Annotated in this window: 53 protein-coding genes (1 of these 53 running past the window's edge); 28 read left to right on the top strand and 25 right to left on the bottom strand. The window is 71.6% G+C overall.

All coding sequences use genetic code 11. From position 1 onward, the window contains the following. The 3 genes from AQJ67_RS40755 to AQJ67_RS40745 form a co-directional block, all read left to right on the top strand. Positions 1–1045, top strand: the 3' portion of a protein-coding gene (locus AQJ67_RS40755; protein ID WP_062724593.1) for an ATP-binding SpoIIE family protein phosphatase. The gene continues 890 nt to the left of window position 1, outside the view; 1045 of the gene's 1935 nt are visible here — the last part of the coding sequence; the start codon falls outside the window, past its left edge; its stop codon occupies positions 1043–1045. 27 nt (positions 1046–1072) lie between these two features. Then, positions 1073–2305 carry a radical SAM family heme chaperone HemW gene (gene hemW / locus AQJ67_RS40750; RefSeq protein ID WP_062724677.1) on the top strand — a complete coding sequence of 411 codons (1233 nt, stop codon included), beginning with the start codon at positions 1073–1075 and terminating at the stop codon, positions 2303–2305. A 100-nt stretch (positions 2306–2405) separates the two neighbouring features. Then, the gene (locus AQJ67_RS40745) at positions 2406–2984 is read left to right on the top strand and encodes a Uma2 family endonuclease (protein WP_079056506.1); all 579 of its coding nucleotides are present in this window, start codon (positions 2406–2408) and stop codon (positions 2982–2984) included. On the opposite strand, the gene AQJ67_RS40740 is transcribed toward AQJ67_RS40745, so the two are convergent. Both AQJ67_RS40740 and AQJ67_RS40735 read right to left on the bottom strand, forming a co-directional pair. Next, the gene (locus AQJ67_RS40740; protein ID WP_062724590.1) at positions 2962–3777 is read right to left on the bottom strand and encodes a DUF3097 domain-containing protein; all 816 of its coding nucleotides are present in this window, start codon (positions 3775–3777) and stop codon (positions 2962–2964) included. The two genes, AQJ67_RS40745 and AQJ67_RS40740, sit on opposite strands and share 23 nt — an antisense overlap. Before the next feature lie 42 nt (positions 3778–3819). Next, complete coding sequence (locus AQJ67_RS40735) at positions 3820–4557, bottom strand: MBL fold metallo-hydrolase (protein WP_062724588.1); 738 nt, start codon at positions 4555–4557, stop codon at positions 3820–3822. A gap of 162 nt (positions 4558–4719) precedes the next feature. Here AQJ67_RS40735 and hrcA point away from each other — a divergent pair, with 162 nt between their 5' ends. The 10 genes from hrcA (at position 4720) to AQJ67_RS40685 (ending at position 15474) form a co-directional block, all read left to right on the top strand. Further along, positions 4720–5736, top strand: a complete 1017-nt coding sequence (gene hrcA, locus AQJ67_RS40730) for a heat-inducible transcriptional repressor HrcA (protein ID WP_062724586.1) — start codon at positions 4720–4722, stop codon at positions 5734–5736. Beyond that, a complete protein-coding gene (gene dnaJ / locus AQJ67_RS40725) occupies positions 5737–6873 on the top strand; it encodes a molecular chaperone DnaJ (RefSeq protein ID WP_062724584.1) in 1137 nt (378 codons plus the stop codon). A gap of 101 nt (positions 6874–6974) precedes the next feature. Further along, a complete protein-coding gene (locus AQJ67_RS40720) occupies positions 6975–8060 on the top strand; it encodes a nitronate monooxygenase (protein WP_062724582.1) in 1086 nt (361 codons plus the stop codon). After that, positions 8057–8815 carry a 16S rRNA (uracil(1498)-N(3))-methyltransferase gene (locus tag AQJ67_RS40715; RefSeq protein WP_062724580.1) on the top strand — a complete coding sequence of 253 codons (759 nt, stop codon included), beginning with the start codon at positions 8057–8059 and terminating at the stop codon, positions 8813–8815. Before AQJ67_RS40720 ends, AQJ67_RS40715 begins: the two co-directional genes overlap by 4 nt. A 19-nt stretch (positions 8816–8834) precedes the next feature. Continuing rightward, the gene (locus AQJ67_RS40710) at positions 8835–9227 is read left to right on the top strand and encodes a VOC family protein (protein WP_062724578.1); all 393 of its coding nucleotides are present in this window, start codon (positions 8835–8837) and stop codon (positions 9225–9227) included. Between the two features lie 65 nt (positions 9228–9292). Continuing rightward, a complete protein-coding gene (locus tag AQJ67_RS40705; RefSeq protein WP_062724576.1) occupies positions 9293–9844 on the top strand; it encodes a hypothetical protein in 552 nt (183 codons plus the stop codon). A 74-nt stretch (positions 9845–9918) separates the two neighbouring features. Next, entirely contained in the window at positions 9919–13131 is a 3213-nt protein-coding gene (locus AQJ67_RS40700; protein WP_062724574.1) for a S41 family peptidase, read from the top strand. Between the two features lie 64 nt (positions 13132–13195). Continuing rightward, a complete protein-coding gene (locus AQJ67_RS40695; RefSeq protein WP_062724572.1) occupies positions 13196–13549 on the top strand; it encodes a histidine triad nucleotide-binding protein in 354 nt (117 codons plus the stop codon). 6 nt (positions 13550–13555) lie between these two features. Then, complete coding sequence (locus AQJ67_RS40690; protein ID WP_062724571.1) at positions 13556–14461, top strand: ribonuclease Z; 906 nt, start codon at positions 13556–13558, stop codon at positions 14459–14461. Positions 14462–14481: 20 nt separating this feature from the next. Further along, positions 14482–15474, top strand: coding sequence for an adenosine deaminase (locus AQJ67_RS40685; RefSeq protein WP_062724568.1), 993 nt, complete (start codon positions 14482–14484; stop codon positions 15472–15474). Between the two features lie 16 nt (positions 15475–15490). On the opposite strand, the gene AQJ67_RS40680 is transcribed toward AQJ67_RS40685, so the two are convergent. Beyond that, complete coding sequence (locus AQJ67_RS40680; RefSeq protein WP_062724567.1) at positions 15491–16726, bottom strand: MFS transporter; 1236 nt, start codon at positions 16724–16726, stop codon at positions 15491–15493. 221 nt (positions 16727–16947) lie between these two features. Further along, entirely contained in the window at positions 16948–17742 is a 795-nt protein-coding gene (locus AQJ67_RS40675; protein WP_062724565.1) for an IclR family transcriptional regulator, read from the bottom strand. A 115-nt stretch (positions 17743–17857) separates the two neighbouring features. Between AQJ67_RS40675 and AQJ67_RS40670 the strand changes: the two genes are divergently transcribed. The 3 genes from AQJ67_RS40670 (at position 17858) to AQJ67_RS40660 (ending at position 21412) form a co-directional block, all read left to right on the top strand. Next, entirely contained in the window at positions 17858–18823 is a 966-nt protein-coding gene (locus AQJ67_RS40670; protein WP_062724563.1) for a 5-dehydro-4-deoxyglucarate dehydratase, read from the top strand. After that, positions 18820–20109 (top strand): glucarate dehydratase family protein, encoded by a 1290-nt coding sequence (locus AQJ67_RS40665; RefSeq protein ID WP_062724561.1) that lies wholly within the window; start codon positions 18820–18822, stop codon positions 20107–20109. The genes AQJ67_RS40670 and AQJ67_RS40665 overlap by 4 nt, the downstream gene beginning before the upstream one ends. A gap of 115 nt (positions 20110–20224) precedes the next feature. After that, positions 20225–21412: a carbohydrate kinase family protein gene (locus AQJ67_RS40660; protein ID WP_062724559.1), complete on the top strand. Its 1188-nt coding sequence runs from the start codon at positions 20225–20227 to the stop codon at positions 21410–21412. Positions 21413–21416: 4 nt separating this feature from the next. Here AQJ67_RS40660 and AQJ67_RS40655 read toward each other — a convergent pair whose 3' ends face one another. From AQJ67_RS40655 to AQJ67_RS40645, 3 genes are all read right to left on the bottom strand, one after another. Beyond that, positions 21417–22217 (bottom strand): VOC family protein, encoded by an 801-nt coding sequence (locus AQJ67_RS40655; RefSeq protein ID WP_062724557.1) that lies wholly within the window; start codon positions 22215–22217, stop codon positions 21417–21419. A gap of 491 nt (positions 22218–22708) precedes the next feature. After that, the gene (locus tag AQJ67_RS40650) at positions 22709–23062 is read right to left on the bottom strand and encodes a cytidine/deoxycytidylate deaminase family protein (RefSeq protein ID WP_062724555.1); all 354 of its coding nucleotides are present in this window, start codon (positions 23060–23062) and stop codon (positions 22709–22711) included. Between the two features lie 28 nt (positions 23063–23090). After that, positions 23091–23912, bottom strand: a complete 822-nt coding sequence (locus tag AQJ67_RS40645; RefSeq protein ID WP_062724675.1) for a helix-turn-helix transcriptional regulator — start codon at positions 23910–23912, stop codon at positions 23091–23093. A 148-nt stretch (positions 23913–24060) separates the two neighbouring features. Between AQJ67_RS40645 and AQJ67_RS40640 the strand changes: the two genes are divergently transcribed. Then, positions 24061–25527, top strand: a complete 1467-nt coding sequence (locus AQJ67_RS40640; RefSeq protein WP_062724553.1) for an MFS transporter — start codon at positions 24061–24063, stop codon at positions 25525–25527. Between the two features lie 8 nt (positions 25528–25535). Here the strand turns inward: AQJ67_RS40640 and AQJ67_RS40635 are convergent, their stop codons facing one another. From AQJ67_RS40635 to AQJ67_RS40620, 4 genes are read right to left on the bottom strand one after another with little or no spacing between them, the layout of a single operon-like run. Beyond that, positions 25536–25895 carry an MmcQ/YjbR family DNA-binding protein gene (locus AQJ67_RS40635; protein ID WP_062724551.1) on the bottom strand — a complete coding sequence of 120 codons (360 nt, stop codon included), beginning with the start codon at positions 25893–25895 and terminating at the stop codon, positions 25536–25538. Next, positions 25892–27205, bottom strand: coding sequence for a hemolysin family protein (locus AQJ67_RS40630; protein ID WP_062724549.1), 1314 nt, complete (start codon positions 27203–27205; stop codon positions 25892–25894). Before AQJ67_RS40630 ends, AQJ67_RS40635 begins: the two co-directional genes overlap by 4 nt. Beyond that, on the bottom strand, positions 27202–27699 hold the full coding sequence (ybeY, locus tag AQJ67_RS40625; RefSeq protein ID WP_062724546.1) for an rRNA maturation RNase YbeY: 498 nt from the start codon (positions 27697–27699) through the stop codon (positions 27202–27204). The genes AQJ67_RS40630 and ybeY overlap by 4 nt, the downstream gene beginning before the upstream one ends. Positions 27700–27714: 15 nt before the next feature. Next, positions 27715–28785, bottom strand: a complete 1071-nt coding sequence (locus tag AQJ67_RS40620; protein ID WP_062724544.1) for a PhoH family protein — start codon at positions 28783–28785, stop codon at positions 27715–27717. A 400-nt stretch (positions 28786–29185) separates the two neighbouring features. On the opposite strand from AQJ67_RS40620, the gene AQJ67_RS40615 reads away from it, so the two are divergent. Beyond that, positions 29186–29662, top strand: coding sequence for a hypothetical protein (locus AQJ67_RS40615; protein ID WP_062724542.1), 477 nt, complete (start codon positions 29186–29188; stop codon positions 29660–29662). Between the two features lie 57 nt (positions 29663–29719). Here the strand turns inward: AQJ67_RS40615 and AQJ67_RS40610 are convergent, their stop codons facing one another. Further along, positions 29720–30058: a P-II family nitrogen regulator gene (locus AQJ67_RS40610; protein WP_062724541.1), complete on the bottom strand. Its 339-nt coding sequence runs from the start codon at positions 30056–30058 to the stop codon at positions 29720–29722. Further along, positions 30055–31374 carry an ammonium transporter gene (locus AQJ67_RS40605; RefSeq protein ID WP_062724674.1) on the bottom strand — a complete coding sequence of 440 codons (1320 nt, stop codon included), beginning with the start codon at positions 31372–31374 and terminating at the stop codon, positions 30055–30057. The genes AQJ67_RS40610 and AQJ67_RS40605 overlap by 4 nt, the downstream gene beginning before the upstream one ends. A gap of 165 nt (positions 31375–31539) precedes the next feature. Between AQJ67_RS40605 and era the strand changes: the two genes are divergently transcribed. Further along, complete coding sequence (gene era, locus AQJ67_RS40600; RefSeq protein ID WP_079056499.1) at positions 31540–32499, top strand: GTPase Era; 960 nt, start codon at positions 31540–31542, stop codon at positions 32497–32499. A 63-nt stretch (positions 32500–32562) separates the two neighbouring features. Here the strand turns inward: era and AQJ67_RS40595 are convergent, their stop codons facing one another. Continuing rightward, positions 32563–33471, bottom strand: a complete 909-nt coding sequence (locus AQJ67_RS40595; protein WP_062724537.1) for a helix-turn-helix transcriptional regulator — start codon at positions 33469–33471, stop codon at positions 32563–32565. 119 nt (positions 33472–33590) lie between these two features. Between AQJ67_RS40595 and AQJ67_RS40590 the strand changes: the two genes are divergently transcribed. After that, positions 33591–34445, top strand: a complete 855-nt coding sequence (locus AQJ67_RS40590) for an NAD-dependent epimerase/dehydratase family protein (RefSeq protein WP_062724535.1) — start codon at positions 33591–33593, stop codon at positions 34443–34445. Between the two features lie 123 nt (positions 34446–34568). Next, positions 34569–34964: a peptidase inhibitor family I36 protein gene (locus AQJ67_RS40585; RefSeq protein ID WP_062724533.1), complete on the top strand. Its 396-nt coding sequence runs from the start codon at positions 34569–34571 to the stop codon at positions 34962–34964. 48 nt (positions 34965–35012) lie between these two features. Here the strand turns inward: AQJ67_RS40585 and AQJ67_RS40580 are convergent, their stop codons facing one another. Genes AQJ67_RS40580 through AQJ67_RS40565 form a run of 4 tightly spaced genes read right to left on the bottom strand, consistent with a single transcriptional unit; the run spans position 35013 to position 39014 of the window. Continuing rightward, positions 35013–36254, bottom strand: a complete 1242-nt coding sequence (locus AQJ67_RS40580; RefSeq protein ID WP_062724531.1) for an MFS transporter — start codon at positions 36252–36254, stop codon at positions 35013–35015. Continuing rightward, complete coding sequence (locus AQJ67_RS40575) at positions 36251–37609, bottom strand: GH1 family beta-glucosidase (protein ID WP_167366252.1); 1359 nt, start codon at positions 37607–37609, stop codon at positions 36251–36253. The genes AQJ67_RS40580 and AQJ67_RS40575 overlap by 4 nt, the downstream gene beginning before the upstream one ends. A 46-nt stretch (positions 37610–37655) precedes the next feature. After that, positions 37656–37922, bottom strand: a complete 267-nt coding sequence (locus AQJ67_RS40570) for a protealysin inhibitor emfourin (protein WP_062724529.1) — start codon at positions 37920–37922, stop codon at positions 37656–37658. Positions 37923–37943: 21 nt separating this feature from the next. Continuing rightward, positions 37944–39014, bottom strand: coding sequence for a M4 family metallopeptidase (locus AQJ67_RS40565; protein ID WP_062724528.1), 1071 nt, complete (start codon positions 39012–39014; stop codon positions 37944–37946). A 320-nt stretch (positions 39015–39334) separates the two neighbouring features. On the opposite strand from AQJ67_RS40565, the gene leuA reads away from it, so the two are divergent. Together leuA and AQJ67_RS40555 are read left to right on the top strand one after the other, a co-directional pair. Next, the gene (leuA, locus tag AQJ67_RS40560) at positions 39335–41056 is read left to right on the top strand and encodes a 2-isopropylmalate synthase (RefSeq protein ID WP_062724527.1); all 1722 of its coding nucleotides are present in this window, start codon (positions 39335–39337) and stop codon (positions 41054–41056) included. Positions 41057–41349: 293 nt separating this feature from the next. Further along, positions 41350–42048 (top strand): TerB family tellurite resistance protein, encoded by a 699-nt coding sequence (locus tag AQJ67_RS40555; protein WP_062724526.1) that lies wholly within the window; start codon positions 41350–41352, stop codon positions 42046–42048. Between the two features lie 18 nt (positions 42049–42066). Here the strand turns inward: AQJ67_RS40555 and AQJ67_RS40550 are convergent, their stop codons facing one another. Beyond that, positions 42067–42435 carry a DUF6234 family protein gene (locus AQJ67_RS40550; RefSeq protein WP_062724525.1) on the bottom strand — a complete coding sequence of 123 codons (369 nt, stop codon included), beginning with the start codon at positions 42433–42435 and terminating at the stop codon, positions 42067–42069. 209 nt (positions 42436–42644) lie between these two features. Here AQJ67_RS40550 and AQJ67_RS40545 point away from each other — a divergent pair, with 209 nt between their 5' ends. The 4 genes from AQJ67_RS40545 to AQJ67_RS40530 are packed head-to-tail and all read left to right on the top strand — an operon-like array spanning position 42645 to position 48003. Next, on the top strand, positions 42645–44741 hold the full coding sequence (locus tag AQJ67_RS40545) for an MMPL family transporter (RefSeq protein ID WP_079056497.1): 2097 nt from the start codon (positions 42645–42647) through the stop codon (positions 44739–44741). 47 nt (positions 44742–44788) lie between these two features. Next, entirely contained in the window at positions 44789–46042 is a 1254-nt protein-coding gene (locus AQJ67_RS40540) for a sensor histidine kinase (protein ID WP_079056496.1), read from the top strand. Further along, a complete protein-coding gene (locus tag AQJ67_RS40535; RefSeq protein ID WP_062724523.1) occupies positions 46039–46698 on the top strand; it encodes a response regulator in 660 nt (219 codons plus the stop codon). Before AQJ67_RS40540 ends, AQJ67_RS40535 begins: the two co-directional genes overlap by 4 nt. A gap of 48 nt (positions 46699–46746) precedes the next feature. Beyond that, positions 46747–48003: a sialidase family protein gene (locus AQJ67_RS40530; protein WP_062724522.1), complete on the top strand. Its 1257-nt coding sequence runs from the start codon at positions 46747–46749 to the stop codon at positions 48001–48003. On the opposite strand, the gene AQJ67_RS40525 is transcribed toward AQJ67_RS40530, so the two are convergent. The 6 genes from AQJ67_RS40525 to AQJ67_RS40500 form a co-directional block, all read right to left on the bottom strand. Further along, a complete protein-coding gene (locus tag AQJ67_RS40525; protein ID WP_062724521.1) occupies positions 47984–48334 on the bottom strand; it encodes an RICIN domain-containing protein in 351 nt (116 codons plus the stop codon). The two genes, AQJ67_RS40530 and AQJ67_RS40525, sit on opposite strands and share 20 nt — an antisense overlap. A 71-nt stretch (positions 48335–48405) precedes the next feature. Further along, on the bottom strand, positions 48406–49341 hold the full coding sequence (locus tag AQJ67_RS40520; protein WP_062724520.1) for a dihydrodipicolinate synthase family protein: 936 nt from the start codon (positions 49339–49341) through the stop codon (positions 48406–48408). Then, positions 49341–50360 (bottom strand): oligopeptide/dipeptide ABC transporter ATP-binding protein, encoded by a 1020-nt coding sequence (locus AQJ67_RS40515; RefSeq protein WP_062724671.1) that lies wholly within the window; start codon positions 50358–50360, stop codon positions 49341–49343. Before AQJ67_RS40515 ends, AQJ67_RS40520 begins: the two co-directional genes overlap by 1 nt. 23 nt (positions 50361–50383) lie before the next feature. Next, entirely contained in the window at positions 50384–52372 is a 1989-nt protein-coding gene (locus AQJ67_RS40510) for a dipeptide/oligopeptide/nickel ABC transporter permease/ATP-binding protein (RefSeq protein ID WP_062724519.1), read from the bottom strand. After that, positions 52369–53328: an ABC transporter permease gene (locus AQJ67_RS40505; protein WP_062724518.1), complete on the bottom strand. Its 960-nt coding sequence runs from the start codon at positions 53326–53328 to the stop codon at positions 52369–52371. The genes AQJ67_RS40510 and AQJ67_RS40505 overlap by 4 nt, the downstream gene beginning before the upstream one ends. A gap of 10 nt (positions 53329–53338) precedes the next feature. Further along, entirely contained in the window at positions 53339–54967 is a 1629-nt protein-coding gene (locus AQJ67_RS40500; RefSeq protein WP_062724517.1) for an ABC transporter substrate-binding protein, read from the bottom strand. Positions 54968–55222: 255 nt separating this feature from the next. Between AQJ67_RS40500 and AQJ67_RS40495 the strand changes: the two genes are divergently transcribed. Next, positions 55223–55951 (top strand): FadR/GntR family transcriptional regulator, encoded by a 729-nt coding sequence (locus AQJ67_RS40495; RefSeq protein WP_062724516.1) that lies wholly within the window; start codon positions 55223–55225, stop codon positions 55949–55951. Positions 55952–55954: the final 3 nt, after the last annotated feature.

The following is a 55954-nucleotide window of genomic DNA, read 5'->3' as shown; positions in this document are numbered from 1 at the left end:
CCTGGAGAAGGAGCCGCCGCTGCCGCCCGACACCCACCGCACCGGACCCGCCGTCTACCCCTGGCCCGGCGAGGCGCTGGGGGCGCGCGGGGTGCGCGGCACGGCGCTCGCGTACCGTCTGGTCGCCGGTGGCCGCCCGCTGGGCACGCTGGTCATCGGACGGGCCGGCCTCATGCGCTTCCCCGACGAGGTCACCGGGCTTGTCGAGGATCTCAGCCGCCGGGTGGCCCTCGCCATCGGCGCCGCCCGCCAGTACGCCCGGCAGGCCACCATCAGCCGGGTCCTGCAGCGCGGACTGCTGCCCGGCGCGGTCGCGGAGATCCCCGGGGTGGTCAGCGCCCTCGTGTACGAGCCGTGCGACAAGGGTGGGCCGAGCGGCGACTTCTACGACCTCTTCCCGGCCGGCGACGGCCGCTGGTGCTTCGCCATCGGGGACGTCCAGGGCAAGGGGCCGGAGGCGGCCGTGGTGATCGGCATCGCCCGCCCCTGGCTGCGCCTCCTCGCCCGCGAGGGCTACCGCGTCGCCGACGTCCTCGACCGGCTCAACCAGCTCCTCCTCGACGACGCCACGGAGGCCGCCGACGCGGCCGCCCGCGCCCTCGTCGGCCCGGTCGCCCCCGGCGACGGCCCCCAGACCCGCTTCCTGTCCCTCCTCTACGGCGAGCTCACCCCCTTCGACGGCGGCGTCCGCTGCACCCTCGCCTCCGCCGGACACCCGCTGCCCCTGCTGCTGGGCTCGGGCGGCGAGGTCCACACCGCCGCCCACCCGCAGACCCTCCTCGGGGTCGTCGAGGACGTGACGTACACCTCCGAGACCTTCGAGCTGCGCTCCGGCGACACCCTGCTGTGCGTCACCGACGGGGTGACCGAGCGGCGCAGCGGCTCCCGCCAGTTCGACGACGCCGACGGCCTCGCGACCGCCCTCGCCGGGTGTGCGGGGCTGAACGCCCAGCTGATCGCGGAACGCATCCGCAGGCTGGTGCACGAGTTCAGCGGCCGCCCGCCGGAGGACGATCTGGCGCTGCTGGTGCTCCAGGCCGAGTAACCGGCGCGGTACGGGAGAATGGAGGACATGCCCTCCGCACTCCCCGACGGCGACCCCGTCCCCGCCGACGGCGCGCTCCCCGCGTCCGCGCTCACCGGCTCGGCCGACCGTCCCCTCGGCTTCTACCTGCACGTCCCGTACTGCGCGACCCGCTGCGGCTACTGCGACTTCAACACCTACACCGCGACCGAGCTGCGCGGCACGGGCGGGGTTCTGGCCTCCCGCGACAACTACGCCGAGAGCCTCGTCGACGAGATCCGCCTCGCCCGCAAGGTCCTCGGCGACGACCCGCGCGAGGTCCGCACGGTCTTCGTCGGCGGCGGTACGCCGACGCTGCTGGCCGCCGATGATCTCGTACGGATGCTGCGGGCGATCCGCGACGAGTTCGGATTGGCGCCGGACGCGGAGATCACCACGGAGGCCAACCCGGAGTCCGTCGACCCGGCGTATCTGGCCACGCTCCGCGAGGGCGGCTTCAACCGGATCTCCTTCGGCATGCAGAGCGCCAAACAGCACGTACTGAAGATCCTCGACCGCACCCACACCCCCGGCCGCCCCGAGGCCTGCGTCGCGGAGGCGCGCGCGGCGGGCTTCGAGCATGTGAACCTGGACCTGATCTACGGCACACCGGGGGAGTCGGACGACGACTGGCGGGCCTCGCTGGACGCGGCGATCGGCGCCGGGCCGGACCATGTGTCGGCGTACGCCCTGATCGTCGAGGAGGGCACCCAACTGGCCCGCCGGATCCGCCGCGGCGAGGTCCCGATGACGGACGACGACGTCCACGCGGACCGGTATCTCATCGCCGAGGAGATGTTCGCGGCGGCCGGTTTCGACTGGTACGAGGTCTCCAACTGGGCCACCTCCCAGGCCGCCCGCTGCCTCCACAACGAGCTGTACTGGCGCGGCGCCGACTGGTGGGGCGCGGGGCCGGGAGCCCACTCGCACGTGGGCGGGGTGCGCTGGTGGAACGTGAAGCATCCGGGGGCGTACGCGGGGGCGCTGGCGGCGGGGAAGTCGCCGGGGGCCGGGCGGGAGCTGCTGTCCGAGGAGGACAGGCGGGTCGAGCGGATCCTGCTGGAGCTGCGGCTTCGGGAGGGGGTGCCGCTGGGGTTGCTGCGGGAGGCGGGGCTGGCGGCTTCTCGGCGGGCGCTGGGGGAGGGGCTGCTTCAGGAGGGGGCGTATGCGGAGGGGCGTGCGGTGCTGACGTTGCGGGGGCGGTTGTTGGCGGATGCGGTGGTCAGGGATTTGGTGGACTGATCACTCGGACGTGTGAATCGGTGCGGAACGTCGGTTCGGTCCCTAACCTGATTCGTAGGCTGCCGCTAAAAGGACGCGGCGGATGTGGAGGGCCACGGAGATGACCGCTGTGGACGAGCGTGGGATGACCAAGTACTTCGAGGAGCTTGAGCCTCCCGAGGGCGTCAAGGTCGAGCTTCTCCGGGGGGAAATCGTGATGATGGCCAGCCCTGATCTTGTGCACAACATGATCGTGGAAGATGTGCTGGACCAGATCCCACGTAAGCGGTGGTCTCGCCTACAGACCCAGGACGTCGACATTCTCGATGAGGCCAGTGAGCCAGTGCCGGACTTGGTGGTTCTTGAGCGCGAAGCCAGGCCCGCCTCGGGTCGCCTGCTGCCGTCCTCGCTGAGCACGATGGTTGTCGAGGTGGTCTCCAAGACCAGCGTCCAACGGGATTACGAGATCAAGCGGTCCATCTACGCTGCCGGCAAGGTGCCCGTCTACCTCATTGTGGATCCGGTCATGGCGCAGTGCGTCCTGCTGACGAGGCCTGTCGGGAGGGGAGACAACGCCGATTACCAGCGGCAACAGGTCACCAAGTTCGGGGCGCCCCTGCCGGTGGAGGAACTCGGGCTCGAACTCGACACCACCGAGTTCGGAACCTTCCCCAACGTCAGGCCCCACCGCTACCCGTAACGAAGTCGATCAACTCCTCCACCTTCCCCAGCAACTCCGGCTCCAGGTCCTTGTAAGACCCCACCCGCTGCAGAATCGCCTGCCACACCGCCCCGGTGTTCTCCGACGGCCACCCCAGCGCCCGGCACACGCCCGTCTTCCAGTCCTGCCCGCGCGGGACCTTCGGCCACCCGGCGATTCCCAGTGACGACGGCTTCACCGCCTCCCAGATGTCGATGTACGGGTGGCCCACGACCAGGGCGTGCTCACTGGTCACCGACTCGGCGATCCGCCACTCCTTCGTGCCGGGCACGAGGTGGTCCACCAGGATCCCCAGCCGGGCGTCCGGACCGGGTGCGAATTCGGTCACGATCGACGGCAGGTCGTCGACGCCCTCCAGGTACTCCACGACGACGCCCTCGATACGCAGGTCGTCGCCCCAGACCTTCTCGACCAGCTCGGCGTCGTGGCGGCCCTCGACGTAGATACGGCCGGCGCGGGCCACGCGTGCGCGTGCGCCGGGGACGGCGACCGAACCGGAGGCCGTGCGGGTGGGCCGGACCGGAGCCGCGCTCGACGGGCGTACGAGTGTCACCACCTTGCCCTCCAGCAGGAACCCGCGCGGCTCCAGCGGGAACACCCGATGCTTGCCGAAGCGGTCCTCCAGCGTCACCGTGCCCGCCTCGCAGCGGATCACCGCGCCGCAGAAACCCGTGCCCGGCTCCTCCACCACCAGACCCGGGTCCGCCGGGACCTCGGGGGCCGGCTTGGGCTTCTTCCAGGGCGGGGTCAGATCGGGGGAGTACTGGCGCATTCGGATGACGATAGGAGAAGCCCGGCCCGCGCGTCCCGCCGTTCAGCCCGACACGCCGAAGCGGGCGGCCAACGCGTCGCGCTGGCGGCGCACGAACTCCGCGTCCACCACCGCTCCGTGACCGGGCACGTACAGCGCGTCCTCGCCGCCCAGGCCGAGGAGGCGGTCCAGGGCCGCCGGCCAGTGCGACGGTACGGCGTCCGGGCCGGCCTGCGGTTCACCGGACTCCTCCACCAGGTCACCGCAGAAGACCACCTCCCGCTCGCCAAAGACCCCGCCCGGCACGAGCACGACCAGATCGTGGGCCGTGTGGGCCGGGCCCACGTTCGCCAGGAGGACCTGACGGCCGCCGTCCAGGTCGAGGGTCCACTCGCCGCTCACCTGGTGACGCGGGTGGACCAGTGCGTCGACCGCCTCGTCCGCCGCGTCCTGGTCCAGGCCGTTGCGCACGGCGTCCGCGCGCAGTTCCGCCCGCTCGTGCGCGAACACCGTGTCGATGCCCACCGCCCCGTACACCTCGGCCCCCGCGAACGCCGCCGCCCCGAAGACATGATCGAAGTGCGGATGGGTCAGCGCGAGATGAGTCACACGGTGACCGGCGAGCCGCTGCGCCTGCGTCCGCAGTCGCACGCCCTCCCGGAGGCTCGACCCGGCGTCGACGAGCAGTGCGCCACCCTCCCCGACGACCAGCCCCGCCGTGCAGTCCCAGCCCGGCAGCCGGCACCGCCCGACCCCGGCCGCCAGCCGTTCCCACCCCAGCTCTTCCCAAGTCACCGTCATACCGCGACGCTAGCCAAGACGACGGCATCGGGCACTGTGGTCCGTGACCGGCCTTGCCCGGGGCGTACCCCACCGCCGTACACTGGCCGGGGACGGTTGGCACTCACCAGCGCAGAGTGCCAGGCGAGGCGCCGAGGGGACGACTTCTGGAGGTGTGCGCGATTGCTGAGTGAACGCAGGCTTCAGGTGTTGCGTGCCATCGTCCAGGACTACGTCGGGACCGAGGAGCCGGTCGGCTCGAAGGCCCTGACCGAGCGGCACAACCTCGGTGTCTCCCCGGCAACCGTCCGTAACGACATGGCGGCCCTGGAGGACGAGGGTTTCATCGCCCAGCCGCACACCAGTGCGGGGCGTATCCCCACCGACAAGGGCTACCGGCTGTTCGTCGACAAGCTCGCCGGCGTCAAGCCGATGACCCCGCCGGAGCGGCGCGCCATCCAGAACTTCCTCGACGGCGCCGTGGACCTCGACGACGTCGTGGCCCGCACCGTGCGGCTGCTCGCGCAGCTCACCCGGCAGGTCGCCGTCGTGCAGTACCCGTCGCTGACCCGGTCCACCGTCCGTCATGTCGAGCTGCTGTCCCTCGCGCCCGCGCGCGTGATGCTCGTACTGATCACGGACACCGGGCGGGTCGAACAGCGGATGGTCGACTGCCCGGCGCCCTTCGGCGAAGGGTCGCTCGCGGATCTGCGCGCGCGGCTCAACAGCCGGGTCGCGGGGCGGCGCTTCAGCGATGTGCCGCCCCTCGTCGAGGACCTCCCCGAGGCCTTCGACCTGGAGGACCGCGGCACCGTCTCGGCCGTGCTCTCCACCCTGCTGGAGACACTCGTCGAGGAGAACGAGGAGCGGCTGATGATCGGCGGAACCGCCAATCTCACCCGCTTCGGACATGACTTCCCCCTCACTATCCGGCCCGTTCTGGAAGCTTTGGAGGAGCAGGTCGTGCTCCTCAAACTCCTTGGCGAGGCAGGGGATTCGGGCATGACCGTGCGCATCGGGCACGAGAACGCCTACGAGGGACTCAACTCCACGTCCGTCGTGTCGGTGGGCTACGGTTCGGGCGGCGAGGCAGTCGCCAAGCTCGGCGTGGTCGGACCGACCCGCATGGATTACCCGGGAACGATGGGAGCGGTACGCGCAGTGGCACGGTACGTCGGACAGATCCTGGCGGAGTCGTAAGTGGCCACGGACTACTACGCCGTTCTCGGCGTGCGTCGCGACGCGTCGCAGGAAGAGATCAAGAAGGCCTTCCGGCGGCTCGCGCGCGAGCTGCACCCGGACGTCAATCCGGATCCGAAGACCCAGGAGCGGTTCAAGGAGATCAACGCCGCTTACGAGGTGCTGTCGGACCCGCAGAAGAAGCAGGTCTACGACCTCGGTGGCGACCCGCTGTCCCAGGCGGGCGGCGGAGGAGCCGGCGGCTTCGGCGCGGGCGGCTTCGGGAACTTCTCGGACATCATGGACGCGTTCTTCGGTACGGCGTCGCAGCGCGGTCCGCGCTCGCGTACGCGCCGGGGCCAGGACGCCATGATCCGGCTGGAGATCGAGCTCGACGAGGCGGCCTTCGGCACGACGAAGGACATCCAGGTCGACACGGCTGTCGTCTGCAACACCTGTAACGGTGAGGGGGCCGCTCCCGGCACCTCCGCCCAGACGTGTGACATGTGCCGCGGTCGCGGTGAGGTGTCGCAGGTGACGCGGTCCTTCCTGGGCCAGGTCATGACGTCCCGGCCGTGTCCGCAGTGCCAGGGCTTCGGCACCGTGGTCCCGACGCCGTGCCCCGAGTGCGCGGGCGACGGGCGGGTACGGTCCCGCCGGACGCTGACCGTCAAGATCCCGGCCGGTGTCGACAACGGCACGCGGATCCAGCTCGCCGGTGAGGGCGAGGTCGGGCCGGGCGGGGGTCCCGCCGGTGACCTGTACGTCGAGATCCACGAGCTGCCGCACGCGATGTTCCAGCGGCGCGGCGACGATCTGCACTGCACGGTGACGATCCCCATGACGGCGGCGGCCCTCGGCACGAAGGTGCCGCTGGAGACGCTGGACGGCATGGAGGAGGTCGACATCCGGCCCGGCACCCAGTCCGGTCAGTCGATCCCGCTGCACGGGCGGGGTGTGACACATCTGCGGGGCGGCGGGCGCGGCGACCTCATCGTGCACGTCGAGGTGCAGACGCCGACCAAGCTGGATCCCGAGCAGGAACGGCTGCTGCGCGAGCTGGCCAAGCTGCGCGGCGAGGAGCGTCCGCAGGGGCAGTTCCAGCCGGGGCAGCAGGGGTTGTTCTCCAGGCTGAAGGATGCGTTCAACGGGCGCTGAGCCCGGCTTCGACTTGTGCTGATCCCCGTGGGAAATTGTTGGCCTATGCCAAGGGGAAGGGCCGATTCGGACTTGTTCGGGGGACGTGACAACATGCCGTCATGTCCTCCGCGCTGACCGATCTCTTCCCCCATCCGATCGTGCAGGCCCCCATGGCGGGCGGCGTCTCCGTGCCGCAGCTCGCCGCTGCCGTGGCCGAGGCCGGTGGGCTGGGGTTCCTCGCCGCCGGGTACAAGACCGCCGACGGGATGTACCAGGAGATCAAGCAGCTCAGGGGGCTGACCGGGCGGCCGTTCGGGGTCAATCTGTTCATGCCGCAGCCCGAGTACGCGGACGCGGCGGCCGTGGATGTCTACGCCCATCAGCTCGCCGGTGAGGCCGCCTGGTACGAGACCGAGCTGGGCGATCCGGACAGCGGGCGGGACGACGGGTACGACGCCAAGCTGGCCGTGCTGCTCGACAACCCGGTGCCGGTCGTCTCCTTCCACTTCGGTGTGCCCAGCGGCGAGGTGCTGGAGTCCCTGCGGCGCGCCGGGACGTTCACCCTCGTCACCGCCACCACCCCGGACGAGGCCCTCGCCGTGCAGCGGGCCGGTGCGGACGCCGTGATCGTGCAGGGCGTGGAGGCCGGCGGGCATCAGGGGACGCATCGCGACAACCCGGAGACCGACGGGTCCGGCATCGGCCTGCTCTCCCTCGTCGCCCAGGTCCGGGAGACCGTGAGCCTGCCCCTCGTCGCCGCCGGCGGCATCATGCGGGGCAGCCAGATCGCCGCCGCCCTCGCGGCCGGGGCGAGCGCCGCCCAGCTCGGCACCGCCTTCCTCGCCACCCAGGAGTCCGGCGCGAACGCCGTGCACAAGCAGGCGCTGACCAACCCGCTGTTCGTCCGGACCGAGCTGACGCGCGCGTTCTCCGGCCGCCCGGCGCGCGGCCTGGTCAACCGCTTCCTCCGCGAGCACGGCCCGTACGCCCCCGCCGCCTACCCCGAGATCCACCACCTCACCTCGCCCCTGCGCAAGAAGGCCGCCTCCTCCGGCGACCCACAGGGCATGGCCCTGTGGGCGGGGCAGGGGCACCGCATGGCCCGTGACCTGCCCGCCGGACAGCTGATCGAGGTCCTGGCCGCCGAACTGGCCGCGGCGTCGACAGCGTTGTCGGCCTTCCCGCAGGGCGGTGCCGGCCGATGACCGCGCCGGTGTTCGTCGTCGAGTCGCTGGAGCGGGGCGCCGCCCCCTCGGGAGGCGAGTACGTCCTCGACGGGCCGGAGGGGCGGCACGCCGTCTCGGTGAAGCGGCTGCGGGCCGGCGAGGACGTCGTCCTCACCGACGGGCTCGGACGCTGGGCCGAGGGCGTCGTCAAGGCGGCCGAGGGCAAGGACCGGCTGGTGGTGGAGCTGGGGGCCGTCGCGCAGGAGCCGCCCGCGCAGCCCCGGATCACCGTCGTCCAGGCCCTGCCCAAGGGCGACCGCGGGGAGCTGGCCGTCGAGACCATGACCGAGACAGGCGTCGACGCGATCGTGCCGTGGGCGGCCGCCCGGTGCATCACGCAGTGGAAGGGCGAGCGGGGCGCGAAGGCCCTCGGCAAGTGGCGGGCCACCGCGCGTGAGGCGGGCAAGCAGTCGCGCCGCGTGCGTTTCCCGGAGGTCGCGGAGGCGGCCACGAGCAAGCAGGTCGCGGCGCTGCTCGCCGGGGCCGACTTCGCCGCCGTACTGCACGAGGACCGCGACTACGGCAGCGAGCCGCTGGCCACGGCGGCGCTCCCCGCCGAGGGCGACATCGTGCTCGTCGTCGGACCCGAAGGCGGCGTGAGCCCCGAGGAGTTGGCCCTCTTCGAGGAGGCGGGGGCGAAGGCGTACCGTCTGGGCCGTACCGTCCTGCGGACCTCCACCGCCGGAACCGCGGCGACGGCACTGCTCCTCGGCCGCACCGGCCGCTGGTCCTGACCCGGGAGGGACGTACGCCGTGGAACTCGCCCAAGTACGACTGCTGGTCGGCGACTTCCCGGCCTGCTACCGCTTCTACGCCGACGTCCTCGGCCTCAAGCCGCAGTCGGGCGCGGTGAACGGGCCGTACGAGAAGTTCAGCCCCGCCACCGGCTCGGCCGGGATCGCCCTCCAGGACCGGGCGATGATGGCCGAGGTGTTGGGTGAACTGGGCGACGCGGCCACCGGCCATCGCTCCCTGGTCGTACTGCGGGTCGACGACCTGGACGCCTGCTGCGACCGGATCACCGCACGCGGCGCGACCCTCCTGCACGGTCCCGCCCCCATGACGGACCGTATGCGCGTCGCCCACCTCAAGGACCCCGAGGGCAACCTGGTGGAGCTTCAGGAGTGGCTGCTGCTGCGGTCCTGATCCCGTGGGGGAGTGGCCGTATGCGCTCTACCGCGGCGGCCGGGACAGTGGCAGGCTGCCCTCTCATGGGGGCTTTCAGCAGGGTTTGGGGTCGTGTCGGACGGCGCCCGCGCGTGGCGGGTGCGGTCGGAGTGGCCGTGCTCGCCGTCGGCGGGATGACCGCCTGTGATCCCGGTGGGCTCAGCAGCGCGACCGTGGCGTTCACGACCGACCAGACCGTGACCGCGGAGCTGGAGCGGCAGAAGGCCGATGTGCGGTGGCTCAACTGCACCGGCTCGTACGACAACGACGGCGACGGCAAGTCCGGTGGGGCGACGGCCAGCGCGAACACCGTCGTCAAGGTCGACTGCGAGGGCGAGACCTCCGACGGCAAGGACATTGTCGTCACCGGCCGGATCACCCGGGCCGTCAGCGGTTCCTGTGTGCGCGGGGACCTGGTCGCCAAGATCGCCGGCAAGGAGTGGTTCCACGTCAACGGGCTGGGCGACTGCGACGCCACGCCCTCGCCGGTCAACCCGTCCGGCGGCGGACAGCAGCCCGGGCCCACCGTCACCGTGACCGTCACCAAGACCGTCTACTGCAAGCAGCACCCGAACTGCTGGCCGGAGGGCAAGTGAGCGCTTTCGGCCGGGAGTTGGGCAAGTGATCCAAAGGTCTGTCCCCGGAGGCCGCCCCTGCTTATGGTGATCGGGTGACTCAGCCCGCGACGCCCGGACCGTCTTCCTATCTCCGGTATCCGCATCTCCACGGTGACCTGGTCGCCTTCACCGCCGAGGACGACGTGTGGCTCGCCCCGCTCGACGGCGGCCGCGCCTGGCGGGTCAGCGCCGACAACGTGCCGGTCACCCTGCCGCGCATCTCGCCCGACGGCACGACCGTCGCCTGGACCTCCAGCCGCGACGGCGCCCCCGAGGTGCACATCGCGCCGGTCGACGGCGGCCCCGCCAGGCGCCTCACCCACTGGGGCAGCTGGCAGACCCGGGTACGCGGCTGGACGCCGGACGGCCGGATTCTCGCCATCAGCACCCGGGGCCAGGCGGGCAGCCGCCGCACCTGGGCGCACACCGTCCCGCTCGACGGCGGCCCGGCCACCACCCTGCCGTACGGCCCCGTCGCCGACGTCGTGCACGGGCCGCAGCTCGTGCTCGCGTCCGCGCCGATGGGCCTGGAGGCCGCCCGCTGGAAGCGCTACCGGGGCGGCACGGCGGGGAAGCTGTGGATCGACCTCGCGGGCGACGGCGACTTCGTACGGCTGCACGCGGACCTGGACGGGAACATCGAGTTCCCCGTGTGGGCCGGTGACCGGCTCGCCTTCCTCTCCGACCACGAGGGGGTGGGCGCGCTGTACTCGTCCCTCGCGGACGGGTCGGACCTACGACGGCACACTCCTGTCGACGGTTTCTACGCCCGGCACGCCGCGAGCGACGGCACCCGCGTCGTGTACGCCCGCGCCGGGGAACTGTGGCTCCTGGACGACCTCGACGGGGCCGAGCCGCGCCGGCTCGACATCCGGCTCGGCGGACAGCGCACCGACCGGCAGGCGTACCAGCTGAACGCCGCCCGTGCCTTCGGGGAGGCCGCGCCCGACCACACCGCGCGCGGCAGCGCCGTCTGCGTCCGGGGCGCCGTGCACTGGGTCACCCACCGCGCCGGCCCCGCCCGCGCCCTCGCCGCCGAGCCCGGCGTACGGGCCCGGCTGCCGCGCACCTTCCGGGCGGAGGGCGAGGAGTGGGTGGTGTGGGTGACGGACGCGGAGGGCGACGACGCCCTGGAGTTCGCCCCGGCGACCGGCCTCGCACCGGGTGCCACGCCGCGCAGGCTCGGTGCCGGTCAGCTGGGCCGGGTCCTGGAGCTCGCCATGGCACCCGACGGAAGCCGGGCGGCGGTCGCCGCGCACGACGGGCGGCTGCTGCTCGTCGAGCGGGAGTCCGGCGAGGTCCGCGAGGTCGACCGGAGCGCCGACGGCGACGTGTCCGGTCTTGTCTTCTCGCCCGACTCGGCCTGGCTGGCCTGGTCGCACCCCGGCCCGCGCCCGCTGTCCCAGCTGAAGCTCGCCAACACCACCGACCTGTCCGTCTCCGAGGCGACCCCCCTGCGCTTCCAGGACTACGCGCCCGCCTTCACCCAGGACGGCAAGCACCTGGCCTTCCTGTCGACCCGTGCCTTCGACCCCGTCTACGACGAGCACGTCTTCGACCTCGCCTTCGTGGTCGGCTCCCGCCCCCACCTGATCACCCTCGCCGCGACCACTCCGTCCCCCTTCGGCCCGCAGCGGCACGGCCGTCCCTTCGACGCGCCGGACAAGGAGGAGACCCCCGACAGCGAGGGCACCCCTACCACCCGCATCGACCTCGAGGGCCTCGCCGACCGGATCGTGCCGTTCCCCGTGGAGGCGGCCCGCTACACCAACCTGCGGGCCGCGAAGGACGGCGTGCTGTGGCTGCGGCATCCCGTGCGCGGCGCGCTCGGCGCGACCCGGGCCACGCCCGACGACCCCGAGCCCAAGACCGAGATGGAGCGCTACGACCTCGTCCAGCGGCGGATCGAGCATCTCGCCGACGACGCCGACCACTTCGAGGTCAGCGGCGACGGCAAGCGGGTGCTGCTGTGGACCGACAGCCGGCTCAAGGTCGTCCCCAGCGACCGGCGGGCCTCCGGCGACGACGACAGCGACTCGAACATCACCGTGGACCTGACGCGGGTACGGCAGACGGTCGACCCGTCGGCGGAGTGGCGGCAGATGTTCGACGAGACCGGCCGCATCATGCGCGACCACTTCTGGCGGCCGGACATGAGCGGGGTCGACTGGACGGGCGTACTGGACCGCTACCGCCCCCTGCTGGACCGGGTCGCCACCCACGACGACCTGATCGACCTGCTCTGGGAGGTGCAGGGCGAGCTGGGCACCTCGCACGCGTACGTCGCGGGGCGCGGCGGCTACGGCGGCGGGGCCCGGCAGGGCCTGCTCGGCGCCGACATCTCCCGTCATAAGGACGGCAGTTGGCGCATCGACCGCATCCTGCCGTCGGAGACCTCCGACCCCGACGCCCGGGCGCCGCTGGCCGCACCCGGGGTCGCGGTGCGGGCCGGGGACGCGATCCTGGCGGTGGCCGGGGTGCCGGTGGACCCCGTGACCGGGCCCGGGCCGCTGCTCGTCGGCACGGCCGGCAAGGCGGTGGAGCTGACCGTCTCACCGGCCGGGGGCGGGGAGGCACGGCACGCGGTCGTCGTACCGATCGCCGACGAGCAGCCGCTGCGCTACCACGCGTGGGTGGCCGACCGGCGGGCGTACGTCCACGAGAAGTCCGGCGGCCGGCTCGGCTACCTCCACGTTCCGGACATGCAGGCGCCGGGCTGGGCGCAGATCCACCGTGACCTGCGGGTCGAGGTCGCCCGTGAGGGCCTCGTCGTGGACGTCCGGGAGAACGGCGGCGGGCACACCTCGCAGTTGGTCGTGGAGAAGCTGGCGCGGCGCATCGTGGGGTGGGAACTGCCGCGCGGGATGCGGCCGTACAGCTATCCGGCGGATGCTCCGCGCGGGCCCGTGGTCGCGGTGGCGAACGAGTTCTCCGGGTCCGACGGGGACATCGTCAACGCGGCGATCAAGGCGCTGGGGCTCGGGCCGGTGGTGGGGACGCGGACGTGGGGCGGCGTCATCGGGATCGACAGCCGTTATCGCCTGGTCGACGACACGCTGATCACACAGCCGAAGTACGCGATCTGGCTGGAGGGTTACGGCTGGGACGTGGAGAACCACGGGGTGGACCCGGATGTGGAGGTGGTGCAGCGTCCGCAGGACTGGGTGGCCGGGCGGGACGCGCAGTTGGACGAGGCGGTGCGGCTCGCGTTGGCGGGGCTGGAGGAACGGCCGGCCAAGTCGGCACCGCAGCTGCCGGACCGGTGAGGGAGTCTGTGTCCTCGGCGATAGCATGCCCGTGAGAGATCACCCGGCGTGAGGAGGCACACGCATGGCAGGGGAATCGAAGGACGACTGCTTGTTCTGCAAGATCGTCGAAGGGCATGTCCCGGCGACGATCGTCCGGGAGACGGAGACGACCGTCGCCTTCCGGGACATCAACCCCCAGGCGCCCACCCACGTCCTGGTCATCCCCAAGGCGCACTACAAGGACGCCGCAGCCCTCGCCGCCGCCGACCCGGCCCTCGCCGCGGACGTCCTGCGCGAGGCCCAGGCCGTGGCCGACGAGGACAAGCTGGAGAGCTACCGCATCGTCTTCAACACCGGCGCCGGCGCGGGCCAGACCGTCTTCCACACGCACGCCCACGTCCTCGGCGGCCGCGGCATGCAGTGGCCCCCCGGGTAACTCGCCATGTCCGTACGTGAACTGGTCGTCCTCGGCACGGCGAGCCAGGTCCCGACCCGGCACCGCAACCACAACGGGTACCTGCTGCGATGGGACGGCGAAGGGATCCTCTTCGACCCCGGCGAGGGCACCCAGCGGCAGATGCTGCGGGCCGGCGTCGCGGCGCACGACCTGAACCGGATCTGTGTCACCCACTTCCACGGGGACCACTCGCTCGGGCTCGCCGGCGTCATCCAGCGGATCAACCTCGACAAGGTCCCGCACCCCGTCACCGCCCACTACCCGCTCTCCGGACAGCGCTTCTTCGACCGGCTGCGGTACGCCACCGCCTACCGCGAGACCGTCGACCTCGCGCAGGCGCCGGTCAGCGAGGACGGGGTCGTCGCCGACACCGGTGGCTACACGCTGGAGACCGCCCGGCTGTCGCATCCCGTCGAGTCGTACGGCTACCGCCTGGTCGAGCCCGACGGCCGCCGCATGCTGCCCGAACGCCTCGCCGCGCACGGCATCAAGGGGCCGGACGTGGGCCGGCTCCAGCGGGACGGGGTGTTCGGCGGGGTCTCCCTCGCGGATGTGAGCGAGGTGCGCCGCGGGCAGCGTTTCGCGTTCGTCATGGACACCCGGCTGTGCGACGGGGTGTACGCCCTGGCCGACGGCTGCGACATGCTCGTCATCGAGTCGACGTTCCTGGACGACGACGTCGAACTCGCCGTCGAGCACGGCCATCTGACCGCCGGTCAGGCCGCACGCGTCGCCCTGGAGTGCGGCGTACGGCATCTCGTGCTCACCCACTTCAGTCAGCGCTACAGCGAGCCGGACGAGTTCGAGCGGCAGGCGCGGGACGCCGGTTTCGACGGGGAGCTGACGGTGGCGTACGACCTCTTGCGGGTGCCGCTGCCGAAACGTCGGTAATACCCCCGTACGATGCTTTGATGTCTCTCCCGAAAGCAGAACTGCACCTCCATATCGAAGGCACCCTCGAACCCGAGCTCGCCTTCGAGCTGGCCGCGCGCAACGGCGTCGAGCTGCCGTACGCCGACACCGACGAGCTCCGCAAGGCGTACCAGTTCGAGGACCTCCAGTCCTTTCTGAACCTGTACTACGAGCTCATGGCCGTCCTGCGCACCGAGCGGGACTTCGAGGACCTGGCGAACGCCTACCTCGCCCGTGCCGCCGCGCAGGGCGTGCGGCACGCGGAGATCTTCTTCGACCCGCAGGCGCACACCAAGCGGGGCCTGGAGCTGGGCACGGTGGTCGAGGGGCTGTGGCGGGCGCTGGGGAGCAGCGAGGCGAACCACGGGGTCTCGACCCGGCTCATCATGTGCTTCCTGCGCGACGACTCCGCCGAGTCGGCCATGGCGACGCTGCGGGCCGCCGAGCCGTATCTCGACCGGATCGTGGGCATCGGCCTCGACTCCGCCGAGGTCGGCCATCCGCCGGTGAAGTTCCGCGAGGTCTACGAGGCCGCCGCCGCGCTCGGCCTGCGCCGCGTCGCGCACGCGGGCGAGGAGGGGCCGCCGGCGTACATCACCGAGGCCCTCGACATCCTCGGCGTCGAGCGCGTCGACCACGGGCTGCGGTGCATGGAGGACCCGGCGCTGGTCGAGCGGCTGGTCCGGGACCGGGTGCCGCTGACCCTCTGCCCGCTCTCCAACGTGCGGCTGCGGACCGTCGACGTCCTCGCCGACCACCCGCTGCCCGCCATGCTCGACGCCGGCCTGATGTGCACGGTCAACTCCGACGACCCGGCCTACTTCGGCGGCTACGCGGGCGACAACTTCGACGCGGTGCGCTCGGCGCTGGGCCTTGACCGGGAACGGCTCCGGGAACTGGCCCGCAACTCCTTCCTCGCCTCCTTCCTGGAGGACGACGAGGAGCTGCGGGCGCGGTATCTGGCCGAGGTGGAGGCGTACGAGTTCGGGTAGCCGGGCCGGCGGCGGTTCAGGTCGCCGCGGTCAGGCGGTCCGGGGCCGTCGGGGTGGCTTCCGTGGTGTCCAGGGGGATCTCGACGATCTCCATGATCTCCGCGCCTTCGGCCACCTCGACCGTCTCCTGCGGGCGTCGGGCCAGGGCCACGACCGTCATCGGTACGGCGACGACCAGCAGGCCGGCCGCGAGGACCGTGCCCATGGCGGGAAAGCCGGCCTGGGCGGACAGGACGCTGCCGGTCAGGGGGCCGGCCGCGGTGCCCAGGGAGGACGCCGAGCCCACGAGGACCGCCCAACGGCCCCGTGAGTCCAGGGAGGCGGCGAGGCCGATGACGTACGACAGGACGATCGGGTAGAGCGTGTTCCAGGCGATCTCGCCGGTCGCGAAGGTCGTCAGGTCGGTCGCGGACGCGCTGAGCGCGATGCACACCGCGATGAGGGCGGTACCGGCGCCGACGGGAAGCGCGCGGCCGAGGCGCGGGCCGAGCGCGCCCGCCCCGGTCACGCCCAGCAGCCCGGCACCGAGCCCGACAGCGAACACCGCGCCGACCGTCGCCTCCGTCAGCCGCGCCTGGTCCAGGCCGATCCGGCCGCTGACGCCCCACAGGGAGTTCTGGGCGAGGGACCAGCAGAGCATGCAGGCGGCGAGGGCCAGACCGTGGCGGAGGTGGGGGAGGCGGGTGGTGGCCGCCCGACTCCGGGGCTGCGGCGCCCCGCTGGGCGTCAGACGGGCCGTCAGCGGCCATACGGCGAGCGCGGTGAGGGCGATGGCGGCCAGTGGCTGGCCGTGGCCCGCGCCGAGGTGCGGCACCGTCAGGTAGACGGCGCCCGCGAGGGCGGAGACGCCCAGGAGGCCCAGCGTGGTGGCGCGGTGAGGGTCGCGCAGGGCGGCTATGCCGGTGGCGGCGACCGCCGTCGCGGTACCCGAGCCGAAGCCGCCGACCAGGACGCCCAGCACCACGGCCGGCAGGGCATGGGCGAGCGCCGCGCCGCCGTAGCCGAGCAGGGCCAGGGTGAGGCCGATCCGGGCCAGCCGCTGTGCCCCGATCCGGTCCACCCGGGAGGCCAGCGAAAAGCCCGCCGACGCCGAACTCAGCAGCAGCGCACTGCCGACGGCGCCCGCCTGGGTGGGGGTGAGCGGAAGTCCGGAGTCGAGTCTGCCGACGACCGTGGGCAGCAGATACGGAGCGAGGTACCCGGCCGTGAAAAGGGCGACGAGGGGCCAGGGAGTGGTGCGAGGGGCGAACACGGGCGTTCCCAGGGCATGCGAAAGGAGCGGCTCAAGAGGGGGAGGAGCGCAGGCCGTCGACGGACAGGAACGCGCGGGCAATTTGTATCAAGCGGGGGGAGGGGGGAAGAAGCGCGGGTGGTGTGATCTGGGGCACGTTCTGTTTGGGGTGGGGGATCACGGGTAGAAGATGCCCTCATCTGCGCCGCGAAGGCGCCCTCATCCGTGCCGGAAAGCGGACCTCACCTGCGCCAGTGCACGGCCCCGCCCCCGCCGCTCCCGCCGGGAACCGTCGCCTCGATCTTCGCCCTGATCTCCCGCATCACCGCCACGATCCGCTCCTCGTGGCCCGCCGACAGCCGTGCCACCGGCACCGAGCAGCTGATCGCGTCCTGGGCCGGGACCTCGTAGCGCAGCGCGAAGCCGAAGCCGACGATGCCGGGGACGCCCTCCTCGCGGTCGATCGAGTAACCGCGCGCCCTTACTTCGGCGAGGTCGGCGGCGAGGGACTCGCGGGTGGTGCGGGTGTGGGGGGTGAGGGGCTCGTACGGACCGTCGGGGAGGTCGGTGTCGGGGCGTTCGGCGAGCAGGGCCTTGCCCAGGGCGCCCGCGTGCGCGGGCAGACGCCGGCCCACCCGGCTGATCGTCCGCAGGTATTCGTGCGACTCGCGCGTCGCCAGGTACGCCACGTCCCGCCCGTCCAGCCGCGCCATGTGGATCGTCTCGCCCAGCGCCTCCGACGCCTCGTCGAGATACGGGCGTACGACCCGGACGCGCGGGTCGGAGTCGAGGTAGCTGGTGCCGGTGAGCAGGGCGTGGATGCCGATGCCGTAGAGGGAACCGGTGACGTCCGTGCGGACCCAGCCGCGCGAGATCAGGGTCTGGAGCAGCGCGTACATGGAGCTGCGCGGCACGTCCAGCGCCTCGGCCAGTTCCTGAAGGCGGGCGGGGCGGTCGCCGCGCGCGGCGAGCAGCTCCAGCAACTCCACGGTGCGCGCCGCCGACTTCACTTCGCGGACGCCGCCTGTCTCTGACATGGGCCGATGGTAATCGTCGCGCCCTCGTACGGACGGCGCCATTGACGCTGGTGGTTCGCCTATCTAATCTCGATTCTCATACGTGGATGACATCTACATCTGGAGATGGGGAGAGATGGCGAGGGTAAGCCTCGATACGGGTACCGACACGCATACGGTCACGATCCGCCGCTTGCGGGACGGCATGGCACAGGGCGTGCTGTCGTTCCCGCTCACGAGCTTCCACGACGACGGCACGCTGGACCCGGACGGCTTCCGCACCCATGTCGCCGCCCAGCTCGCCACCGCCCCCGGCGCGGTCTTCCCCGCCTGCGGCACCGGCGAGTTCTTCTCGCTGGACGAGGACGAATACCGGCAGGTCGTCTCGATCGCCGTCGAGGCGTCGGGCGGGCGCGTCCCCGTCGTCGCCGGCGTCGGGTACGGCTGGGCGCAGGCCGCCCGGTTCGCCCTGATCGCGGAGGAGGCCGGCGCCGACGCCCTCCTCGTCCTGCCGCACTACCTCGTCGCCGCCCCGCAGGACGGCCTGGTCGCCCAGCTGGAGCAGCTCGCCGCCCGGACCCGCCTGCCGCTCATCGCCTACCAGCGCGGCCAGGTCGCCTACACCGCCGAGTCGTTGCGGCGCATCGCCCGCATCCCGAACGTCATCGGGCTCAAGGACGGCCACAGCGACCTCGACCGCCTCCAGCGCCTCACCCTCGCCGCCCCCGAGGACTTCCTCTTCTTCAACGGCGCCGCCACCGCCGAGATCCAGGCCCGCGCCTACGCCACCGTCGGCGTCCCCGCCTACTCCTCCGCCGTCCACGCCTTCGCCCCCGAGATCGCCAACGCCTTCTTCACCGCTCTCCACGGCGGCGACCAGGGCACGGTCGACAAGCTGCTGCGCGACTTCTACGTCCCGCTCGTCGAGATCCGCGACCGGGTGCCCGGCTACGCGGTGTCCCTGGTCAAGGCGGCCGCCCGGCTGCGCGGCCGCCCCGTCGGCCCCGTACGCGCCCCGCTCACCGACCCCTCGGCCACCGACCTCGCCGACCTGCGCACCCTCCTCGCCACCGGCCTCGACCTCGTAGGAGCCGCCCTGTGAACCTCACGATCACCGAGGTCCGCCTCACGCCCATCCTGGTCGCCGACCCGCCTCTGCTGAACACCCAGGGCGTCCACCAGCCGTACACACCCCGGCTGATCGTGGAGGTCGTGACCGCCGACGGCGTCACGGGCGTCGGCGAGACGTACGGCGACACCAAGTACCTGGAACTCGCCCGGCCGTTCGCGGAGAAGCTCGTCGGGCGCCAAGTGGGCGATCTGAACGGCCTGTTCGTCGTCGCCGACGAGGTGTCCGTCGACCGGTCCCGGATCCAGGGGCAGGTCGACGTCGGGGGGCTGCGCGGCGTCCAGACCGCCGACAAGCTGCGGCTGTCCGTCGTCTCCGGCTTCGAGGTCGCCTGCCTCGACGCCCTCGGCAAGGCGCTCGGGCTGCCCGTGCACGCGCTGCTCGGCGGCAAGGTGCGCGACGCGGTCGAGTACAGCGCGTACCTCTTCTACAAGTGGGCCGAGCACCCCGCGGGCGTCGCGGCCGAGAAGGACGACTGGGGTGCCGCCGTCGACCCGGCCGGGATCGTCGAGCAGGCCCGGAAGTTCACCGAGCGGTACGGCTTCACCTCCTTCAAGCTCAAGGGCGGCGTCTTCCCGCCGGACGAGGAGATCGCGGCCGTACGGGCACTCGCCGAGGCCTTTCCCGGGCACCCCCTGCGGCTCGACCCCAACGGGGCCTGGTCCGTGGAGACCTCGCTGAAGGTGGCGCGCGAACTCGGGGACGTCCTGGAGTACCTGGAGGACCCGGCGCTCGGTACGGCCGCCATGGCCGAGGTCGCCGCGCGGGCCGGGGTGCCGCTGGCGACCAACATGTGCGTGACGACGTTCGCGGAGATCAAGGAGGCGTTCACCAAGGACGCCGTGCAGGTCGTGCTCTCCGACCACCACTACTGGGGTGGGCTGCGCAATACGCAACAACTCGCGGCGATCTGTCGCACTTTCGGCGTAGGGGTGTCCATGCACTCCAACACCCACCTGGGTATCTCCCTTGCCGCGATGACCCACGTCGCGTCCACCGTCCCGAACCTCCACCACGCCTGCGACTCCCACTACCCCTGGCAGTCCGAGGACGTCCTCACCGAGCGCCTCACCTTCGAAGGCGGCAAGGTCGCCGTCTCGGACGCGCCCGGCCTCGGCGTCGAGCTGGACCGCGCGAGGCTGGCGGAGCTGCACCGGCGGTGGCTGGAAGACGACGGCTCGCTGCGGGACCGCGACGACGCCGCCGCGATGCGGGTCGCCGAACCCGGCTGGGTCACGCCCTCGGTGCCGCGCTGGTAGTGCCCCGCCGACCGGGCGGGTGATCCCGTCCACGCGGGCGCGGGCGGGATCACGGTGGCGTTGTCGGTGACGTGGTGCACACTGGCCAGATCAGCACCACGTCAGGGAGCGCACCGTGACCACGCCCACCGCGTCCACCGCGCCGACCGGAAACGGAAGGGGTCCCTCGCCCCAGGGATCCCCGTCCCACGGCCCGTCGACCAGGGCGGCCAAGCCGTACCGCCGGAGCCAGGTCGACCCCCTCGCCGGTCTGCGCACACCCGCCGACCCGCCCTGGGACGTGTACCTCACCGGCACGGTCTTCCTCGACATCATCTTCACCGGCCTCGACTCCGCCCCGGTGCGCGGCACCGAGTCCTGGGCGCGCGGCATGGGGTCGAGTCCCGGCGGCGTGGCGAACATGGCGACGGCCCTGGCCCGCCTCGGCCTGCGGACGTCCCTCGCGGCGGCCTTCGGCGACGACCACTACGGCGAGTACTGCTGGGACGCGCTGGAGCACGGCGAGGGCATCGACCTCTCACCCTCGCGCACCGTCCCCGGCTGGCACTCACCCGTGACGGTGTCCATGGCGTACGAGGGAGAGCGCACGATGGTCTCCCACGGCCACGAGCCGCCCCCGGAGGAGCCCGCCCCGGACTGCCCGCCGCGCGCGCGTGCCGCCGTGGCCTCCCTCGTCCCCGGTCGGCGGGCCTCCTGGATCGCGCAGGCCGCGAGCAAGGGCGCCCGGATCTTCGCCGACGTCGGCTGGGACGACACGGGGGCGTGGGACCTGGCCGGACTGGCCGACCTGGAGCACTGCGAGGCGTTCCTGCCGAACGCCGAGGAGGCCATGCGGTACACCGGCGCCGACTGCCCGCGCGAGGCGGCCCACGCCCTCACCGCGTACGTCCCGGTCGCGGTGGTCACCCTCGGCGCGGAGGGCGCGTACGCGGTGGACGGGCGGACCGGGGAGACGGCCGTGGTGCCCGCCATCGCCGTGGAGGCACTGGACCCGACGGGCGCCGGGGACGTCTTCGTGGCCGGCTTCGTCACCGGCACCCTCGCCGACTGGCCGCTCGCCGACCGCCTCGCCTTCGCCGGGCTCACCGCCGCCCTCTCGGTCCAGGAGTTCGGCGGCTCCCTGTCCGCCCCCGGCTGGGCCGAGATCGGCGCCTGGTGGCGCAAGGTCCAGTCCCTCGACCGGCAGGACCCCGAGGCGCTGCGCCGGTACGCGTTCCTGTCGGACCTGGTGCCGGAGGAGCAGGGGAGACCGTGGCCGCTGCGGCGGGCGGTGCCGACGATCGGGTTCCGCCGGTCGGCGTGAGGACTCAGCTCGGAGGGGCCGGCTTCAGCACCACGAAGTCCGCGTTGGCCGGGTCCAGGCAGACCGCCAGCCGGCCGACGCCCTCCGCGTCCTCCGGTCCCATCTGCACGCTGCCGCCGTTCTCGGTGACCCTGGCCACCGCGGCGTCGCAGTCGTCGACGTTGAACACCGGGTGCCAGTACGGCTTCCCGCCCGCCAGTGCGAGGTTCTCCGCGGGCAGTTCCATCAGGCCGCCCTGCATCCGGTCCTCGGGCCGGCCGGCCGGGGTGATGAGGGTGTACGCGCCCCCGCCGCCCGGCAGTTCCATCTCGCTGTACTGCCAGCCGAAGATCCCGCCGTAGAACTCCTTCGCGGCCGCGGCGTCGCTCGTGTACAGCTCGGTCCACGACAGTGAACCCGGCTCGTCCGCCAGCTCGAAGCCGGAGTTCTTGCCCGGCTGCCAGACGGCGAACTGGCCGCCCAACGGATCGCTGAACTGGGCCATCCGGCCCCAGTCCTCCAGGTCCATCGGCGCCACCCGTACGGTGCCACCCGCTTGCTGCACGGCCTGTGCCGACGCGTCAGCGTCGTCGACCGTGTAGTAGATCATCCAGGCCGGGCGGGCGCCCTCCTCGGTGAGCTTGCCGAGGCCGGCGACGGTCTTGCCGTCCTTCTTGAACATCCCGCCTTCGAAGTCCTCCGAACCGCCCATGGACTCGTACTCCCAGCCGAGTACCGCGCCGTAGAAAGCTGCGGCCGTCGTGACCTCGGGGGCGCCGAGGTCCAGCCAGCAGGGCGAGCCGGGAGTGAGGTCAGTGGTGATCATGGCGAGTCCCTTCGCAGATCCCCTGCCCTCAGCCTGACACCCCCCACAGCCCCCCGCCCACCGAAACCCGCCCCCGCCGCCCCTACCCATCCCATCCCTGGGGGCTCCGCCCCGGCCCCCCCTGATCGCCCCTCCGGGCCTCGTCCTCAAACGCCGGACGGGCTGAAGACCCTCGCCTCCTGCGGGGGGGGGTGGGGGTTGGGGACGGCGGAGACTCGTCCTCAAACGCCGGACGGGCTGAAGATGCCTGGGCCGGCAGAGCCCTCTGCGGCAGAGCCTCGTCCTCAAAGGCCGGACGGGCTGGAAGGTCGGAGCGGGGTCTGGGGCGGAGCCCCAGAAGGGGCGCGGGGCTGTGTCGATTTGCGGCTCCGCCGCGTGGGCGCGACCAGCCCCCGCCGGGGCCGCACTCGAAGGACGACCCCGGGGTCGAAGGGGCGGAGCCCCTGGGGATGGGACGGGTAGGGGCGGCGGGGGCGAGAGAAGGTCGGGTCTCAGCTCGCCGGCACGGTGGCCCGCACCACCCCGTCCACCCCCGCCACCAACACCGGCGTCCCCGCCCCCCCAAGGTCCCGCACAGCGGCCCGATCCTCCGCCGGAACAACCTCCGCCTCCGTCACGACCGCCGCCGCCTCCAACGACGTCGCTCCGGAAGCCACCGCCATCGCCACAGCGGTCCGCAGCGCGCTCAGCTTCAGGGAGTCCAGTTCGACGGTCCCGGCGACATACGTACGACCGGTGTCGTCCCGTACGGCCGCCCCCTCGGCCACACCGTTGCGGGCCCGCGCGGAACGGGCCAGGGTGACGATCTTGCGGTCCTCGGGGTCGAGCGCGCTGTTGTCGGTCATGAGCTGAGCATACGTAGCGCCACCGGCCCTATCCGGCCACGGGGTACATCGCCCCGCGCCGCCCCTCGGGCGACGCCAGCCACTGAAGCTTCGCCGCCGTGTTCGCCTCGTTCAGCGGCGTGTGCAGCACGATCGACAGATCGGGCCGCGCCGGCATCTGCATCACGCTCGACTCCAGACACAGCTCCCCGAGCAGAGGATGGTCCAGCTCCTTGAGGATCTGCCCGGCGTCCTCGATGTCCCGCCGCTCCCACAACTCGGTGAACTCCGGACTGGACGCCCGCGCCTCGGCCAGCACCGCCTGGAACCCCTCGTCGTCGGGCGAGGCCGAGCAGAGCGCACGGAACTGCGCCACGACCGTACGGGCGTTCTGCTCCCAGTTCCTCGCCCGCGCCCGGTACATCGGGTCCGTGAAGAAGTCGATCAGGCAGTTCCACCGCTTGCCGGGCCGCATGCCGAGCACCGTCGCCGCCGCGTCGTTGTGCAGCACGCCGTTGTAGTACCGGTCCATGATGTGCGCCGGATACGGCATCCACGTGTCGATCAGCCGCCGCAGCCCGTCGCACATGTCCTGCTTCTCGGGCTCCACCTCGCGCTCCGGCGGATTCAGCCCGGCCAGCAGATACAGATGCCGGCGCTCGGCGTTGCTCAGCCGCAGCACCCGGCCCACCGAGTCCAGCACCTGCGGCGACACGGAGATGTCCCGCCCCTGCTCCAGCCACTGGTACCAGGAGGCACCCACCCCGGCGAGCACGGCGACCTCCTCGCGCCGCAACCCCGGCGTACGCCGCCGCGCGCCACCATCCGGAAGTCCCGCGTCGGCCGGGGTCACCCGGGCCCGCCTGCTCATCAGGAACTCGCGCAGCTCGCGCCGCCGATGACTCTTCAGCGCGTCCACGGACACGTACCGATCCCCCTCGTTCTGGTGGCTGGTGGTGCCACCACCAGCACAACTTGCCGCTCCCCACGGCTATTCCGACGCCAGCAGGCTCTTACCCATGGCGATCGACACCACCAGTCCCACCACGACCAGTCCCACCACGACCAGTCCCACCACGACCCCGACCTCGACCTCAGCCCCACCACTCGACACCCCCGGGATGTCGACGCGCGACAAACTCGTCCTGTTCGTCCTGTGCGCCGCCCAGTTCATGGTCGCCCTGGACTTCTCCGTCCTGAACGTCGCCCTGCCCGTCCTCGGCGCCGACCTCGGCATGAGCCAGTCGGCACTGCAGTGGGCGGTCACGGCGTTCGCGCTGCCGTCCGGCGGCTTCCTGCTGCTCTTCGGCCGCATCGGCGACCTGTACGGCCGCCGCAAACTGTTCCTCACCGGGCTCGCCCTGTTCGCCGCGGCCTCGGTGCTCGCGACGCTCGCCTGGCACCCCGCGTCGTTCCTCGCGGGCCGCGCCCTGCAGGGTCTCGGCGCCGCGGTCATCGTCCCGACCGGCATGTCCCTGCTGACCACCACCTTCGCCGAGGGCCCCGCCCGGGACCGCGCCCTCGGGATCTCCGGCACGCTGATGTCGCTCGGCTTCACCATCGGCATGGTCGCGGGCGGTGTCCTGACCGACGCGTTCGGCTGGCGCTCCACCATGGGTCTGCTCGCCGTCTTCGCCCTGATCGTGCTGCCGCTCGCCCCCGGCCTGCTGCCCGAGTCCCGCACTCCGGACCGCCCCCAGCTGGACGTCCCGGGGGCTGTGACCGTCACCGGCGGTCTGCTCTCCCTGATCTACGCGCTGACGACGGCCGCCGACCACGGCTTCGCCCGCGTCGACGTCGTCGCGACCCTGATCGCCGGCCTCGCCCTCCTCGCGGCCTTCGTGGCCGTGGAGTCCCGCACCGCGGCACCCCTGGTCTCCCTGCCCATGCTGCGCCGCCGCACGGTGGCCTGGGGCAATCTGGGCGGCCTGGTCACCTTCTCGATGATGTCGACCGTGATCTTCGTCCTCACCCTGTACCTCCAGGAGATCCTGCGCCTGTCGGCCTGGCAGACCGGCCTGGTCTTCGGGGTCCAGGGCGTCATGTCGGTGCTCGCGGGCACGCTCACCCCGAGGTTCCTCAGCCGCCTCGGCGCCCGCCGCACCCTGGTCGTCTCGCTCGCGGGGCAGGGCGCCTTCATCGCCGGCCTGGTGTTCCTCGACGCCCACACCTGGTCCGTCTGGCTCGCCACGGCCGCCGTCTCGCTGGCGAGCATGTTCCACCTGGGCGCGATCATCTCCTACGGCCTGACGGTCACCTCAGGCGTCCCCGACGAGGAGCAGGGCCTGGCCACCGGCCTGGTCACCTCGACCCAGCAGATCGGCCTCACCGTCGGCATCCCGCTGCTGGGCGTCCTCGCGACGACCTCCGGCGACCTGCTGTCCGGCACCCGCACGGTGCTGGCGCTCGACGCGGGGATCGTGCTCGCCGCGGCGGCCCTGGTCGCGGTCGGCCTGCGGACCCGGCGGACGGCCCGCTCGGTGTGACGGTCGGCTCAGGGGCGGTCGAGACGGAGCCGGTCGGCCCTCGGCAGGCCCGCCACGACCAGGTCGTACGAGTCCTCGACGAGCTCCCGGACAAGCCGGTCCGGGAGCTCACCGTCGACCGTCACCGTGTTCCAGTGCCGTTTGTTCATGTGGTAGCCGGGGATGATCAGGCCGGGATGCTCGTCGCGCAGCCGGACCGCGTCCTCCGGGTCGCACTTGAGGTTGACGGTGAGCGGGCGGGCGTCCATCCAGCTCAGGGCGAACATCTTGCCCAGGACCTTGAAGACGGAGATGTCCGGGTTGAAGGGGAAGTCCTCCACGGCGGCGTTGAACGACAGACAGAAGCCGCGCAGCTCCTCGGGACTCACTCCGCCTTCGCCTCCCGCTGCTCCTCCGCCGCCGGCACCGGGGTCACCGGCTCCACCAGCACCGTCACGATCTTGTTCCGCCGGCCGGCCGCCGCTTCCGCGGTCAGCCGCAGGTCACGGCCGTCGGGCAGCTCGACCACGGACGACGCCCCGGCGATCGGGACCCGGCCCAGCGCCTTCGCCAGCAGCCCGCCGACGGTCTCCACGTCCTCGTCGTCGTACTCGTCGAGGCCGTACAGCTCGCCCAGGTCGGTGATGTCCAGCCGGGCGGTGACCCGGTAGCGGTCCTCGCCCAGCTCCTCCACCGGGGGCAGCTCACGGTCGTACTCGTCGGTGATCTCGCCGACGATCTCCTCAAGGATGTCCTCGATGGTGACGATGCCGGCCGTGCCGCCGTACTCGTCGATGACGACGGCGACGTGGTTGCGCTCCTTCTGCATCTCGCGCAGCAGGTCACCGGCGTTCTTGGTGTCGGGCACGAAGAACGCGGGCCGCATCGCCGTCGACACCAGCTCGCTCTCCGCCTCCCGCGAGATGTGCGTCTTGCGGGTCAGGTCCTTCAGGTAGACCATCCCGACCACGTCGTCCTCGCTCTCCCCGACGACCGGGATCCGCGAGAAACCGGAGCGCAGGGCGAGGGTGAGGGCCTGGCGGATGGTCTTGTACCGCTCGATGACGACGAGGTCGGTCCGCGGGACCATGACCTCCCGTACGAGGGTGTCGCCCAGCTCGAAGACCGAGTGCACCATCCGGCGCTCCTCGTCCTCGATCAGCGACTCCTTCTCGGCGAGGTCGACCAGCGCCCGCAGCTCCGCCTCGGAGGCGAACGGGCCGCGCCTGAAGCCCTTGCCGGGGGTCAGGGCATTGCCGATGAGGATCAGCAGATACGGGATCGGGCCCATGATCCGGGCGAGCGGCAGCAGGACGTACGCCGCCGCCGTCGCCGTGTTCAGCGGGTGCTGGCGGCCGATGGTGCGCGGGGAGACCCCGACGGCGACGTACGACACCAGCACCATGACCGCTATCGCGACCAGCAGGGCCTCGGTGGTGCTGTCGAACGCCCGCAGGCAGGCGTAGGTGACGAGCGCGGCGGCGGCCATCTCGCAGGCCACGCGCACCAGCAGCGCCACGTTCAGATAGCGCGTCGGGTCGGCGGCGACGAGCGCGAGCTTCTCGCTGCCGCGCCGCCCGCCGCGTACGGCCTCCTCGGCGCGGAAGCTGGAGACGCGCGCCAGGCCGGCCTCGGCGCAGGCGGCGAGCCAGGCCACGACCACCAGGGCGATGGCGCCGGAGACAAGGGGAAGGCTCATGACACGGTCGGGGCCGGCGACGGACCCGTCAGCCCCTTGTCCGAGCGCCAGCCGTCCACGATGGCGGCCTGGAGACCGAACATCTCGGCCTTCTCGTCCGGCTCCTCGTGGTCGTACCCCAGCAGATGCAGCACGCCATGGACGGTGAGCAGCTGGAGCTCCTCGTCCATGGAGTGCTGCGTGGGCGCCTCGGCGCCCTGCTTGGCCGCGACTTCGGGGCACAGCACGATGTCACCGAGCAGCCCCTGGGGCGGCTCGTCGTCGTCCTTCGACGGCGGGCGCAGCTCATCCATCGGGAAGGACATGACATCCGTCGGGCCGGGCAGGTCCATCCACTGGATGTGGAGCTGCTCCATGGCGTCGGCGTCCACGACGATCACCGAGAGCTCGGAGAGCGGGTGGATGCGCATCCGCGCGAGCGCGTAGCGGGCGATGTCGAGGATCGCCTGCTCGTCGACCTCGGTTCCGGACTCGTTGTTGACGTCGATCGACATGGTGCTGCTCGGTCTCTACTTCCCTTTGTGCCCGGACTTGCCCCGGCTTGGCCCCTTGTGCGTGCCGTTCTGGGTGCCGTGCTTGCTGTCGAACTTCTCGTACGCGTCGACGATACGGCCGACCAGCTTGTGCCGGACGACATCCTGCGAGGACAGCCGGGAGAAGTGGACGTCCTCGACACCGTCCAGGATGTCCTGCACCTGCCGCAGACCGGACTTGGTGCCGTCCGGGAGGTCGACCTGGGTGACGTCACCGGTGATGACTATCTTCGAGTCGAAGCCGAGACGGGTGAGGAACATCTTCATCTGCTCGGGCGAGGTGTTCTGGGCCTCGTCGAGGATGATGAAGGCGTCATTGAGCGTACGGCCCCGCATGTATGCAAGCGGCGCCACCTCAATAGTCCCGGCGGCCATCAACCGAGGAATCGAGTCCGGGTCGAGCATGTCGTGCAGCGCGTCGTACAGCGGGCGCAGATAAGGGTCGATCTTCTCGTAGAGCGTGCCCGGCAGGAAGCCGAGCCGCTCACCGGCCTCGACCGCGGGCCGGGTCAGGATGATGCGGTTGACCTGCTTGGACTGCAGGGCCTGCACCGCCTTGGCCATGGCGAGGTAGGTCTTGCCGGTGCCGGCGGGGCCGATGCCGAAGACGATCGTGTGCTTGTCGATCGCGTCGACGTACCGCTTCTGGTTGAGGGTCTTCGGGCGGATCGTGCGGCCGCGCGAGGAGAGGATGTTCTGGGTGAGGACCTCGGCCGGGGTCTCCTCCGGGCCCTCTCCGTTCTCGCTGGCTCTGAGCATGGCGATCGAGCGTTCCACTGCGTCCTCCGTCATCGGCTGTCCGGTGCGGAGCACCAGCATCATCTCGTCGAACAGGCGCTGGATGAGGGCGACTTCAGCGGCGTCGCCGACCGCGCTGATCTCGTTGCCCCGGACGTGGATGTCGGCCGCCGGGAAGGCCTTCTCGACCACGCGCAGCAGGGAGTCGCCGGACCCCAGCACGGTCACCATGGGGTGCTGGGCGGGGACGGTGAACTGTGCTCTCGCCTGCCCCTGCGCGGGTGTGTGAGCTGTGGGTGTCTGAGTCATGGGCCGGCTCGTAGGCCTTGCTCGTCCTCCTCGATACGACTCGCCCGCCACATGGGCGGCCTGGCGATTTCCAGGGTACGCCGGGGCACTGACAAGGCCGTAGGGCTTTTCGACGAGGACGTTTCACGGGGTGCGGGTCTCGCGTTCGGTGCCTGTGTTGTGGCGCTGTGTCACCGTTTGGTGGCCGCTAGTTGACCCGTCGGTAGTTGAGGCCGGAAATCACCCTTGCCGACCCTCACCCCACGCGCATCAATGGAAACGGCAGTTCCGACGGACCGTCAGATCTGTCCGGGCCGTCAGGTTCGGCTCTCCACCGCAGTGTGTCCGCATCCACCTGCCGAGCAATTCCCCCACCCCCCCACGCCAGGAATTCCCCCACCTCGAAACGGAGCGGATCCCCATGAGACGCATGCGCATCGGAGCTGGTGCGACGCTGGTCGCCGGGGCCCTCGCGGTCACCGGACTGGCCTTCGCGCCCGCCGCCCTCGCCGTCGCCCCCGGCACGGCCACGATCACCGCCGACTGCGGCAGCTTCGGCGGCGGCGAGGCCACCCTCACGGCTACGCAGGACGGCACCGCCGCCACCCTCACCCTCAACTCCTCCGCGATCACCGCGCCGATCGCGCTCGGGGAGGACTCGATCTCCTCGACGCTCACCCTGGTGAGGGCGAGCGGCGGAACGGTCGCCTTCAGCGGCACGGAGAACCCGGCGATGGCCGCCGGCGACCCCGTCCAGGTCGGCCCCCTCAGCGGCACCGTCGCCCCCGGGGACAGCCTGGAGGCCTTCGGCGGCTCGCTGCAGATGACCGTCTTCGGCATCACCATCACGTGCACGGCGACCGGGCCGCAGTCGCCGGGCCCGTTCGTGTTCGACTGACCTGCGTGACGTATTGACGTACCGAGGAACGGGCGCGGTCCCGGCGCCGCTACGGCTCTACAGCGCGTCGGGGCCGCGCTCGCCCGTCCGGACCCGTACGACCGTGTCGACCGGCAGCGCCCAGACCTTGCCGTCGCCGATCTTGCCGGTCTGGGCGGCCTTCACGATGGCGTCGATGACGTCGTCGGCCGCCGCGTCGTCGACGACGACCTCGATCCGTACCTTCGGCACCAGGTCGACCTGGTACTCCGCGCCCCGGTACACCTCGGTGTGGCCGCGCTGACGGCCGTAGCCGCTCGCCTCGGTCACGGTCAGACCGTGCACGCCGATTTCCTGGAGGGCGGTCTTGACCTCGTCGAGCCGGTAGGGCTTGACGATCGCGGTGATCAGCTTCATGCCTGCTTCTTGACCTTCTGCGCGGCGGGGACGGAGGTGGCGAGAGACGAGGTGACCGGGGCGCCGTGCCCCAGGACCCCGTGATCGTAGGCGCTCTCGGCGTGCACCGTAAGGTCCAGGCCCTTGTGCTCCTGCTCCTCGCTCGCCCGGAAGCCCATGACCTTGTCGATGACCTTGCCGATGCCGTAGGTGACGAGGAAGGCGTACGCCGCCACGACCACGATCGCCACCGCCTGCTTGCCGAGCTGCGCGAGCCCGCCGCCGTGGAGCAGGCCCTCGGCGCCGCCCGTCATGGTGGCCGTCGCCAAGACGCCGATCAGCAGGGTGCCGATGACACCGCCGACCAGGTGGACGCCCACGACGTCCAGCGAGTCGTCGTAGTCGAACCGGAACTTCCAGGCCACGGCGTACGAGCAGACGACACCGGCGGCGAGGCCGATGACGAGCGCGCCCAGCAGCGAGACCGAGCCGCAGGACGGCGTGATGGCGACGAGACCGGCGACCGCGCCGGAGGCGGCGCCCAGCGTCGTCGGGTGGCCGTCGCGCCTCTGCTCGACGAAGAGCCAGCCGAGCAGACCGGTGCAGCCGGCGGCGAGGGTGTTGAGGAAGACGGCGGCCGCGAGGCCGTTGGCGCCGAGCGCGGAACCGGCGTTGAACCCGAACCAGCCGAACCACAGCAGGCCCGCGCCGAGCACGACCATCGGCAGGTTGTGCGGCCGCATCGCGTCCTTCTTGAACCCGAGCCGCGGCCCGAGGACCAGGCAGAGCGCCAGTCCGGAGGCGCCGGAGGTGATCTCGACGGGCAGACCGCCGGCGAAGTCGAGGGCGCCGAGGTGTTCGAGGACCCAGCCGCCGGGGCCCCAGGTCCAGTGGGCGACCGGAACGTATACGAGCAGCGCCCACACCGGCACGAACACGACCCACGCCCCGAACTTCGCCCGGTCCGCGACCGCGCCGCTGACCAGCGCGGCGGTGATCACGGCGAAGGTCAGCTGGAAGGTGGCGAAGAGGAGGGTCGGGACGGTGCCCTGGACGCTGTCCGGGCCGAGACCTGCCATCCCGGCGTGCTCCAGCCCGCCGATCAGCCCGCCGGCCGCGTCGTCCCCGAAGGCGAGCGAGTACCCGCAGGCCAGCCACACGACGGTGACGAGCGCGATGGACACGAAGCTCATCAACAGCATGTTGAGGACGCTCTTGGCGCGGACCATGCCGCCGTAGAAGAGGGCCAGGCCCGGGGTCATCAGCAGGACGAGGGCGGTGGCGGCGAGCAGCCAGGCGGTGTCGCCGGTGTCGACGCTTGCGGCGGCGAGGGTCACGGTCGTCTCCAACGGTGCGAGGGCTCGTCAGAGATTCACCGGTTAGCGTTTCCGGCCGCGTACGGGTGTGTTTCGGTGACGTTTCGTTGCGCGGGGGTTTCCGGAAGCTCACCGGGCGGGCCGCGGTCGGGCGCGTGTGCGGCCGGGCTCTGTGGATCAGGGAGAATGGGCGCCATGAGCGTTCGCAGTAAGTCATCCGAGCCGTCCGAGGCGCCCCATCGCGCCGGCTTCGCCTGCTTCGTGGGCCGCCCCAACGCGGGCAAGTCCACGCTGACGAATGCTCTGGTCGGCCAGAAGGTGGCGATCACCGCGAACCAGCCGCAGACGACGCGGCACACCGTGCGCGGGATCGTGCACCGGGAGGACGCCCAGCTGATCCTGGTCGACACCCCCGGTCTGCACAAGCCGCGCACGCTGCTGGGCGAGCGGCTCAACGACGTCGTCCGGACGACCTGGGCCGAAGTCGACGTGATCGGCTTCTGTCTGCCGGCGAACGAGAAGCTCGGTCCCGGTGACCGCTTCATCGCGAAGGAACTCGCGTCGATCAAGAAGACGCCGAAGATCGCGATCGTCACGAAGACCGACCTCGTGGACAGCAAGGCGCTCGCCGAACAGCTCATCGCGATCGACCAGCTCGGCAAGGAACTCGGCTTCGAGTGGGCCGAGATCGTCCCCGTGTCGGCGGTGGGCGACAAGCAGGTGGGTCTGCTGGCCGACCTGCTCGTCCCGTTGCTGCCGGAGGGGCCCGCCCTCTACCCCGAGGGTGACCTCACCGACGAGCCCGAGCAGGTCATGATCGCCGAGCTGATCCGTGAGGCCGCGCTGGAGGGCGTCCGTGACGAGCTGCCGCACTCCATCGCCGTCGTGGTCGAGGAGATGCTTCCCCGTGAGGACCGGCCCGCCGACAAGCCCCTGCTGGACATCCACGCCTTCGTCTACATCGAGCGTCCCAGTCAGAAGGGCATCATCATCGGGCCCAAGGGCAAGCGTCTGAAGGACGTCGGTATCAAGTCCCGCAAGCAGATCGAGGCGCTGCTGGGGACGCCGGTCTTTCTGGACCTGCATGTGAAGGTGGCCAAGGACTGGCAGCGGGATCCCCGGCAGCTGCGGAAGCTTGGCTTCTAGGGTTCTCGCCCCCGCCGCCCCTGCCCTCCCATCCCCAGGGGCGCCGCCCCTTCGACCCCGGCCTTACGGGGGCCAGCCCCCGGACCCCCGCTCCTCAAACGCCGGAGGGGCTGATTTCGCCGGAGGGGCTGAATTCGGGGTCATGTCCTGAAGGCCCACCACGCGCAGCAGTTGCAGGCGCTCGTAGGCCTCCGTGCCCGGGCGGGCGGTGTGGACGACCAGGAGGTGGTGGTGCTCGTGGCTGACCATGACCTCGCAGTCCAGTTCCAGGAGGCCGACGACGGGGTGGACGAAGCGTTTCGTCGCTCTGTTGCGCTGGGACACCTCGTGTTCGTCCCAGAGGCGGGCGAACTCCTCGCTGGATGCCCGTAGTTCGGCGACCAGCGAGGCCGGTTCGGGGTCGTCGGGGCGGGCCGCGGCCACCGCGCGCAGGGTGGCGACGTGGGCACGTGCGTGGCCGGCGAGGTCCTCCTGCGGGAAGAGGGTGCGCGCGGTCGGGTCCAGGAAGAAGAGACGGGTCAGGTTGCGCTCGCGGCGCGGGCGGGACATCACGTCGCCGACCAGGGCCTTCGCCATCGCGTTCTGGGCCAGTACCTCGCCGCAGTCGTTCACCACCTGCGCCGGGGTGTCGTGCAGCCGGTCCAGGATCAGCAGCAGCCCCGGGCGGACATGCGCCGACGCCGTCTCGCGCCGCGGGGGCTCCTCGCCGGCCAGGTGGAAGAGGTGGTCCTGCTCGACGTCGGTCAGGCGCAGCGCGCGGGCCAGTGCCGTCAGCATCTGGCGGGACGGGCGCGGGCCCCGGGACTGTTCGAGGCGGGTGTAGTAGTCCACCGACATGCCCGCCAGCTGCGCCACCTCCTCGCGGCGCAGACCGGGCGTGCGACGCCGGGTGCCCGGCGTCAGGCCCACGTCCGACGGGGTCAGCCGGGCGCGGCCACGGCGCAGGAAGTCGGCGAGTTCGGCTCGGTTCACCTCTCCAGCCTGCGGCAGCACGCCCCGGTTATCCAGGGACTGCCGATCCCCTGATCAACGGGTCTCTCCCGCTCTCCCCGGCCCCGTCCGAGGGTGGTCGGTGACGAGAGGAGCAGGACATGCTGACGTTGGTGACGGGTACGACAGGACAGGTCGGCCGGCGCTTCGTGCCGAGGCTGCTGGCACAGGCCAGGGCGGGGGAGAAGGTCAGGGTGCTGGTCCGGGACGCGGCGCGGGGCGAGCCGTACGCGGAACTGGGCGCCGAGGTCGTCGTCGGCGACCTGCGGGACGCGGAGGCGCTCGGCAAGGCGGTCGCCGGGGTCGACGCCGTCGTGAACGTCGCCGCGTCCTTCCGGGGCGTGCCCGACGAGGAGGCCTGGGCGGTCAACCGGGACGCGGCCGTCGAGTTGGGCCGGGCCGCGCAGGCCTCCGGCGTACAGCGGTTCGTGCAGGTCAGTACGGGGCTGGTGTACGGCACCGGACGCGGCCGCCCGCTCACCGAGGACGACGAGAGCCGGCCCGGCGGGCCGATGTGGGGTGCCTACCCGGAGTCCAAGGCGGCGGCCGAGCGGGAGTTGCTCGCGCTGGAGGGCATGGACGTACGCGTCGGGCGGCTGCCCTTCGTCTACGGCGAGGGCGATCCGCATCTCGCCCAGTCGCTGATGTGGGCCCGGCACTGGGCGGCCACGCAACGGCTCCAGATGGGCCATCACGCGGACGTCGCCCAGGCGCTGCTGCGCATCCTGCACGCGCCGGGCATCGCGGGCCGCGTCTACAACATCGCCGACGACGCCCCCGTCACGGCGGTCGAGTTGCACCAGCTCAACGGCGTCGACGTCCCGGCTGAGCTGTACGACCGTACGGATCCCGACCCGTGGCACGTGATCACCTCCACTGTCCGTATCCGCCGGGAGCTCGGCTACCGCCCGCTGTACCCGTCGGTCTACGCGGCCCGGGAGGCCGGAGCGCTGTGACCGGCCTCCGGTTGCCTGACAGATGTCAGGGACCGGTGCCCTGAACCACGCGCGATGCTGGGTCACTCGGGGGCGGCCCAACTGACCAGGGCTGCCCCGAGTGACCGGAAACGGAGGGGCGACATGGTGAAGGCACGGTTGCGCGAGAAGGCCGGCATGGGTGTGGCGGCAGTGCTGATGATGGGCGCCATGGGTGTGGCAGCGGCGCCGCCGGCGACGGCCGCCCCGGCGGACTGCCCCAGGGAATACGTCTGCGTGTGGAACAACGACACGGCGTCGGGCAAGCCGACGTGGAAGTCGAAGGGGAATCTGTACGACCTGCGCTCGGAAAACGGGGTGACCATCGTCAACAACGGTGTGCGCCAGCCGGGTGCCGACCACATCTGGTACAACCTCACCACCACGCCGGAGAACGGTGGCAACTTCAAGGGGTGCCTGCACTACCCGAACGACACCAACATGGTGACCTTCGAGGGCCCCGTCACCCTGCACAGCGCACGGTGGGGCCGCGAATGCTGAGCTGATCACCGCCCGGCCCGCCCGCCCCAGCCCCCAGGGCAACACGCCCTAGTCCACACCCCTGATCCGCCCCACCAGCACCGCCCCGGCCAGCCCCACCGCCGCCGCCACCAGGTACAGCATCCGGTAGCCGCCCAGGTGGGTGACGATCGGTGCGGCGAGGGCGGGTGCCGCGACCTGGGGCAGGGCGTTGGCCACGTTGATGACGCCCAGGTCCTTGCCCCGGTCCCGCGCCGTGGGCAGGACGTCCGTCATCAGCGCGAAGTCGACCGACATGAACACCCCCAGGGCCACGCCCAGCAACGCCGCCACGACGATCGCGCCCGTCCAGGTCTGCCAGCCGGCCAGCAGGGCCGTGGCCGCCGCCATCAGCACCCCGGACCACCTCACGAAGGGCTTGCGGCGGCCCACGCGGTCCGACCAGACCCCGCCGACCACGACCGTGGCCAGCAGTGCCACGGTGTCCACGGCGGTGAGGATCAGCACGCCCTGCTCGGGGTCCTCGTGGTGGAGGCGGTCCCGCAGGTAATACAGCAGATAGAGAAGCACCAGCGCGTTGCTGAGGTTGATCAGGAAGCGGGTCAGCCAGGCCCAGCCGAAGTCCGGGTAGCGGCGCGGGCTCAGCCAGAAGCCGCGCGCGAAGGCACCCCAGGACCACGCCGGACGCTCCGCGGCCCCGAGCCGCAGGTCGCGGTACCGCAGCACGTACGGCAGCACCCCCGCCGCCGTGAACACCGCGCACGCCACGTACCCCGCCGCGATCCCGCCGGCCGCCGTCGCCAGGCCCGTGCCGACGACCGCCCCAAGGATCTGCGCCGCCCCCAACCAGCCGCCCACCGAGCCCCGTTGGAGCCGCGGCACCCGGTCCGGCACCGCCGCCGTCACCGCCGCGAAGGCCGCGTTCAGGGTCAGCTGCACCAGGCACCAGCCGACCGCCATCGCCCACAGCCCGCCCGCCCCGGCGAGCAGCAGCAACGACAGCGCGCCGCCCGCCGCACCGGCCACGATCCAGGGCGTACGACGGTCCCAGCGGGCCGCGGTGCGGTCCGACAGCGCGCCGAAGAACGGGTTCGCCGCCAGCGACACCGCCGCGCCGACGCCGGTCACCCACGCCAGCAGCGTCTCCTTCGACATCCCGGTGCCGGGCGCGAAGTCCTCCGCCTGCCGGGCCAGCAGGATCTGCAGCGGGCCGTACCAGCCCACCCAGATCGCCACGTTGGCCAGCGACAGCGCCGCCGTCCACCCCCGGCCGACCCGCTCCGTGGGATCGGCCAGGGCGTCGGCCTTCACCCCCGGGCCCGCAGCACCTGGGCCCGTAGCACGTCCCGCAGCCAGCCGTACGACGCCTTGGGCGTCCGCGTCAGCGTCGCCGCGTCCTCGAAGTCCACGTGCACGAGCCCGAACCGCCGCGCGTATCCCTCCGCCCACTCGAAGTTGTCGAGCAGCGACCACACGAAGTACCCGCGTACGTCCACGCCCGCCTCCACCGCCCGGTGCAGGGCCCGGATGTGGCCGTCCAGGTAGGCGATCCGCTCCTGGTCGTCGACGCCCTCGTACGAGCAGCCGTTCTCGGTGATGACGATCGGCGGGAGCCGGTCGCCGTAGCGGTCGCGGAAGCCGGTGAGCAACTCCGTCAGGCCCTCGGGAACCACCGGCCAGCCGAAGTCCGTCGTCGGCACGCCCTCGATCTCCTGGACCGAGAAGGGCAGTTCGGCCGGCATGCGCACCCCGCCGAACTCGATCTCGGTGCCCTGCGGGGCGCCCACCCGGGTCGGCGCGTAGTAGTTGACGCCGTAGAAGTCGAGGGATTCCGAGATCACCTTCAGGTCCGCTTCGACGTCCCCGGGCATCAACTCGCCGATGCCGTCCGGGTACGCGCCCAGCAGCAGCGGGTCGGCGAACAGCCGGTTGAGCAGCAGGTCGTAGAAGCCCGCCGCCTCCAGGTCCGCCTGTTCCTGGGAGGCCGGCCAGGTCGGGCCGTGCGAGTTGGCGATGCCGACGTCCGTCGCGCCGGCCGCGCGCAGGGCCTGTACGGCCCGGCCGTGGGCCAGCAACTGGTGGTGGGCGACGGGGAGGGCGTCGAAGAGGAGCTTGCGGCCCGGGGCGTGGGTGCCGAGGGCGTGGCCCAGGAGGGTGTGTTCGGCGGGTTCGTTGATCGTGATCCACTTGCCGACGCGGTCGCCCAGCCGCTCGGCGACCACGGACACGTACGCGGCGAAACGGTCGGCCGTGTCCCGGTCGAGCCAGTCAAGACCGGCCGGCAGATCCCAGTGGAAGAGCGTCGGCACCGGCCGTACGCCCGCCGCGCACAGCTCGTCGACCAGCCGGTCGTAGAAGTCGAGGCCGGTCGGGGTGTTCACGCGGGGCCACGAGATCGAGAAGCGGTACGCGTCCACGCCCAGGTCGGCGAGGAGCGCCACGTCCTCGGGGTAGCGGTGGTAGTGGTCGCAGGCCACCTCGGCCGTGGAGCCGTCCTTCACCCGGCCCGGCTCGGCCGTGAAGTCGTCCCACACGGACCGCTCGCGCTCGGCCACGGCGCCCTCGATCTGGTGGGCGGACGTCGAGACGCCCCACAGGAAGCCGGCCGGGAACCGGGGTATCGGACTCTGCGTACCGCGCTCATCGATCGCCATGCGCCGGATCATCCGTACCGGCGGTAACGGAAGTCAACGGGCAGGCGCGAAGAACCAGTTACGCCCCTTCCTTCAGTACCCGGCTGATCAGCTTGCGCTGCTCCTCCGTGAGCCGGGGATCCGCGCAGTACACCGTGCGGCCGTCCACGGTGATCCGGTAGCTGAAGCCGTCCGGGACCCCGACGGGGGGCGTGCCCCGGCCGGACGCGAGCGCGCTCTCGGCCAGGGCGTGCCACTCCTGGGCGTCGGGGCGCCCCGAGGTGTCCACCTCGGCGTCCCGCTCGATGCCCGCGAACCCACCCGTGCGCCGTACCTGAATACGCATGGGTCAATGTCTAGTACGGGCTCACAGGATCCGCACCCCGACCTGTTCCCAAGCCTTCTCCACGGCCTGGAGCTCCTCGCCGCCGTCGCCGAAGCGCTCGCGCGCGGCCTTCACGGTGAGCTTCGCGAAGTCCGTGAACAGGGCCCGGTCCGACAGCTCGCCGCCAGTCAGGACGTCGTACCAGACCTGCCCGGCCTTCTCCCAGGCGTGGCCGCCGAGCGCGGTTGCGGCCAGGTAGAAGGCGTGGTTGGGGATGCCGGAGTTGATGTGGACGCCGCCGTTGTCGCGGCCGGTGCGGACGTAGTCGTCCATGGTCGCGGGCTGCGGGTCCTTGCCGAGGACGTCGTCGTCGTACGCGGTGCCCGGCTCCTTCATGGAGCGCAGCGCCTTGCCGGTGACGCTCGGGGCGAGGAGCCCGGCGCCGATCAGCCAGTCGGCCTCGGCGGCGGTCTGGCCGAGCGTGTACTGCTTGATGAGGGCGCCGAAGACATCCGACATCGACTCGTTCAGCGCGCCGGGCTGGCCGTAGTAGGTCAGGTTGGCCGTGTACTGGGTGACGCCGTGGGTGAGCTCGTGGCCGATGACGTCGATCGGGATGGTGAAGTCGAGGAAGATCTCGCCGTCACCGTCGCCGAACACCATCTGCTCGCCGTTCCAGAAGGCGTTGTTGTAGTTCTCGTCGTAGTGGACGGTGGCGTCCAGCGGCAGGCCGTCGCCGTCGATGGAGTGGCGGGCGTACGCCTTGAGGAAGAGGTCGAAGGTGGCGCCGAGACCGGCGTAGGCGCGGTTGACCGTGGCGTCCTGGCCGGGGTCCTCGCCCTCGCCGCGGACCTTGGTGCCGGGCAGGGCGGTGCGGTGCTCGGCGTCGTAGATGGTGCGCAACGGCTGGTCCGACGGTGCCTTCGCCGTCGGGGCGGCCGCGAGGGCGAACTCGGTCGTCACGCGGCGCCTGCCGCGCAGCTCGTGGTCGCGCATCAGGGTCCGGCGAGCCGGACCGGAGAGTGCGGGGTCGTCGTTCCGGGCCAGTTTGTCGAGGACGTGCGGCGGTACGACGGTGCAGAAGACGGGCTCGAAGCCCCCGTTGGTCGTCATGCCCGGCACCTTTGCACTGGGTCACCGAGCTGTCACTACCCGCCACCATGATTGGTGAAATATGGGGACAGGGAGCCGCACGCTCCGTGACGAAGTGGTATGGAACACGTTTTGTCCCATTCGTCCCCCGGGTCCCGCATACTGATACGACGCCCCGCACGGGGAGTGGCTCGGCTAGCATGCTGCGCATCATGCGTTTCGGGCTGCTTCTTCTTAGCTGCCGCGGCGAGGGCCTGTAGTCCAGGTCGACTCCCTCCCCGCGGAGCTTCGCGTTGCGTCGTCGGCCGTCCTTCCGGACACCCTGAGGAGCCCGAAGCATCATGGCCAACCGCCAGCAGCCCAGTTCCATGCCGATCCACAAGTACGGCCGCTACGAGCAGGTCGACATCCCGGACCGCACCTGGCCCCAGAAGCGCGTCACCACCGCCCCCCGCTGGCTCTCCACCGACCTGCGTGACGGCAACCAGGCCCTGATCGACCCGATGTCGCCCGAGCGCAAGCGCCGGATGTTCGACCAGCTGGTCAAGATGGGCTACAAGGAGATCGAGGTCGGCTTCCCGGCGTCGGGCCAGACGGACTTCGATTTCGTACGGTCGATCATCGAAGAGCCGGGCGCGATCCCCGACGACGTCACCATCTCCGTGCTGACCCAGGCCCGCGAGGACCTGATCGAGCGCACCGTGGAGTCCCTGAAGGGCGCCAAGCGCGCCACGGTCCACCTGTACAACGCCACCGCCCCTGTCTTCCGTCGCGTGGTCTTCCGCGGTTCCAAGGACGACATCAAGCAGATCGCCGTCGACGGCACCCGTCTGGTGATGGAGTACGCCGAGAAGCTGCTGGGCCCGGAGACCGAGTTCGGCTACCAGTACAGCCCCGAGATCTTCACGGACACCGAGCTGGACTTCGCGCTGGAGGTCTGCGAGGCGGTGATGGACGTCTACCAGCCCGGTCCCGGCCGCGAGATCATCCTCAACCTGCCCGCCACGGTGGAGCGTTCCACGCCCTCCACGCACGCGGACCGCTTCGAGTGGATGCACCGCAACCTGTCGCGCCGCGAGCACGTCGTGCTGTCGGTCCACCCCCACAACGACCGCGGTACGGCCGTCGCCGCCGCCGAGCTGGCGCTGATGGCCGGCGCCGACCGCATCGAGGGCTGTCTGTTCGGACAGGGCGAGCGCACCGGCAACGTCGACCTGGTCACCCTGGGCATGAACCTGTTCTCGCAGGGCGTCGACCCGCAGATCGACTTCTCCGACATCGACGAGATCCGTCGCGTCTGGGAGTACTGCAACCAGATGGAGGTCCACCCGCGCCACCCGTACGTGGGCGACCTGGTCTACACGTCCTTCTCCGGCTCCCACCAGGACGCCATCAAGAAGGGCTTCGACGCGATGGAGGCCGACGCGGCCGCCAAGGGTGTCACCGTCGACGACATCGAGTGGGCCGTGCCGTACCTGCCGATCGACCCCAAGGACGTCGGGCGGTCGTACGAGGCGGTCATCCGCGTCAACTCGCAGTCCGGCAAGGGCGGTATCGCGTACGTCCTGAAGAACGACCACAAGCTGGACCTGCCGCGCCGGATGCAGATCGAGTTCTCGAAGCTGATCCAGGCCAAGACGGACGCCGAGGGCGGCGAGGTCACCGGTGGCGCCATCTGGGAGGTCTTCCAGGACGAGTACCTGCCGAACCCGGAGAACCCCTGGGGGCGTGTCCAGGTCAAGAACAACCAGTCGACGACCGACACCGACGGTGTGGACACGCTGAAGGTGGAGGCCACGGTGGATGGTCTGGACACGGTGCTGACCGGGTCCGGGAACGGTCCTATCTCGGCCTTCTTCGACGCGCTGCAGTCGATCGGGATCGATGTGCGGCTGCTGGACTACCAGGAGCACACGATGAGCGAGGGTGCGTCCGCGCAGGCCGCGTCGTACATCGAGTGTGCGATCGACGGCAAGGTGCTGTGGGGGATCGGTATTGACGCCAACACGACTCGGGCGTCGCTGAAGGCCGTTGTCTCCGCCGTCAACCGGGCTGCTCGCTGACGGTTCCCTCCGTGGGGGAGCGGTGCGACTACGGATGTGCCGCGATGTGTTGTCGGTCGTCTGCAGCGCCGTTGTGGCTGGTCGCGCAGTTCCCCGCGCCCCTGGCGGCGCTGCTGCGCCCGGCGTTTGAAGGCCCCGTCCGCCGTATTTCGGTGGGCGGGGTCCGCTCATTTCCAGCCATTGACCTGTGCAGGTCACGGAAAGGTCTCGTTCGGGGTACTGACTGCGCGTCCATGATGTGGCTAACATCACGCAAGCGCGGCGACGTTGCCGTGGGCTTACGGAGGTGCGACGTGCTGCCAGGACGGGGACGAGACGGCCGTGCTGCCAGGGCTGCGCGCATCCTGGGCACCCGCACCGCGTGGTCGGCCGTCGGGGACGGGGAGTTCTTCTGCCCGGGCTGCGGGGGCGACCGCAACTACCAGCGGCTGAGCGGGCATCGCCGCTTCACCTTCCTCGGGCTGCCGGTGCTGCCGCGCGGTGAGACCGGGCCCGTCGTGGAGTGCGCGGCCTGTCAGCGGCACTTCGGCACCGACGTGCTCGACCATCCGACCACCACCCGGTTCTCCGCGATGCTCCGCGACGCCGTCCACACCGTCGCCCTCGCGGTGCTGGCGGCGGGCGGCACCTGTGCCCGGCCGGCCCTGGAGACGGCGGCGGTCACGGTGCGCGCGGCCGGCTTCGACGACTGCACGGGGGAACAGCTCAACGCCCTGGTCGAGGCCCTCGCGGCGGACACCGGACGCGTCTTCTCCGAGCCCTGCGGCGCCGGGCTGGCCATAGAGCTCCACGAGGCGCTGGACCCGCTGGCCCCGCACCTCGCACCGCCCGGCCGGGAGTCGATCCTGCTCCAGGGGGCGCGGATCGCCCTGGCTGACGGCCCGTACACCCCCGCCGAACGCGACGTCTTGGCGACGGTCGGCGCCGCCCTCACCATCGGCGCGGAGGATGTGCCCCGCCTGCTGGCAGCGGCGGCCCGGACGCCCTCGTAGCCGTCGTGGCCCCGGACGTCAGCGGTACGCCGCGGCCGCGACGACCAGGACGACCGTGCCGACGAGCACCTGCAGCGCCACGCTGACGACGGCGCGCAGCAGGTACGGCAGCGCGGCGGTCAGCAGGACCACGCCGCCGGCGATGCCCACGTAGAGCCAGTCGACCGTGAAGACGACGTCGGAGTTGTCCGCGCCCGGGTCGAAGGGCTGCCAGTCGCCGCTGACGTCGATGCCGAGCAGGAAGGCCGCGACCGCCCCGACGGCGTCGAGGACCAGCAGCCCGACCGCCAGGGCGATGTCCGCGGCGATGTGCAGGTGCGGGCGTCCGGTGGGCGGGGGCGGCACATTGGCGCCGCGGAAGTGCGGGAGGCCGGCGGGGGCGGTCATGCGGGCCAGCATCGCCGGGATGTGGGGGCCGGGGCCTGAGTACGGATACTCAGGTGCTCCGTTCCGCCGTACTCCCCGGGGAGTAGTCGCGCCGTCGTGCCGACCCCGGCAGTAGGCCCCAACTCGCCCTCCCGCCCGACGAATCCGCACCCCGGCGCCGGAAGTCTGGAAACCGACCCAGACACCCGACCCGGAGGGGGGCCCGTCTCATGGGGGCCGCAAGGACAAGTACACGGCGCAGGCGGGCCGTGCCCTGGCTCGTGCTGGGGTTGTGGATCGCCGTGCTCGCGCTCGCGTCGCCGTTCGCGTCGAAGCTCGCGGACGTGCAGCGGGACCGGGCCGTCGACTATCTGCCGGCGAGCGCCGACTCCACGCAGGTGGCCAGGATCGAGGACCGGCTGCCGGGTGGCGAGGCGACCGAGATGATCGTCGTCTATCACCGGGACGGTGGGCTGACCGCACGGGACCGGGCGGCCGCCGCCGCGCAGATCGAGCGGATCGCCGGCGCTCATCGGCTCACCGGTGAGCCGCAGGGCATCCCGTCCAAGGACGGCGCCACCCTGATGTACCCGGTCGCCAGCACCGAGCCGGGGCAGGACGAGAAGGCGCGGGACGCGCTCGTGGGCGACGTACGGGACATCGCGCGGGGCGGCGACGGGCTGAGCGTCGACGTCGGCGGGTCGGGCGCGCTCGCCACCGACGCGAGCGAGGTCTACGACTCGCTCGACGGACCGCTGCTCTACACCACCGCCGCCGTGGTCGCGCTGCTGCTGATCCTCATCTACCGCAGCCCGTTCCTCTGGCTGGTCCCGCTCGCCGTCGCCGGCATGGCCGACTATCTGTCGATGGGCGTCGCCTACGGCCTCAACCAGGGGTTCGGGACGTCGGTTTCCGGCCAGAGCTCCGGGATCATGACCATTCTCGTGTTCGGGGCGGGGACGGACTACGCACTGCTGCTCGTCTCCCGGTACCGGGAGGAGCTACGGCGGATCGAGCGGCCGTACGACGCCATGGTCGCCGCGCTCAAGGGCTGCGGGCCCGCCGTGCTCGCCTCCTCCGGCACCGTCGCCGCCGGACTGCTGTGCCTGCTCGCCGCCGACCTCAACTCCAGCCGGGGCATGGGCCCGCTCGGCACCGTGGGTGTGCTGTGCGCGCTCGCCGCGATGCTGACGCTGCTGCCCGCGATCCTCGTCCTGCTGGGCCGCCGCGTGTTCTGGCCGCTCGTGCCCCGCTACGGCAGCAGGCCCAAGGCCCGCCGGTCCCTGTTCACGGCGATGGGCGGCTCCGCCGAACGCCGCCCGCTGACCGTCCTCGCCGCCGGCGCCGTCCTGCTGGGCGCGCTCGCGCTCGGCGTCCTGAACCTGCCCGGCAGCCTCAAGCAGGAGGACTCCTTCACCAGCAAGCCCGACGCCGTCGCCGCCATGGAGACCCTCGCCGCCGCCTACCCCCAGCGGGGCACCCAGCCCATCAGCGTCATCACGCCGCAGGAGCGGGCCGACGAGACCCTGGCCTCGATCCGCGGCACCCGCGGTGTCGACAGCGCTCGGGAAGGCCGTACCGGAGACGGCTGGACCGAGATCTCCGTCCTCGCCACCGCACCGCCCCAGTCCGCCGGGGAGACCGCCACCATCGAGGCCCTGCGCGACCGGCTCGACGGCTCCTACGTCGGCGGGGCGAGCGCCGAGCAGATCGACCTGAAGGACACCAACGCGCGCGACCGGATGGTCGTCGTGCCGATCGTGCTGCTGTCCGTGCTGCTGATCCTGGTCGCCCTGCTGCGCTCGGTCGTCGCGCCGCTGATCCTGGTGGCGGCCGTGGTCGCGGTGTGGGGCGCGGCGCTCGGCATCGGCGGGCTTGTCTTCGAGCCGCTCTTCGGCTTCGAGGGCACCGATCCGGGACTGGGCCTGCTGTCCTTCGTGTTCCTGGTCGCGCTCGGCGTCGACTACGGCATCTTCCTGATGCACCGGATGCGCGAGGAGTGCCTGAGCGGCGCCGAACCGGCGGCGGCCGCGCTCACCGCGCTGCGCACGACGGGCGGTGTCATCGCCTCCGCCGGGCTCGTCCTCGCCGCCACCTTCGCGGTGCTCACCAGCATGCCGCTGGTGCCGCTCGTCGAGCTGGGCTTCGTCATCGCGGTGGGCGTGCTGCTCGACACGTTCCTGGTGCGCACCTACCTGGTGACCAGCGCGAGCGTCGCCCTGGGCCGCAGGGTGTGGTGGCCGGGCCGGCTCTCCCGCGAACCCGGCGGGCCCCGGCCGCCCGTCCCGCCGAAGGAACCGGAGCCCATGGCCGTACCCGTCCCCTGACCGACCGGCGCCCCTCCCCTGACGGAGGGGCGCCGCCGTCCCGGAAGATGAACCCCGTGCAGGCAACCACGACAGCCCAGCGGCCCCGCGTCGGCGAGCGGGTCATGGCCGCCATCAACCGCGACCCCCTGACCGCCCCGCACCGCACCCGCAACGACGCGCTGCTGGCCCTCGCCTGGGCCGTCCTCGCCACCGCCCTCGCGTTGCTCGGCGACCAGGTGATGCGGCCCGACGCGCTCGGCTGGACCCTGCTGTTGGCCGCCCACATACCGCTGGTGTGGCGGCGCAGCCGTCCGCTGCTGGTGCTGCTCGCGGTCATGCTCTGCATCGCCCCGTACCACGCGCTGGAGAACAACCACTCCGCGCCGATCTTCGCGACCATGGTGGTGCTGTACACGGTCGCGGCGACCGGCACGGTGCGCCGCACCCTGCTCAGCGGCGTCGCCGTCCTCGGCGTGACCCTGCTCCTCAACGCCCTCACCAACCCCGACGGGACGATGGAGCTCCTGCGGATCTCGGGCTGGGTCTTCGCGTTCCTCTTCTGCGGCATCGACGTCCGCTACTACCGCCAGTACGTGGCCTCCATCGTCGAACGCGCCGAGCGCGCGGAACGCACCCGCGAGGAGGAGGCCCGCCGCCGTGTCGCCGAGGAACGCCTGCGCATCGCCCGCGACCTGCACGACCTGCTGGCCCACAGCATCACCGTCATCGGCGTGCGGACGTCGGTGGCCGCACACGTCCTCGCGGCGGACCCGGAACGGCTGGACCGCCGGTCCGTCGCCAAGTCCCTCGACGACATCGCCGAGACCTGCCGCACGGCCCGCGGCGAACTCCGTACGACGCTGGAGGTGCTGCGCGAACAGGGCGTCGAGGGTGAGGCACGCGGCCCGCTGCCCGGCCTCGACGGCGTGCCGGACCTGGTGGCGGCGGCACGGCTGGCGGGGGCGCGGGTCGAGTCGACGGTACGGGTGCGCCGCGCGCCGCCCGCCGTCGGGGCGGCCGCGTACCGGATCGTGCAGGAGGCGCTGACGAACGTCGTCCGGCACGCGGGCCCCGGACCGGCCGTACGGGTCGAGCTGTACGAGGAGCGCGGCGCCCTGCACCTGTCCGTCACCGACGACGGTCCCTGCCCCGCCGCCGGCACACAGGGCAACGGCTACGGTCTGGTCGGTATGCGGGAGCGGGCGCGCAGCGTCGGTGGCACACTCGACGCCGGACCGCGTGACAAGGGGGGTTTCGAGGTGAGCGCCGTGCTGCCGGTCGGCGCCGGCCTCGTCACCGACGGGGGAGGAGACCGATGATCCGCGTCCTGCTCGCGGACGACCAGACGCTCGTACGGGAGGCGTTCGCCATGCTGGTCGAGTCGGCCCCGGACATGGCGGTCGTCGGCCAGGCGGCCACCGGCCGGCAGGCCGCGGAACTGGCCCGCAGCGCCCGCGCCGACCTCGTCGTCATGGACATCCGCATGCCCGACCTCGACGGCATCGAGGCGACCCGGCTGATCGCGGCGGACGACGACCTCGCCGGGGTGCGGGTCCTGGTCCTGACCACCTACGACACCGACGAGAACATCGTGGACGCGCTGCGCGCCGGTGCCTCCGGGTTCCTCGTCAAGGACACCCGCCCGGCCGAACTCCTCGACGCGATCCGCACGGTGGCCGCGGGGGAGGCGCTGCTGTCGCCCGGCCCGACCGCACGGCTGATCGAGCGGTTCCTGCGCAGCCCCTCCGCACCCACGGCGGCCGGACCCGAATGCCTCTCCGAACGCGAGCGCGAGGTGCTGGCCCTGGTCGCGCGCGGCCTCAACAACACGGAGGTCGCCGAGGCGTTGGGGCTCAGCCCGCTCACGGCGAAGACCCACGTCAGCCGCATCATGGGCAAGCTCGGGGCACGGGACCGGGCGCAGCTGGTCATCGTGGCGTACGAGTCGGGGATGGTGACACCGGGAAGCCTGTGACGGACAGGTCGATGCTGACACTCCGTCAAGGGAGCTCGAGGGAACTCGATGGCCATCCTGAGCCGCACACTCGGTCGTACATACCTAGTCACCGCAGTCCTCCTGACCACCCCGCTCACGACGACCGGCACCGCCTCGGCGGACCCCGGCTGCGCGTCCTCCGTCCCGTACGTCTCGGGCGAGGGCGGCTACGACACGTACCGCATCCCGGCGACCCTCACCACCCCGCGCGGCACGGTCCTGGCCTTCGCCGAGGGCCGGCACGACGGCGCGGGCGACACCGGCGACATCGATGTCGTCCTCAGACGCTCCCCCGACGGCGGCTGCACCTGGGGCCCGCTGACGGTGGTCGCCGCCGGGGAGGGGGACACGCGGGGCAACCCGGCGCCGGTCGTCGACCCGGCCACCGGCGCGGTCGTGCTGGTCACGTCCTACAACAGCGGGGACGTGACGGAGGCGCAGATAATGCGGGGCGAGGTGACGGCGGAGCAGAGCCGTCGGGTGTTCGTGCAGCGGAGCGCGGACGACGGGCGGCACTTCACGCCGCCACGCGACATCACGGGGCAGGTGAAGCCGGCGAACTGGCGCTGGTACGCGACCGGCCCCGGCCATGCGGTCGCACTCACCCGCGGCAGGCACGCGGGACGGCTGGTCGTCCCGTCGAACCACTCGGTGGCCCCGGCGAGCGGGTCTTCCGACACGGGTCAGGAGGCCAGGTACTACGGCGCACACGCCATCTTCAGCGACGACGGCGGACGCTCCTGGCGGACCGGCTTCGTGGACGACACCTACGACGGCTACAGCAACGCCAACGAGTCCACCGCCGCCGAACTCCCGGACGGCAGGCTGTACTTCAACTCCCGCGACCAGCTCGGCACGAGCGCCGGGAACCGGCTCGACAGCGTCTCCAGCGACGGCGGACAGACCCTGGACCGCCCGTACACGGTCCAGCCCTCGTTGAACGACGTGCCCGTGGTGGAGGGCAGCGTCCTCCAACTCCCCGGCCGTGACGGCCCGTTGCTGTTCTCGGGCCCGTCCGTGCCCACCGCCCGTCAGTCGATGGCCGTGTGGCGCAGCACGGACGGCGGGGCGACCTTCACCAAGGCGCTGACGCTGTCCCGGCAGCGGGCGGCGTACTCGGACCTGGTGCCGCTCGGCCGGCGGACGGTCGGCATCCTGTACGAGACGGGGGTGGCGGGGCCGTACGAGTCGATCGAGTTCCGGCGGCTGCCGGCCGACGGGCCGCAGGGGGTCGGGGCCGGGGCAGGGGCAGGGGCAGGGGCCGTCACGGTGCCGACCGGATGACGAAGGCCTGACTGTCCTTCGGACGGCACGGCACCACCACGGCCTCGGCGCCCTCGGCGGTGTCCGCGTCCCTGATGGCCACGCAGCCCCGGCCGTCGACGCGCAGAGAGTACCGCCGGCTTCCGTCGGGCCCGGCCGGCTCGACACGGAACGGGGTCGTCCGCCCGCAGTCGTCCCACGGCTCCAGCAGCCCGGCGCCCGCCCCCTCGGCCAGGGCCGTCAGACAGCCGGGGCCGTGGTCGGGGTGGTACCAGCGGATCCGGAAGGTGTTCCCGCCGAGCGGCACCAGCGTCGTCTCCTGGGGCGCGACCTCGTCGCACGGCCGCTGCACGGCGACCAGCGACTCGTACCGGCTGCCGAAACCGGAGGGACGGGGAACGGGGGACGCGGGGGCCGGGCCGGTTACAGCAGCCCGGCCCCCGCGAGGTACTTCCCGACCCGCTCCACCTCGGCCGCCGACAGCGGCACCTGGGGCTCCGCCGTCGCCGCGCAGTCGATGACCCCGCGCAGACGCAGCGCCGCCTTGAACGCGCCCAGCGCCGACGAGCTGCCGCCCATCCGGCCGGGATCGCCGACCCTCACCATGCCGAACAGCCCGCACAGCCGCTCCTGTTCGGCCCGGGCCGACTCCAGGTCGCCGGACCGGTACAGGCGGTCGAGGCGGACGTAGCCGTGCGGGTCGACGTTGGCCAGTCCCGGCACCGCCCCGTCCGCGCCCACCTCCAGTGCCGCGTCGACGACGAGCTCGGAGCCGGTCAGCACGCTGAAGTCCTTGACGTCAGAACGGGTGCGGGCGCCGACGACGACCTCGCGGAAGCCGGCGAGGTCGCCGCTGGAGTCCTTCAGGCCCGCCAGAGCGCCCTCGGCGGCCAGGTCGAGGACGACCTCGGCGGGGAGCTTGGTGTGGACCGCCGACGGGATGTCGTAGGCGACCACCGGCACCGGGGAGGCGGCCGCGATCAGGCGGTAGTGGCGGGCGATCTCGGCGGGGTGGGTGCGGGCGTAGAAGGGGGCCGTCGCCACCACGGCGTCGGCACCCGCCTCCGTGACGTCCCGTACATGGTCCAGGACCCTCGGGGTCGTCATGTCGATCACACCGGCCAGGACGGGCAGCCCACCGGCCACGTGCCCGGTCACCGACTCCACCACCAGCCTGCGCTGCCGGTCCGTCAGATAGGCGGCCTCCGACGAGGAGCCCAGCACGAACAGGCCGTGCACCCCGCCCCGCACCAGGTGGTCGACCAGCCTGAGCAGGGACGGGACGTCCACCTCGCGGTCCGGTGTCAGGGGGGTGCAGACGGGCGGGACGACACCGGTGAGCGGGGTGGGGATGGTCATCAAGGCTCCTTCGCAAGGTTGCTCTGTCGTACGAGGTCGCGGGTGGCCTCGCCCTCCTCCACCGGATGGTGGCACCTGAAACGGTGCTCCGGGCTCGACGCGGCCGTGAAGTCCGGCATCTCCCGCGCACACACCTCGTCCGCCTTCCAGCAGCGCGTCCGGAAGGGGCACCCGCTCGGCGGCCGGGTCGCCGACGGGACCGGACCGACCAGCGGGATCGGGTCGATCGGGTCCAGCAGGCCGGGGGTCGCCGAGAACAGGGCGCGGGTGTACGGGTGCCGGGAGCCGTCGGTGACACCGCCCGCCGGGGCCTCCTCGACGATCCGGCCGAGGTACATCGTGATCACCCGGTCGCTCATCCGGCGTACCGTCTGGATGTCGTGCGAGACGAACACCAGGGCCAGCCCCAGCCGCTCCTTCAGGTCGAGGAGGAGGTTCAGGATCTGGGCGCGCACCGACACGTCCAGCGCGCTCGTCGGCTCGTCCGCCACCACCAGGTCCGGGTCCAGGGCCAGCGCCCGGGCGATGGCGACGCGCTGGCGCTGACCGCCCGACAGCTGGCCGGGCAGGGCGTCGGTGAGGGCCCGGGGCAGGCCGACCAGGGACATCAACTCCCGTACCCGCTCCTCGCGTTGGGTTCGCGTCCCGCGGGTGTGCACGTCCAGCGGATCCCGCAGGATCTGCCGGATCGTCAGACGGTGGTTCAGCGCGGTCGACGGGTCCTGGAAGATCATCCCGGTTCCGGCGCCGACCGCCGTCCTGCGCTCGGCCGGGCTCATCGCCCACAGGTCCCGGCCCCGCAGGGACACCGTCCCGGCCGTCGGCCGCTGCACTCCCACCAGCACCTTCGCCAGCGTCGACTTGCCGCACCCGGACTCGCCGACCACGCCCACCGTCTCGCCGGCCGCGACGGTGAGATCGGCACCGGTCAGGGCGTACACCCTGTCCCGGGTGAACAGCCCGCCGCTGCGGGCCCTGTGCACGACGTGCGCGTCCGACAGCCGCACCAGCGAGTGCACCGGACCGCCCTGCGTCTTCGCGTTCACTGGACGACCCCGCTCTCCTCGCGATCCGTCGGCGCCAGCAGGATCGCCGGGTGGTGGCAGGCCGCCGTGTGGGCCGGCGGGCCGGTCAGGACGGGGGCCGTCGTGCGGCACACCTCGCTCGCCAGCGGGCAGCGGTCCGCGAAGCGGCAGCCCGCCGGGAAGTCCGCGGGGGAGGGGACGACGCCCTTGATCTGCGTCATCCGCTCCTGCGCCGATTCGAGGGACAGCACGCTGCCCAGCAGGCCGCGCGTGTAGTGGTGCGCCGGGGACTCCACCAGGTCCGCGGTCACGCCCGTCTCCACGATCTGCCCGCCGTACATCACGACCACCCGGTCGGTGACGTCCGCGATCAGCGCGAGGTCGTGCGAGACCAGGATCAGGGCGAAGCCCAGCTCCTCCCGCAGCCTCAGCAGCAGCTCTATGATCTGCGCCTGCACGGTGACGTCCAGCGCGGTCGTCGGCTCGTCGGCGACGATCAGCTTCGGGTCGCGGGACAGGGCCATGGCGATGAGGACGCGCTGGCGCTGGCCGCCGGAGAGTTCGTGCGGGTAGCTGCGCAGGGTGCGGTCGGGGTCCAGGCCGACCATCGTCAGGAGTTCGTGCGGGGTACGGCGGCCTCCACGGCGTACGACCTGCCCCAGCTGGGAGCGGATCGTCATCGCCGGGTTCAGGGACGACAGGGCGTCCTGGTAGATCATCGCCATCTCGTGGCCCAGCAGCCTGCGGCGTACGCGCATCGGCTCGCCCACCAACTGCCGCTGGTTGAACCGGACATGGCCGCGCACCCGGGCGCCCTTCGGTTCCAGACCCATCACCGCGAGCGCGGTCAGCGACTTCCCGCAGCCCGACTCGCCGACCAGCCCCAGCACCTCACCGGGCTGCACCTCGAAGCTGATGCCGTCGACGATGTCCACGCCGGCATGACGCCCCTCGAAGCCGATCGCCAGATGCTCCACCGCGAGCACCGGCAGCTGCCCCTGCGGCAACGGACGTGCCCGGGCCCGCAGCCGCGCCGCCGCCTCCGTCAGCCCCGGCAGTTGCAGTACCTCTCCGCTGCCCGGCTCCGGTGCCTCAAGACGGTCCGCGGCGTCCCGTACGTCGACCTCGCGTGCCGAGGGCGCCGCCCAGGCGTCCGACACGCCCTCGGAGAGGATGTTCAGCGAGAGCACCGTCACCAGCATCAGCAGGCCGGGGAAGACGGTCGCCCACCAGCCGCCGGTCAGCACCATGTTCTTGCCGTCGGCGATGACACTGCCCCAGGACGGGTCCGGCGGCCGTACGCCCGCGCCGATGAAGGACAGCGACGCCTCGAAGACGATCGCCTCCGCCACCTGGACCGTGCAGAACACCAGCACCGGCGCGGCGCAGTTGATCGCCACGTGCCTCAGCACGATATGGGGCGTCCGGGCGCCGATGACCCGTTCCGCCGTGACGTAGTCCTCGCCGTACTGGTCGAGGACGTTCGCCCGGACGACCCTCGCCACCGGCGGTGTGAACAGGAAGGCGATGGCGCAGATCAGGACGGTGATCCCGCCGCCGAACACGGCCACGAGGACGGCGGCCAGCGCGATGCCCGGGAACGCCATCACCACGTCCAGGCAGCGCATCAGCGTCTCGTCGACCGCCTTGCGGGAGGTCGCCGCGACCGCCCCGATCAGCGCGCCCACGACCAGCGCGAGCCCGGTCGCGCCGAGCCCGATCGCCAGCGACCAGCGGGCGCCGTACATCAGCCGGCTGAGGATGTCCCGGCCCAGGCTGTCCTGGCCCATCCAGTGGCCGGCGGACGGATGCCCGGTGCCGTCGACGGGCGGCTGCTGGTCCAGCGGGTCGTGCGGGGCGAGGAGCGGGGCGCACAGCGCCAGCAGGACCACGACCGTCAGGAAGCAGACGGCCGCCTTCGACAGCAGCGGCAGCCGGCGCCAGCCGCGCAGCCGGATGCCGGGCCGGGACAGGGCGTCGGCCAGACGCCTCCGGTTGAACGTCATGTCGCCTCCCGCAGGCGCGGGTTGACCAGCAGATACAGGATGTCGATGACGAGGTTGACGACGACGAAGCCGGTCGCCGTGGTGAGCACGACGCCCTGGACGACCGCGGGGTCACCGTTCTTCACCGCGTCGATCATCAGCTTCCCCATCCCGGGAAGGGAGAAGATCGTCTCGATGACCACCGCGCCGCCCAGCAGATAGCCGACCCGCAGTCCGAGCACGGTCAGCGGGTTGATGAGGGCGTTGCGCAGCACGTTGCGGCCGACCACCACGCGCGGCGGCAGGCCGCTGCCGATCGCCGTGCGGACGTAGTCCTTGTCGAGCTCCTCCACCACCGCCGTCCGCACGATCCTGGTCAGCTGGGCCGCCACCGGCAGGGACAGGGCGAGGGCGGGGAGCGTCATGGTCTTCAGCCAGCCGGTGACGGAGTCCGCCGGGTTGATGTAGCCGCCGGTCGGGAACCAGCCCAGGTCGACGGCGAGGTACTGGATCATCAGCAGCGCCAGCCAGAAGCCGGGTGCGGCAACGCCCGTCAGTGACACGACCCGGATGATCTGGTCGGGCAGACGGTCGCGGTAGATGGCCGCCGTCACGCCGCCCAGCAGCGACAGGACGACCGCGATGCCCAGGCCCAGGAAGGTGAGCTGGAGGGTGAGCGGCAGCGCGGTCATCACCTGGTCGACGACCGGCGCCCGGGTCAGGGCGCTGATGCCCATGTCGCCGTGGAGCAGGTCGCCGATGAAGGCGGCGTAGCGGACGGGGAGGGGATCCAGCAGGCCGTTCTCCTCGCGGAAGTCGTGCAGTTGCTGGGGGGTGGGGTTGGCGCCCTGGAAGAACGCGGACGCCGGGTCGACGTCCGAGAAGCGCATGACCAGGAACACGAACAGCACGATGCCGAGCATCAGCGGCACGAGCAGGGCGACACGGCGGGCCAGGAGCCTGACGACGGCGATCACGGACAGGCTCCTAGGCCCACTTGGCCTGGAGGAGGTTGATGCCGGGATACGGCTGTGCCCTTATGCCGCTGAGCTGCTTCGGGTTCCAGGCGGTCATCAGCTCGTTGTGGACGACCGGGTAGAGCACCGCCTGTTCGGCGACGATGTCGATGTAGTCCTGGACCATCGTCTTCTTCTTCTCGGCGTCCGGCTCCCGGGTAGCCCGGTCCATGTCCTTGAACAGCGCCCTCGCGACGGAGTCGTCGGCCCAGCGCGTGTACTGCATCCACAGGTTCTCGGGGCCGTAGTTGTAGTGCATGATCAGGTCGGCGTCGAGGCCGAACTGGTTGGGGTTCGAGGCGGCGGCGACGACCTGGTAGTCCTGCTTCTGGTCCATCTTGGTGAAGACGGCGGTGGTCTCCTGCGGGGACAGGGTCGTCCCGACCCCGATGGCGTCCCAGGACGCCTTGATGGTCGGCAGACAGTCCACGATCCAGCTCACGTTCACGGCCAGGATCTCGATCTCGAGACCGCTGACCCCGGCCTCCTTCAGCAGCGCCTTCGCCTTGTCCGGGTCGTGGTCGTAGACGTTCTTCGCGCGCCGGTAGCTGGGATTGGCCTCGTTGAGGAAGGACGAGGACGCCTTCCCGTGCCCCTTGAGGGCCACCTCGATCATCTTGCCGGTGTCGATGGCGTAGTGCAGGGCCTGCCGGACACGGACGTCGTCGAACGGCTTGTGCCTGGTGTTGAACATCAGGAACAGGTTGTTCATCCCGGCACCGCCCGCGACGGTGAGCCCGCCGCTCTCCAGCTGCTGGATGTTGGCGTACGGGATGTTGTCGGCGATCACCGCTCCCGCGCTCGCCCCGGAGATCCGGGCCACGCGCGGCGCCGCGTCCACGATCGTCAGCCAGTTCATCTTCTTGAAGGCGGCCTTGCGCGGGCCGTTGTAGTCGGCGAACGCCTCGAACGTGGTGTTGGACTTCGGGTGGTGCGCGGTCTGCCGGTACGGCCCCGAACCGATCGCCTTGCCCTTGATGGCGTCGTCCCAGGCGCCCGGCTGCGAGAACACGTGCTTCGGCATGATCTTGGCGAGGGTGAGCCGCGAAAGCCCGTCCGGGAAGGGGAACTTCAGCACCAGCTCGACGTTCTGCGCGTCGACCTTCCGCACTTCCTTCAGCCAGCTCGCGAAGAACCCCTTGGCCAGGGTCTGGGTCTTCGGGTCGAGGATCCGGTCGAAGACGAAGACGACGTCGTCGGCGGTGACGGGCTTCCCGTCGTGGAACTTCGCGCCCGCCCGCAGCGTGAACTTCCAGGTCGTGGCGTTCGGGTCGGCCGGTACCTGGGTGGCGAGCGCCGCGTACGGCTCCCGGGAGATCGGGTCGGTGTCCAGCAGCCCCTCGTAGATGTGGTTGTTGGCGGCCATGCAGAACGCGGACGCGGTCTGGGTGGGGTCCCAGCTCCCGTCGTTGCCGTAGCCGATCACTGCGGTCAGCGTCCGGTCCCGGCCACCGCCTCCGCCGGTCTCGTTCGTGGACTCGGGCCCCGACGAACAGGCCGACAACGACGCGGAGACGGCGGCGGCCGCGCCCAGCGCGCCGGTGTACTTCAGGAACGACCGGCGGTGCAGCGCCGGCACGTCGTGGGTCACGTCGCGCACGGGTCCTCCAGCGAGGGATACGAGGGATGCGAGGGATACGTCGTGCGCCGGTGAGGAGATACGACGTCCTACGTCCTCCCGGTCAGCGCGACCATAGGTGGGGTGGTGGGGGCGGTCAAGGGATCTCACACGAATGGCGCATCTGCCACAGGTCGGACCAATGACACTGTGAAATGGCGTGAGTTGACCCCCTGTCAGGTCCGTATCGCGCGGACATGGGACGTGGGACGTCCGGGTGCGCGTACGATGCGCCGCATGCCCGGGCAGCCCAGGAACAGTCGTACGTCCGAGGAGCCGGAGTCCAGGAACAGCCGGATCCAGCGCCAGGTCATGCAGCTGATCATCGACCGCAGGCTCCAGGCGGGCGCGCTGCTGCCCACCGAGGCCGAGCTCATGGACGACCTCGGCGTCAGCCGCAACTCCGTCCGCGAGGCCCTCAAGGCCCTCCAGGCCCTCGACATCGTGGAGATCCGGCACGGCTACGGGACGTATGTCGGCCAGGCCTCCCTCACGCCGCTGATCGACGGGCTGACCTTTCGCACGCTGGTCCGGCACGAGCGCGACGACTCCGGGGCGCTCGCCGAGATCCTTCAGGTGCGGGAGGTGCTGGAGGAGGGGTTGATCCGGCGGGTGGCGGCGAGCGTGACGGAGGGGGAGCTGGACCGGCTGGACGCGGTGGTGGCGCGGATGGAGGTGGCGGGGCGGGCGGGGCGGTCCTTTCCCGACCTCGACCGTGAGTTCCATGAGCTGCTGTACGCCTCGCTCGGGAACGATCTCGTGCCGCAGTTGTTGGCCGCGTTCTGGACGGTGTTCCGGCGTGTTTCCGGTGCCCGGGGGCGTCCCGACGACCCGTCTCCCGATCTCACTGCCCGTTGGCACCGGGACATCGTGACCGCCCTGCGTGCGCGGGACGTGGAGGGGGCGCAGCGGGCGATGACCGTACATTTCCACGGCATCGCGACCCGCACGGCCACCCCCGACTGACGT

It is taken from the genome of Streptomyces caeruleatus, from assembly GCF_001514235.1.
In the GTDB taxonomy this organism is placed as follows: domain Bacteria; phylum Actinomycetota; class Actinomycetes; order Streptomycetales; family Streptomycetaceae; genus Streptomyces; species Streptomyces caeruleatus.
The sequence above is the reverse complement of the archived record's forward strand: the minus strand, read 5'-3'. Positions and strand labels throughout refer to the sequence as shown.

What these genes read in the sequence shown, in the direction of transcription:
- AQJ67_RS40575 (WP_167366252.1), bottom strand. Translation starts at nt 37,609, where the DNA reads ATGATCCGGCGCATGGCGATCGATGAGCGCGGTACGCAGAGTCCGATA.
- AQJ67_RS40535 (WP_062724523.1), top strand. Translation starts at nt 46,039, where the DNA reads ATGATCCGCGTCCTGCTCGCGGACGACCAGACGCTCGTACGGGAGGCG.
- AQJ67_RS40655 (WP_062724557.1), bottom strand. Translation starts at nt 22,217, where the DNA reads ATGATCACCACTGACCTCACTCCCGGCTCGCCCTGCTGGCTGGACCTC.
- AQJ67_RS40545 (WP_079056497.1), top strand. Translation starts at nt 42,645, where the DNA reads ATGGGGGCCGCAAGGACAAGTACACGGCGCAGGCGGGCCGTGCCCTGG.
- AQJ67_RS40695 (WP_062724572.1), top strand. Translation starts at nt 13,196, where the DNA reads ATGGCAGGGGAATCGAAGGACGACTGCTTGTTCTGCAAGATCGTCGAA.
- ybeY (WP_062724546.1), bottom strand. Translation starts at nt 27,699, where the DNA reads ATGTCGATCGACGTCAACAACGAGTCCGGAACCGAGGTCGACGAGCAG.
- AQJ67_RS40530 (WP_062724522.1), top strand. Translation starts at nt 46,747, where the DNA reads ATGGCCATCCTGAGCCGCACACTCGGTCGTACATACCTAGTCACCGCA.
- AQJ67_RS40705 (WP_062724576.1), top strand. Translation starts at nt 9,293, where the DNA reads ATGGGGGCTTTCAGCAGGGTTTGGGGTCGTGTCGGACGGCGCCCGCGC.
- AQJ67_RS40640 (WP_062724553.1), top strand. Translation starts at nt 24,061, where the DNA reads ATGGCGATCGACACCACCAGTCCCACCACGACCAGTCCCACCACGACC.
- AQJ67_RS40620 (WP_062724544.1), bottom strand. Translation starts at nt 28,785, where the DNA reads ATGACTCAGACACCCACAGCTCACACACCCGCGCAGGGGCAGGCGAGA.
- AQJ67_RS40540 (WP_079056496.1), top strand. Translation starts at nt 44,789, where the DNA reads ATGAACCCCGTGCAGGCAACCACGACAGCCCAGCGGCCCCGCGTCGGC.
- AQJ67_RS40740 (WP_062724590.1), bottom strand. Translation starts at nt 3,777, where the DNA reads ATGCGCCAGTACTCCCCCGATCTGACCCCGCCCTGGAAGAAGCCCAAG.
- AQJ67_RS40650 (WP_062724555.1), bottom strand. Translation starts at nt 23,062, where the DNA reads ATGACCGACAACAGCGCGCTCGACCCCGAGGACCGCAAGATCGTCACC.
- AQJ67_RS40745 (WP_079056506.1), top strand. Translation starts at nt 2,406, where the DNA reads ATGACCGCTGTGGACGAGCGTGGGATGACCAAGTACTTCGAGGAGCTT.
- era (WP_079056499.1), top strand. Translation starts at nt 31,540, where the DNA reads ATGGGCGCCATGAGCGTTCGCAGTAAGTCATCCGAGCCGTCCGAGGCG.
- AQJ67_RS40675 (WP_062724565.1), bottom strand. Translation starts at nt 17,742, where the DNA reads ATGTCAGAGACAGGCGGCGTCCGCGAAGTGAAGTCGGCGGCGCGCACC.
- AQJ67_RS40630 (WP_062724549.1), bottom strand. Translation starts at nt 27,205, where the DNA reads ATGAGCCTTCCCCTTGTCTCCGGCGCCATCGCCCTGGTGGTCGTGGCC.
- AQJ67_RS40610 (WP_062724541.1), bottom strand. Translation starts at nt 30,058, where the DNA reads ATGAAGCTGATCACCGCGATCGTCAAGCCCTACCGGCTCGACGAGGTC.
- AQJ67_RS40690 (WP_062724571.1), top strand. Translation starts at nt 13,556, where the DNA reads ATGTCCGTACGTGAACTGGTCGTCCTCGGCACGGCGAGCCAGGTCCCG.
- leuA (WP_062724527.1), top strand. Translation starts at nt 39,335, where the DNA reads ATGGCCAACCGCCAGCAGCCCAGTTCCATGCCGATCCACAAGTACGGC.
- AQJ67_RS40615 (WP_062724542.1), top strand. Translation starts at nt 29,186, where the DNA reads ATGAGACGCATGCGCATCGGAGCTGGTGCGACGCTGGTCGCCGGGGCC.
- AQJ67_RS40715 (WP_062724580.1), top strand. Translation starts at nt 8,057, where the DNA reads ATGACCGCGCCGGTGTTCGTCGTCGAGTCGCTGGAGCGGGGCGCCGCC.
- AQJ67_RS40720 (WP_062724582.1), top strand. Translation starts at nt 6,975, where the DNA reads ATGTCCTCCGCGCTGACCGATCTCTTCCCCCATCCGATCGTGCAGGCC.
- AQJ67_RS40735 (WP_062724588.1), bottom strand. Translation starts at nt 4,557, where the DNA reads ATGACGGTGACTTGGGAAGAGCTGGGGTGGGAACGGCTGGCGGCCGGG.
- AQJ67_RS40685 (WP_062724568.1), top strand. Translation starts at nt 14,482, where the DNA reads ATGTCTCTCCCGAAAGCAGAACTGCACCTCCATATCGAAGGCACCCTC.
- AQJ67_RS40565 (WP_062724528.1), bottom strand. Translation starts at nt 39,014, where the DNA reads ATGACGACCAACGGGGGCTTCGAGCCCGTCTTCTGCACCGTCGTACCG.
- AQJ67_RS40550 (WP_062724525.1), bottom strand. Translation starts at nt 42,435, where the DNA reads ATGACCGCCCCCGCCGGCCTCCCGCACTTCCGCGGCGCCAATGTGCCG.
- AQJ67_RS40520 (WP_062724520.1), bottom strand. Translation starts at nt 49,341, where the DNA reads ATGACCATCCCCACCCCGCTCACCGGTGTCGTCCCGCCCGTCTGCACC.
- AQJ67_RS40570 (WP_062724529.1), bottom strand. Translation starts at nt 37,922, where the DNA reads ATGCGTATTCAGGTACGGCGCACGGGTGGGTTCGCGGGCATCGAGCGG.
- AQJ67_RS40585 (WP_062724533.1), top strand. Translation starts at nt 34,569, where the DNA reads ATGGTGAAGGCACGGTTGCGCGAGAAGGCCGGCATGGGTGTGGCGGCA.
- AQJ67_RS40590 (WP_062724535.1), top strand. Translation starts at nt 33,591, where the DNA reads ATGCTGACGTTGGTGACGGGTACGACAGGACAGGTCGGCCGGCGCTTC.
- AQJ67_RS40645 (WP_062724675.1), bottom strand. Translation starts at nt 23,912, where the DNA reads ATGAGCAGGCGGGCCCGGGTGACCCCGGCCGACGCGGGACTTCCGGAT.
- AQJ67_RS40670 (WP_062724563.1), top strand. Translation starts at nt 17,858, where the DNA reads ATGGCGAGGGTAAGCCTCGATACGGGTACCGACACGCATACGGTCACG.
- AQJ67_RS40510 (WP_062724519.1), bottom strand. Translation starts at nt 52,372, where the DNA reads ATGACGTTCAACCGGAGGCGTCTGGCCGACGCCCTGTCCCGGCCCGGC.
- hemW (WP_062724677.1), top strand. Translation starts at nt 1,073, where the DNA reads ATGCCCTCCGCACTCCCCGACGGCGACCCCGTCCCCGCCGACGGCGCG.
- AQJ67_RS40495 (WP_062724516.1), top strand. Translation starts at nt 55,223, where the DNA reads ATGCCCGGGCAGCCCAGGAACAGTCGTACGTCCGAGGAGCCGGAGTCC.